We start from the raw sequence: 57671 nt of genomic DNA on the forward strand, positions 1-57671 counted from the left end.
AAGTATCAATCTAAAGAATGAAGCGATAAGGCTTCTAACCGCAAGGACTGCGGAGATAGCCTAATAAATTAGAGTTCAATAGAACTCTTTACTTAGGAATCCCCTACTTCTAAACGAAGTGAAAGTGGGGATAGTTCAAGAAAATAAGTTAAAACAAAAGAAGTTGCTATAAAAGTACACTCCTTACTTAAGTATATGGAGCAATTGTTCAATGAAATTTTTAAATAATCTAACAACTTCATCTTTATATTTTTAGGATAGTTAATTATCTTAAATTAAAAATTAAGCAAATCTATTTTTAACCCCGTTCTAAATTAGAACGGGGTATGCTTGTTTGAGCTTTTAAAATTTCCGTAGTCTTTTCACAATAAATTAGCTGAAAATATAAGACTACATACTATACGCGAAAGAGCATAAAACAATGGAATTATAATAAGGGATTAATTTCTTTTGGATGAGGACATAGCCTATAGCGGGAGGCGTACCCGCAGATGTAAAGCATCGAGGATCTTAAAAATAAGAATAATCAACTAAACAAAGGATTATAAATTGGGGTACCATCACATATCCATCAACTTAAGAAAACAAGTCACCCCAAAAACGATAAATAAGCTTCTTCATTACAAGAATGCCTAAAAATTTCGTTCTAGGGGTGCAATAAAACTTTAGCTTGATGGCTATGTGTCTCTAGCCCAAATTGTTCAATGTAATTAATACAAATTTTTCTCTTATCACAATTATTGAATTCAAGGAGAGTGAATGCAGATGCATGCTGAAATTAAATTCATTCATCACGTCGGCCATGTAGTCTCCGATATGGAAGCTACACTCGAGCTGTACAGAAAACTGGGATTTGTCTGTTCACCGCCGTCCTATCCGGCGTTGGCTGAAAATGAAGGAGAACATCCGAAGCCATTCGGAGCAGCCAATTCGCATGTCGAATTTTTAAGCAGCTTCATCGAAATCGTAACGGTTGCCGAGAAAGGCGCGAGGATTCCGCTCAATGCAAAACTCGTTCCGTTGCAGGCATCGCCGGATGTGCTCCAAGCAATAATTGGAAAAATCAAACGCACTGTCGATACTGTCTCCAGATGTCTATCCCGTTATGAAGGAGCGCATATTCTTTGTTTCGGTACAGAGGATGCCGACCAGACAGCGGACCGTTTCCAACGGAGTGGAATCAGTCATAGCGGCGTTAACACCGTGCAGCGACCTCTTGAGATGCACGGAGGAATTCAACTTATTCCTGTGCGCTATTTGGAAATTGACGGGGACAACGTGCACGAAGGTCGTTTGGCTGCAGCGGAAAGCCCACCCTCAGTCATAATGGAGGAGCAAATGCCTCCGAACCATCCGAATGGGGCGACGGATCTAGTCGAATCAATCTTATGCGTAGACGATTCCGAGCTGGACGAATTCACTAGGCGATACGGCCGATACTTGGATTGTGAGGTCCGAACGAATGGAGTGACACACATCTTCAATTTGGAAGGGGCTCGCATCACAATCGTTCCCAGATCGCGGTTGTCAGAGTTGCTACCAGGAGAGATGGCACCCCCGGTGCCGGGATTCGCCGGGTACGCGGTAGCAGTGAGCGATATCTCCCACACCCGAAGTTATCTCGAAGAGAACGGTTTACCGATAGCGGAGACGAACTCGGGCGACATCTTCGTACCGGCGGCCTCGGCGCTTGGTGCTGCTATCGTGTTCAGGAAAGCGTATCCGCGAAAAGCAAACAATCTGCTTTAAATTGAAACAGGGGTAGATTAAGAATTTAAAAAATACCAATTTTATGTAAGTGTCTTAAAAGGTACAAAACAACTGTTTACGGTATAAAAATAGTGCTATTACCAAGAGGGATTTTTTACTTCTCCTTAGGATAGCACTACATTAAATAACTTTATTTTCATTTCACATTATGTACCTAAAGCACACATTACTTTAGGTACATTTATTCACAATTCTCTTCTTTTAAACAAATTTCGATGAATGCAAAAATATTCTTTGCCTCAATAGCACGCCTTCCCCAGTCATGGTAATAGTATAAAACCTGTCCTGAAAACCCAACTTCAGATGGATCTGTATCAATACAAAGGTAATCTCCGCCACCATTTTCTGCAATTGGAATCCACTTAGAATTCCAAAGAGCTGGTTTAAGCTCTTTTTCAATATCTGGCTCTAAATCATCATCAGGATCGAATTCTTCCTGTAAAAATTTCCAATTATCCATAATTTCAGAAATAGGAGACAGAGTCAAATTTCTTACAAATGGATTCACCCCGGGTTCCCAAATTTGTCCGTTATACACTCTGTAAAAGCTCTTCATTTCTTCAGGGAGTGTAAGCCCCAGTGTATCCTCAATAAGTTGAAAATCTTCATCACTTGCACCTGGCTGAAGATTTAACGATTCTTTAAAGTTACCTTCAGAATTTGATCCTCTTTCGATAATACGTTGCCACAACCATTCAGCTTGATTTATCATGCTATTTATCCACCTCTTACGTCTCAAATATAATATCTTTACTACAGGATTTGGAGACTATGAATAGCTCTATTTTACAGCCTTTTTAAATTTACGACCAAAAGTAATTAACATACCTGCAAGAATTGCTAATATACCTACAGCGGTACCATTATTTGAACTTGCACCTGTTTTTGGAAGCTCTTTAATGGTAGGTTTTTTATTATCCAAAGTACTATTAGTGTTGTTATTGTCAGAGACGTTTCCGGTAGTATTATTATTACTATTGTCAGGACCTTCTCCAGAATTAGTATTGTTATTACTATTATCAGAACCGTTTTCAGTGTCTGTATCCTTTACAGTTACTTTTTGTGTGGCCGTTACTTCATTTCCACTTGCATCACGAACTAGAAACTTCACTTCGAAATTACCTGCTTTAGATGTATCAACTTCGCCCATATGAATTACTTTGTCAGTAATATCGCCATCTTCTTTATCGATAGCTTTAACGCCAGAAAGTGGGCTGTATTTATCGCCGACATGAAGGGTTACTTCAGTAGGTACAGTTAAAACTGGATCTTCATCTTTTGATTCTACTTTTTGTTTCACTGTGACAGTTTGCTTAGCGGTAACAGTATGCCCTTTAGAGTCTGAAACTGTATAAGTTAACTCATAAGTACCAGGTTTAGAAGCATCAACGCTGCCATCAACTGTTACTTTATCAGTAATATCGCCGTCTTCATTATCAATAGCTTTAACGCCAGAAAGTGGATTGAATTTATCCCCTACATTAATCGTTGTTCTAGTAGGTACAGTTAATTTCGGTTCCGTATCGGGAGTTTCTTCATTTTCTTTTACAATTACAGATTGTGTAGCTGTCGCATTAACTCCTTTAGAATCAACAACCCAATATTCTACAATGTATTTACCGGGTTTGGAAGTATCTACATTACCTTTATATTTAATTTTATTAGTTAAATTACCATCTTCCTTATCAGATGCAGTTACACCAGCCATTGGATCAAATGCTTCACCGACACGAAGTGTAGTAGTAAATGGCACAGTTAATACAGGTGCTTCATTTGTTGTTTCTACTTTCTGTTTCACAGTTACAGTTTGTTTAGCGATAACAGTATGCCCTTTAGAGTCTAAAACAGTATAAGTTAACTCGTAAGTACCAGGTTTAGAAGCATTTACGCTGCCATCGACTGTTACTTTAGAAGTAATATCACCGTCTTCTTTATCAGTAGCAGATACACCAGCCATTGGATCAAATTTATCTTCTATATTGATAGTAGCTTCAGCAGGTACCGTTAAAACTGGGACTTCATCTTTAGGCTCTACTTTCTGTTTCACAGTTACAGTTTGTTTAGCAGTAACAGTATGTCCATTGGAGTCTGAAACAGTATAAGTTAACTGGTAAGTACCAGGTTTAGAGGCATCTACGCTACCATCAACAGTTACTTTAGAAGTAATGTCGCCATCTTCTTTATCAGTAGCAGATACACCAGACATTGGATCAAATTTATCTCCTATATTGATAGTAGCTTCAGCAGGTACCGTTAAAACAGGCGCTTCATTTTTTGTTTCTACTGTTTGTTTCACAGTTACAGTTTGTTTAGTGGTAACTTTATGCCCTTTAGAGTCTAAAACAGTATAAGTTAACTCGTAAGCACCTGGTTTAGAAGTATCTACGTTACCATCAATAGTTACTTTAGAAGTAATGTCACCATCTTCATTATCAATAGCTTTAACTCTTGCCATTGGATCAAATTTATCTCCTACATTAATCGTTGTTTTAGTAGGTGCAGTTAATTTTGGTTCCATATCGGGAGTTTCTTCATTTTCTTTCACAATTACAGATCGTGTAGCTGTCGCATTAACTCCTTTAGAATCAACAACCCAATATTCTACAATGTATTTACCAGGTTTAGAAGTATCTACATTACCTTTATATTTAACTTTATTAGTTAAATTGCCATCTTCTTTATCAGTAGCAGACACACCAGCCATTGGATCAAACTCTTCACCAACATGAAGTGTAGTACTAAATGGTACAGTTAATACAGGAGCTTCATTTTTTGTTCCTTCCGTTTCTTTAACCTTAACTGGTTGTTTCCTAACTATTGTAAGACCCTTAGAATTAGTAACCGAGTAAGTTACCTCATAAGTACCAGGTTTAGAAGTATCTACATTACCCTCAACTTTTATTTTAGAAGTAATGTCACCGTCTTTTTCATCAATAGCCGATACTCCTGCCATTGGGTCAAATTTATCTCCTACATTAATCGATACTCTATAAGGCAATCTTAATGTAGGTTTCTCCCCCCTCTTAACCCATACATGTACCTGTTTAATTACTGAAAAACCTCTAGAATTAGTAACCGTATAATCTAAATTATACCCGCCTGGCTCAAAAGGATCTACTTCACCAACTATGTTTATTTTATCAGTAATATCTCCATCTTTTGAATCATAAGCTGACACTTCCGACATTGGATCAAATGGATCTCCTACATATATTGTAGTTTCATAGTTTACATCTAAGTATGGAAATAAGCTTTCTGGACGTTCTTCTTTCTTGTCTTTTGCTTTTTCCTGTACTGGCTCAGCCGTTTTTAATGTATCTGTCGTTTGCGCACTTGCATTACCTACCCCTGTAATCATTGATGTAGCTAATGTTGCTGTTGCTACAAACCCTACTAGTTTTTTTGATTTGGTTGTTGAATTCCCCATTTATATGCCCCTTTTCACTGTTTGAATAATTAGTATTTTTATAATATTCAATGGTATTTTAACATAAGTTATCCATTATATGTATAATTTGATTGAGTTATATCTAAATATTAATATTTTTTAGCTTTAGAGTGTCTCTCTAAGTCCTTATAAATTGAAGGTTAGATTAGAAAGTGTAAAAGGGATATTAGGATTGTTTCTTATTACTGAATAAATGCTTTTTTGAAATGGGGAGATTATACTACATATAAAAAAACACGAAAGGGGACTAGAATTTGCAAACATATATATGGAATCTTGGTGATGCGTCACTTACATTTCACAACGGTACTATGGTTCCATTTCAAAAGGGGGAGCTTGCTACTACGACTCGTGACATGATGTATTTTTATTACGATGTTCTTTTACAAGTGCGTCAGGAAACACGTCGTATCTTGGTTCGTAATCATCCAACAGCACATTATATTGCGGACGCGATTCATGCAATGATCCATCCCCCCACAAAGGCAGAGGGGTACTTGTTAGAAAACACAAGAAGTATTCCAGATTATATTCGTAAAGTCTGGTATCATCAAATGGAAATTGCTGATTTATTCTGGCGAGATATGTTTATTCGTCTTGAAAAGTATCAGTATGAGGTAAAGAAATCATATGAAGAAACGGTAACAGAAACTACAGAATATAAAATAACCATTGGTTCCATATCAACTGATTCAGAATCCAATAGTAATTTTGTTTGGTATATTAATGGGGTAACGCAGGAGAAATTACAAGAACTTGCAACAGTCGTTCAGGATTTTACTGAGGATACCATCCAGCTATACAATCATGGTGTAGAAACAGAAATAAGATAACATAAGAATAGAGAACAAGTTTCGATTGTGCCTTTTAAAACTTGTTTCCTATTCTTGATTTAGTGTGAAGGTTATTTGTAATAATTCCATCAAACTTTAGTTTATACCTACATGAGAGTATGTTCATTATAGGACTGTTTACGTCTAAAATAGCGTTGTTTAATAAATGAAATTAATGACATTGAATTATATTTCTTTTCAATATGTGACAGGATACTTAGATAATTATCTATTTCATTGTTATAGCTTTCATTTTGTTTACTTAGAAATGTGAAACATAGCTCAGATATTTTACTTTCAGTATTTATACAGAACTTTTGAAAATCATTTTGCTCTATTTTTAGATTAAAGAAACCATTTTTTACGTTAAATCCAACTTTTGTATAAAAACCTATTAAATATTCTTCATCGAAGGCCATGCTAATCATTCCATTGAAGAGGAGTCCATAACCAGGATAGCTAAAATATGCCCATCTGTATATGGAATATACCATAGCAGTTCCAACCCCATTTCCAATATGATTTGCATCTAAACTTGTAATAGTAATTTCAATTTTTTTTTCAGAATGCTCTTTATGAATACGACATGAAGCAATTCCAACCCTGGAATTATTCACAAGGTCGTGAAATTCCATGTCGAAGGAGATATGGTCAAAATCACATCGTTCTGTAATACTAGTAAATGAACATTTTAATTTCTGGCCATTGGTAGTCATAATGATCGGAAGTGTAGTTAACATAGAATAAATTACACCCTTTCTAAATATTAGTTAATCCCGCGATTTGTGATTAGTGAAACTCCTAGCATAAAATTGGGCGAAGTAAAGAAGTTAGGCGGGGGATTAGCTGCTAGTAAAAGTTTAATGGATTCAGTTGAATATATGATCTTAAAAGGCATATAAATCAAATTTAATATAATAAAAAAAGAGCCATGTATGAGGTATGGCCCTTTATAAGTATTAAAATGTTTCTCCGTGTTCTCTCATTACGTAATGGATAGAGCTATCCTGTACTTTGGGTGCAAATGTTTCTCCGTGTTCAGCATTTTGTATTGTGTTGTTTGAAGTAAAACCAAAAACGGCTACTAATCCTAGAGTGATACCTAAAACTTGAATTACTTTCTTCATTATTTTAGTGCCTCCTTTTTACGTAGTTTTTCTTCGGCTTCGTGTGACTTAAAGAAATATTGGTTTGCTTTATCTTGCTGGTTAGATGAGTAGAATTTTAAAGCCAATTGTTTCGAATAGTCATGAACGAACCCTAATAAACCTTCTTGTTCAAAGTACTCAATTCCTTCTGAGATTATATTTTCGGACTTTTCTGTAGATTCTTTCGAGTTTAGTGCGCTTAATATTGAGAAGTGGTGTTTATATTCCGTGTTATTGATGCGATTGCATGCTTCTAACCCAGTTTCAATAAATTTTAATGACTCTTCTGTATTTCCAAGTTTGTAATTTTCTCTTGCAATAAGGAAAATAGCTTTATAACTTTTTTCTGGAGTATCAATAGCTGTTGTTAGGTTTCGTATAGCTGCTTCTGAAAGATCCTGTTCAGCATATAGAAAACCTAAATTATGTCTAATTTTAAGGCCTAACATGGTGTTGTGTTTTTTTGTAACGATATCTAAAGCCTTAATAAAATATTCTTCCGCATATTCATATTGTTTAAGTGATGTACATGTTAATCCAAGGATATTATTACAAGCTGCTATATTAAGTTCATATCCTGTTTCAGGTTCGTAGAATTTTAAAGCGCGGTTTGCATATTTAACTGCTTCTAAAGGGTGCCTTACCTGATAGTAAAATGCTGCTGCTTTATAATAGAATTCAGCTTTCTCAATCTCATCAGGGATATTTGCGATTAACTGTTTGGCTTTATCGAAATATTCACCAGCCTTTTTATATTCTCCAATTTCTGTGTTATGAATTGCTTTAAAGAAGTTATAGTAGTAATTCAAAAGTTCTTCACTTGGTTTATTAAAATCTTCAATTTTTTCAAGCGATTTTTTAGAGCCTTCATAATCCTTGTTAAGCATATTATGTCTAAACTCTAATAAAGAGTAGTATAAAAGCACGTTTTGGTTTTCTTCAATTTTATCAATCTTATTTTTTATTTCTCCAAATAAATTAGTTGATTGTTCATGATCAAGTTCGCGAATAGAGTCATGCCAGTTATTTAAAAGCTCTGTAATTTCACTTAATGTTACTGTTGCTGCTCCCATATAAAACCCTCCTATTATATATTGTGCGATTTCTCATTATTGTATCAAAATTGTTAATATTTAGGTATCCAGAAAAATATTTCTCAACAATTTTCTATTGACTTCTCCGGAAAAAAGTATTGTTTTCGAGTTTTCCAGACTGTAACATCTATGAATAAAATCAGAAAATTTTCTTGTGAAGATAATTGACCTTAGCAGAATGGAGAGCAGGTTAATTAAATATGACCTAGTTTTGAATACGCCTGGTTCTTTTTAAGAATAGGTTGATATTATTTTACTGTCGCTTAGTTTCGTAGAATTATTTGTATATATTTAAAGTGAAGGACAAGTTACCGATAGTAACCTGTTAGATAAAGAGTTATTTTTATATTTATAATTAAAGGGGGGATCTGTAGAAAAGTGAATCTAGTTTTGTATGTGATTCTCATGATAGTTATAGCAATAATTTTTAATCTAGGAATTCTGTTTTGGGGAAGTGTAAGGAGAAATTACAAAAAGCAACATTTGCATAATACTAATCTTAAGAAAAGGGAGAAATGACATTTGTCTATTTTTGATAGATTATTATTTTTTATGTTTTAAGTATGGTTGCTTTATTATTCTGTGATGTTTTGGGAATTAAAGTGTTTTTTAGTTTTTCTACGATGATAATAAATATGGTCTGTTCATGCTATCTATATATTCATTATGTGAAAAGAAGGAATAGAGAAGTCCATTATGTTGTTTAAAGGGAACTGGTAGAAATTTGTGAACATACTTAGTAGTCAATTATGAGAATAATAATTGTGGGGGAAAAAGATGAAATGGGGAATAGAAGCAATAAAAAGTTATGAATTAAATTGTAATGGTTTAGATCGTTTTACTTTTTTAGGGGAAGAATACCAGAGTACCAATTGGAGTTACTTATCCCTCTCTCATCTTCAAAATTTCCTGGAAACATCAGGTTTGGATAGAGATATGATTTTAGAACTGCTGCCAATTAATTTTAAAGGCATTGTATGGAATTCTCTCGAAAGCGAAGACCTGGAATTTCTAAATACTTTAACTAACCCTAATAGATGTTTGGAAATTTTAGATAGATATAACTTATTGGATTCTGCAGCAGCTTATACACCAAGCATGGAATATAAACTGAGATGGTTAAAAGAGCGCTGGGTGAAAGGATATTATATATTCGCCAACTGTTAAGATAAGACTTGAATAATAGAAAGGAGGATGCAATTGAGAGGACCAACCCATGTAGCTGCAGGAGCAGCATTGGCTTTAATTGCACATAATTATGCGGGAATAGGTGATGATCCATATTTATTAACGGCCACATCAATAATTGGGGCATTAATACCAGATATTTGTCATCAAGGATCTACTTTAGGAAGAAAAATACCTTTATTATCTTGGGGTATCAATAAAACTTTTGGTCACCGAACAATAACACATAGTCTAATCTTTTTGTTTGGTATAACGGCACTTCTTAAGTACCTAGTTCCCCAGTACCCCATAATATATATAGGAATGTTTATTGGAGTATTAAGTCATCTAGTGTTAGATGCCCTTACACCAAGTGGGATTCAATTGCTTTATCCTTTGAAAATGAAAATAAGATTTCCGATATATACAAGAACAGGAAGTATGATTGAATATATATTTTTCTTTTCACTTATTGTAATTGACATGACTTTAATTGGAGGCTCTTTTTAAAATTACATGAAAAATAGGGAAGAAATAAGGCACTAGAACAGTTATTTAATGTTCAAGTGCTTTTTTTATGTAGAGTATACATTTTAATTAATGATGGGTAAACTTTCTATCTTATTTATACAAATTATGTTATGGTACAATATGTTAATTAAATACAATTTTTTCTAAGGGGATGGGGCATAGTGAAAGCAAAGAAACTAGTAACGTTTGCGATACCGTTCATGCTATTGGCAGGTTGTGGTACCGATAAAACAGACGCAAAGCCAAAAGAAAAAGTAGAATCTAAATCAGAAACGAAAGAAAAGCTGTCAAAAGAGAAGTATCCAACTCGAATGACTGGTTTATCTTCTGAGTTAGTGCAGAAAATTACAGTAATAACTGAGATAGCTATGGATAAAACTAAAAAGGAAACTGACTTAAAGAAAGAAATTCTAAAAGAAGAGTCTGAGTTGCAAAAGATTATCGCTAAGTTTAAGAAGATAGACCCACCAAAAGAGTTTGAAGACGCTCATAAAGAGATTTTAAAAGCAGTAGACTGTTATAGTGAAGCCTATGCACTTCAAGTAGAAATTATGAAGGGGAAAGGAAAAGTAACAGACGAAGATAGAGAAAAGTCTAAAAAGTCAATGGACTTGATTAATGAGGGTAACAAGTACTGGCATAAAGGATTCGACCCTATTGAATCCCATAATGAGAAGGAAGCAAAAGCCTTAGGTTTCGATGTAGATACGAAGACCGACTCTAAGTCGTCAACTACTTCTGATAATGGTAACGTACAAATATCCGCAGACGGTAACGAGTTAATCGGTTCTTGGGGTAGTTACAAAGGTTCTGAGTTTCGTAAGGGTTTAGACTTTAGACAAGATAAGTCATTCACGGCTTATGATGACACTGGTAACTCTTCTTATGAAGACAACCATATGACAGGAACATGGTTATACAATAAAGACAGTAATAAAGTAACTTTGATTCCTACTGAGTTTGTTAAAGACGGTAAGAAGATAGATGCTAGACAAATGAATGCGGTGGTAGATTATACTGTTGAGTTTTTTAGAGCAGGTTCTTTAAGAATGGTAGATAGTAAAGGTAACAAAATAGAAGCAGAAAGACAGAAGTAAAATTGAAATAAAGTCGAACTGTTTATAAAAAAGCTGAACCACTAGATTCCTTTGTATAAAAGGAATCTTTTTTGTGCTTATTTTTAATTTCGATATTCTTATAAGGTAATACTTTTGCTACAAGTAATGAGGCAAAAGACGAAAGAGGTGTGGATTTGAAATAAAGTTTAATCGTTTTGAAAATTTATTTCAAATCCACAATATTACTAATATGTATCAACGTAAAAATTACTTAAATAATTACTTATATAGGTCCAAACAAAAAACTCTGTAAAATTATTACAGAGTTTTATCTCGACTTTTTATTTATTATTTACTTGGTGATAACGTCAAATCTCCAAATTTCTTTTTAATAGCTGAAGTCGTTGCCTTAAATTTATATTCATCACCATCTTTTTCTACTTCAAATACAATTGGATCTTTCCCATCTTCTTCTAAACTAATTTCATCTTTGTTAATTTTATATGTAAAACCTCTTGTAAAAGCCCCTATCTTGAAAGAAACTGTATTTTTAGCGAATTCTGCTGTATATGATTCGCCATTGGTAGCAACGACATTCCACTTTTTAGATTGCAAATCATCTGATGGATCTTTACCACAAGCACTTAACCCCATAATTGCTATAACTATTAATAAAACATAAATACTTTTTCTTTTTAAATCCTTCATACTCTTTTCTTTATCCCCCTTTAAATAACAAAAGGATATGCTTTAGCCTTTTAAAAGCTGAAAGTCATACTCTTTCTATATTTCCCCTAAAATACTTTTATATGTATATCATTTTACAATAAATTACAATTGTAGTCAAAAATATTCATATATTGTTGTAGTAAGTTTTACAAAAAAATGGTCAAACTTTTTTATAAAATTTGTACACAAATTCAAAACAATGAATCTATTTTTGACCAATCTTTTTTTCAAAATATGAAGAGTTCTTCTTTAATAAGGGATTTTCTTCTTTTAATATAAATTTTTCTCAATTAATGGTATATCTGTATTACGGGGACCTTTTCGGTTGACTAGGGAGAAAGATTATAAAAGTGATATGGGAGGAACAAAAAATGTTATTGGAAAAAAATTGGGGTTTGGAGTGGTTTCAGCCGCTCTTCGTTTATCTTTAATTGGTGGGGGAACATATGCATATTTTAGCGATCAAGTGGTGACAAATAATTCATTCGTTGCAGGTACATTGGATCTAGCTATGCAACCAACTACTTCACTTAACTTAGAAAATTTAAAACCTGGGGACAAAATATTAAAGAAATTCAATTTAAAAAATAGTGGTACATTAGATATTAAAGATATCATGATGAAAATAGACTATACTGTAAACGATTTAAAACAAAATAACACTACAGAAGATTTCGGTAAACATATTAAAGTACAATTTCTTTGGGATTGGGATCCTGCAAAAAGTCCTGTATACGAGACAACTCTTGCAGAACTAAAATCACAAAGCCCAGAGATTGCCTCCAAAAAAATATTTCATTCTAAGTGGACTGAAACAGGGGGATTAAAACCTGGGAAAATGGATTGGTTTTGGATAAAGTTTATATTTGAAGACAACGGCACAGATCAAAACGTGTTCCAAGGGGATAGTATTGCATTAAAAATGGAGTTCCAAGCCAATCAAACAGATGGACAAGAAAGATAAATTTAAGAACAGATTACTTGAAAAAAGTAAAACTGAGTTTATGCCTTTTAATAATTCAAAAGAATGATTACTACATATCTATACCAAAAGCCATTGATATCAGCATTTACGCATGATACCAATGGCTTTTGTAAGTTTAACATTTTGTATGTTTTGTAAAACTAACATTTAATTTATAAATAGTAAACATGTTTAAGAAAAAAGGGGAAAATAAAAGTACCCCCTGACTTTTCTATAAATGAGATGGCAGCGAGCTATAAAAACTTATGCTTAACTTCCTTTTGAATTATTAAAATACCCTTTTAACATGCTTTTTGAGAAACGATTTGGGTACAAAGCAACAAGCATTTCATAAGGGCTTCCTTTCCAATAGCGTTTTAAGGGTGTCCATAATTTTTGTTTTATCAGCCATCTTTGATTAAATACTTTTAATAGCTGTTTCTCGTTTAGTTTTTCTTTCTCTTCAATGGTCCACCTTAATGCTTCTAATGCTTTACTTCTAGACCAAAAGCCAACAGGCGTAACTTTAAATTCCCATTCTTTAAAACGTCCTTGATATAAGTCGTTAATCATTTTAAATGGACTATTCCCCCACATTAATTGACATGTAGACGCTAATCTGTGAGTCTTTAGCCACTTTATATTGTATACAATCAGTAATTGTTCGGGAGTCAATTTTTCTTTTTCTTCAATAGTCCATTTCAATGCTTCTAATGCTTTTTCTTTCGTCCAGAAGTTATTGGGCGTCATAAGAAATTCCCATTCTTTAAAACGACTGGGGTACAGATCGTTAATTATTGCAAAAGGACTGCTATTCCAATACATCGCCAGAGGAGCACCGAGTTTCTTTCGTTCTAACCATCTTTTACCGTATACCCGTAAGAGCTTTTCTTTTGATAACTTTTCTTTTTCTTCAATCAGCCATTTCAAAATGGTTAATGCCTTTTCTTTCGTCCAAAAATTTAAAGGAGTCATACCAAACTCCCATTCTTTAAACTCACTTGGATATAAATCATTTATCGCTTTAAAAGGACTACTTTCGTATCTATGTTTGAGTAATCCTCGTAGTTTATATTTTACAAGCAATTGAGTGTTCCACTTTTTTCTGATGTCTTCCTTATTCCATTTTAAAATACTGTGTAATAAATATGTGATTACTCTGCGGGCCTGTTTATTATCCATATCTTCTTTCCAAGTATTCGGAGGGAAACGTTTCCTTTTTCCATCCAATATTTCTTGATAAATTTCTTCTATCGCAACGGCTTTCATTGACAATATATAGATCCTCCTACATTTGTATTTATATTTATACAGTATTAGTGTTTTAATTAATATATCTATATTAATTAATTTACATGGAATTATCATTAAAAACAATACATAATTTGTTTTTTCTTAAAAATCTAATTATTAAACAAATGTATATTTGTTTAAATTTTCTAATTTTTGGTATATACTTAATTACAATCACTATATCTGTATATTATGAGTGTATTTGTATGGAGAAGCTTAACAAAAGCGGTATCATTCGCACCGTTCCGCAAAATGGTTTCTTTGGACATCCCAAAGGACTATTTACTTTATTCTTTACAGAATTTTGGGAGCGATTTTCTTACTATGGAATAAGAGCAATATTACTTTACTATATGTATTATTCCATTTCAAAAGGTGGCCTAGGGATGGATCATGCTACAGCTGCATCCATTATGGCTATCTATGGTTTGTTAGTTTATATGTCTGGAATTATTGGTGGGTGGATTGCAGATCGCCTATTGGGTTCAAGTAGAACAATATTTTGGGGTGGCGTTTTAAGTATGATCGGTCATCTCATATTAGCTCTACCAGGAACGATTAGTACGTTACTTATCTCAATGGTATTTTTAGTACTTAGAACAGGGTTATTAAAACCGAATGTATCTAGTATTGTTGGTGATTTATATAGTGAATCAGATCCTCGTCGTGATTCAGGTTTCAGTATTTTCTATATGGGTATTAATTTAGGGGCACTATTATCTCCGTTTGTGATAGGAACACTTGGTCAAAAGTATAACTTTCACCTTGAGAACGGTCATAAGGCTCAAAGAACTGAGAGTTTTAGATATCAGGTACAAAATTATGATTTAAATACGTTACAACTTTATAGTGCAGATGAAGATTTCCGTATGAGATTGATTAAACATGGATAAATATATTAGTAGGGTTAGGTGAAAAAGCCTAGCGCTTATTTTAGGAGGATATTGCATAAATGGAGCGGGTTATACAAGAGTTTTTTTCTCCAAGTAAAAACTATAAGGTTCAAATCATTAAAAGAAAGGATGGTCTATATACAACAGAAGCTTATAGGTGGATGGAGGATTGTGGATATGAATTTTGGAGTTATATATCACAAGGATTGACTTTGATAGATAGTGAGGAACATGCGCAAAAGATTGCTATGGAACAACTAATAGAATGTTCAAGAGAGAGGTATAAAAATACTTAATTATATTTGTAAAATTATAAAGGAGTATGATGTTTTATTATTAGTGAAAGAACACAAATCTTTTGTAAGTGAACCTAGTAGTATTAATTTCTAGATTCATATACTTTCATGAAAATACATGCAGTAAATTTCGTTTAATCTTATTTATTTTATAGGAATTATGAGGTATACTAAACGTAGGTGCAAAATGTACCATTTGAAAAAGAGTGCATTGCCAAAAAAGGAATCCGTCAAGGATTCCTTTTTTGTTTTTTTTAAATGAAGCAACGTTCTAATTGTCTCTTTCTTTTTTATGAATGAACTACCACCTTATAAATTCAAAATTTTTTTTGGGAAATTGCCATATTTCTGTAACAAAACAAAGGTATGTTATGTGTGAAAAATATAAAGAGAAAGAAGGAAAAGTTGTGAAAAAATTTTTGCCAATTGTTGCGTTATTAGGCATGATGAGTTTTGGAGTACAGGAAATGAATGTAAGAGCTGATACTTATCACATGAGCGATTCAAAAATTAGTTATTGGGATTCAAAAAGGAAGGGTACTAATTTCATGAATAGTACGTCATTACCTGAAAACTATAAAAGTGCAAGAGAAGCAAATATTGAATATGTTCGTTTAGCACCTGATAAATGGGCAAAAGATAAAGATTTTCTATTTGAGGATAAACCAGATACTTCCGGAAAGGATTTTCTGATAGGTAATGCAGATAACTATCAGGGAATAGTAAAGGAGGATCTAGAAAAATTAAAAGCTGATTTAGATGCTGCCCAATCGCAAGGAATGAAAGTTGTCCTTACAATGTTATCTTTACCTGGTGATCGATGGCGTCAATTTAATAATAACAAGAATGACGACAGAATATGGGAAGAAGAGAAGTATCAAGAACAAGCAAGTCAATTTTGGAAGGACCTTGCTCTGGAACTAAAAGATCACCCCGCGGTGGTTGGTTATAATATCATAAATGAACCACATCCAGAAACAGCTAAAAATAATAGATATAATGATTTTTGGACGGAAGATTACGAGAAATGGTATGCAAAAGTGAAGGGAACGACAGCGGATTTAAACAGATTTTATCAAAAGGTGATTAATTCCATACGTGAAGTAGACCAAGAAACACCGGTTATTTTAGATTCGGGTTTATATGCTACTCCATGGGCCTTTAAATATTTAAAACCAGTAAATGATAAAAAAACACTATACGCATTTCATATGTATGAACCTTATGAATTAACGAGCCAAGGTGAAAAACAAAACAAGGAATATCAATATCCAGGATTAGTAAAAGTAGGAGATTTAGAGAAACCTGTAATGTGGAATAAACAGGGATTAGAGAAATTTTTGAAGCCAATCCAACAATGGTCTAAGAAAAATCATGTACCATCTAATCGGATTATTGCAGAGGAGTTTGGAATTAACCGTACTGTTCCAGGAGCTACCCAATACATGCAAGATGTTATTTCTATCTTCAACCAAAAAGGTTGGCATAAATCATTCTATGCATTCCGTGAAGACACATGGACGGGAATGAATTATGAATTGGGAACAGGAAAAATAAAATGGGACGAAGAGGGTAAACCGATACGTCAAGATAATTCACTCTGGGATGTAATTAAAAAAGATTTACAGGGACATAAATAGTTTAGAATGTTTGGCTTAAGAACTAAATGTAAGCATCTAATTCAAATAGAATTAGATGCTTTTTATATCAAAAAAGGCGGAGTTGTTTAGTCCTAACACAATAAAGTGTTAAGTACTTAATACAGGTGTATATTAATGTGCAAAAAGAGCTGCAAGTAATTGGCAGTTCTTTTTTATATGTTAAATAAGACTTGCTGAGGATGTTATGAGAAGAAAAAGAACCCTATAGGGTTCTTTTTCAAGGCATATTAACAGTAAGGAGAATCATGAAATGCTACTTCAAATCTTTATTAGGGGAAAGATTTTGAAAAAGCTTAACATACATCTATTTTTACATAAATGTAATATATAGTAAATTGATAATATTTATACTTATTATTGCTAATATTCAATTAAAGTTATTAACACTGTATGTATAGTGTTAATAATCGTGTAGCATAGTATACATTTAGAAATCTAATAATAGTCACAATTGGTTATATATATATAATTTTAGATTTTATGTATTAAAAAAGCTAATAGATATATCATTTCAAAACCTATCTAATATCTAAACGATGTTAATTGAAAATGGGTGTGTATCAACTCTAATAATTCAAATAAAATTAAATAAATTAAACAAAGACCCTGTAAAAATACAGAGCCGGATACAGGGTTAAGGGAACGTATAGTTTCTTAAAATCATAATAGCATTTATTTTTTGTATAGCCATATGAGGATTTTGACAAAATTAAGAACAATACAGAAAATCTTTAAGAAAGCAAATATAGTGCTGGAAATTCGGTTTGGAATTAAACTATTAGCATGTTGATATAGATGACAACTCTTGAGTACCGTGATCAAATTGCCTTTATATACGTGGTTTAGATTAGGGGGATAATTGAATCCTTACTGAAAAGGAAAAATGTTTTTTAGATTAAAAGAAGAAAAGACACCTTTTGGGTGTCTTTTCTGTAGGTATACAGTTCACATATTGCTGAATTAGATACGAAACCATAATTCGACTAAGAAATAAATCTTAACATAATCTTGACTGAAAAGAATATGTAATATGACATTTTTAGTTTTCATTTACATTATTGAATATAGAACAGCCATGTAAATAAAAAGGGCGTGCAGTCGTATCTGCCGCCCTTTTTAGGAGGAATTCAAGACACCAGACAGGTATTGGAAAACAGGTTCAAAAATAGTATATGTGAAAAGAAAAAGTCCTATACAAAAAGTAGACAGGGCCTTATCTTTTTACTTTTTCAAAAATGAAATTCTGTACTTTTTAAAATCATTACAACGCACACTTGGTTTGTAATGAAATGAAAAAATTATACATGAAAATGGCAGACAACTATTTTGTTGCCTGCCGGTGCCAGTGAATTGAATGAGTTAGTCAATTACAAAAAATTGCTATCCCATTACCAGAAGAGTGAAGCCGCTAGTTCAAACGGCTTAGACATAGTTTGCCTAATAAAGAAAAAATTATAAGTAAAGGTTTTGTTTGCTCTATATGAAAAGATAAATAGATATTCATCAGACAAGGGTAATGTAGCATACCTTGAATAGGGTGTAGGAATGAATTAGGGAAAGGAAGGGACTGACTCAGGATTGGGACTTTCAGACAGGATTTGGGGAGCGGTGGTTGCCTTTGGCATTGCAACTAATATCGCTGCTTGTATAATGGCAGTATACATTCAAAAATATGATCTAATGATAAATGGTCTTACAAATATTTTATTTTTAATAATTATATCTATAACGTTTCTCAAGATGAAAATTAACAAATGGGTGGCTTTAGGGTTTACGTTGGTTGTAATAGAAAAAGGTATTAAGGCAGGATATGACTTCTACACACATGATTACTATAGTGTCAGTTGGAGTTTAGCTATCATTGTCTATTGTATATACGAGATGAAAAATTATTATATTGAAACAAATAAATAGCCGCAAAAATAAGGTGCTAGTAGGTGGAATTCTTATTAAAATATACAATATGGAAGGACGTTATATAATAATTAAACTTTAAAAAGTAAGATAGGTGTAAATCAAGATACTAAAAAAGACACTACAAGAGTGCCTTTTTTTTGAAAATACTCTATAATTAACTTTGGGGAAGGTAATGTTAGAGTATTCGTTTAGCACTATCTTTATATTTGATAAACCATGAAATCGAGAGATTTTGTGGTTTATTTTTTTGAACTATAGATTTTACAGTATTGCCGGTGCGCTATTGATCATTAAAAGCATTTGGAGAGGTAGTATTAAAAGTCTAACATCGAATAACGGTTCCGGAATATAGCGTTATGAAATGATCTCCCATATCCCAAACGGTACTTGTCTGTATATAGCCCTTAAAGCCTTCTGAGGAATAATAAATTTCTTTTGGTATACTTTCTTTAGATTGGAAATGTGCTTTAGAGTACTTTACATAATGGTTTTTAATAACTTTTGATTCAGGAACAATAGTGTTTTTTTGTTCCAAAACTTGCCTAGCACTAGAAGGTGGTATGAATTTGACCGTGTCTTGGTAATTATGATCTAAGGTGTCAGCTTGTACAACGTGTGACGAAACAAAGACGCTTAAACTACTTCCCGCAATTAATGTTGCAAATGCTAGCTTTGAGAATTTTGTTAATCTACTCATTCTTTAATCTCCTTTTCATTATTTTGTAAGGTATCTCCTTACACCTCACAGTCTATATCCACTACAAATAGGTGTACATACATATTGATAGACAAATTTCTACAAAATATCTCATGTTTTGGCGTTTGTGTATAATAATCCAATGTTTAATGATTTATCAGAAGTAATAAGGTTGGTCTTATATAAGAAAAATGAATAATTTATGCAGAGCTTGTATATAAAATTATTGTTTAAATATTCTAAAATGAGTTGATAAAGATGTTGGGAGTTTTTTTTAGAAAACAAATAATTCCATAGGTGAAACTTGGAAGAAAGATTCTCTTTTTGAGTTTTTATAATGTAAAATAACTAAAGAATTAAGTACAAGCACACATTTTAAATAAAAGCTCTGTTAAAGGTAAATGTTGATACTTGAAACCAATCCGAAATCTTAGTTTTATTGTATAAGAACAAATATTCGGGGTGTTAAGGTTGAGCAATGCGTTCAGTAATTTATTGAAACATATTCGTGATTTGTCACACAGAGAGAGCAAGTGTTTCAATGGGTAAAACGCTATGTTGAGCCTTTTTTCTCTGTCGGTGGTCGTCTGATTAATGAAATGACTGATGCTTATAATAGTTTACGTCTAGCAGCATTCAGTGTATAAACGAATGAATTAAGAAAAGGGTGAAATATTGGATAACTCGAAATGGATGCCTTTAAGTAATGTTGATGATGAGGAGGAAATTTGGGCAGGAGCAAGAGTTAGGTTGTACAATGTTGGTATGAATAGAGAAGACAAAGAAAATGATTTCTATGAATATATTATTTCTTATATCTACGACAACAATAACTACTTACAACTAACTAATTTAACAACAGGAAAAGCAGGTTATATTATTTGTGTCATTGAAAAAGAATTACCAAATAATTATGCTTTGGGCAAAACGTTAAAGCAAGGAATAGGCTTAGAAAATACCTATATTAGATTTGAATGTGAATAATCAACAACTAAGGGAAGCACCAACTCTAAGGTGTCTCCCCATATTTAATACTTTTTATCAATAATCAATATTAACAGAGCCTAATTGCTGAAAGTGAGAAGAATGAATAACATTTTTCTCACTTTCAGCAATTAGGGTGGCATATATATATATAATTTACACTAAATTAATTATTTATTTATTATAAAAAAGCAATATATTATTGGATTTTATATCTATAACTTATGTATACGTGTTACAATGAAGTTCTCCAATTTATTTTATTCTTCTATATAGAATTTATGGTTTATTTATCCCTTACAACAAAATCGGCCGTAGTAAATGATTCATGAATAGAGTGATGCATTTAGAATGGTACAAAGGCTGTTAAACATAATCATGCAAAGAATAAATTTACGTAGTTACGTTTTAGAGAATTTATTATGGTGAAAATTTCATCCGATTTGAATAGCGCTAAATTAAACTTTTTATCCAATCAAGTTCAAATAATATCTGTTAAATGAAGGTTATGTTTCATCCATTTTATTGGGAACAATTCGTAGTTTTAGAATTGCTGAATATGGAAAGATAACATATTCGAAAGGAGGATAGGTAAAACGCTGCCTGTGAAATTTAAATCGTAAAATAAGAAAGTGCAGATAATAGTATTTAATAGAGATTTTATTTCGAATGGTACCGTAAATATATGTAGAAAAAATAAAGGGAAAAAATTTAAAGAAACTATATCAGTAGTGAAAGTGAAAAGGAGAAGTATCTAGTGTTAAATATAAAAGAAAGAATTGGACAAATAAAGCTTAAAACGAAGTTATCTATGGCATTTATCGCCATATTAATTATACCTAGTTTTATCGTAGGAGTATCATCTTATAATAAGGCAAAAACAGATCTTAATGAAACAATCCTACAATCAGCAAAAGATAACGTAAGTATTTTAGATAAGATTGTAGATGATGAATTAGAAAATAAGCATACAGATGTAACCCATTTTGCAAAGATACTCACACAAGGTGATTATAATCCTGATCAATTGGAAAATGTACAGAGTAAATTTGATCAATATATACAGTTACATCCAGAGATAGAAACAATTTATACGGCATCCAGTAACAATCAATTTATACATGCACCGGTTGGCAAAATACCAGAGGGGTTTAATCCATTAGAAAGCAGTTGGTATAAGGATGCAGTAAAGGCAAATGGTGAGATTATTGTTTCATCACCATATAAATCAAAGGCTACAGGAAATATGGTAATCGCAATTGCAAAGCAAAATGCTGATAAAAGTGGTGTCATTGGTGTGGACTTAAATATTGATGATATCGTAAAAACTTCTAAAATGATTAAAATAGGAAAACAAGGTTTTGTATCTATAGTCAGTCAAGATAAAACTATAGTTGTACATCCATCACTAAAACCTGGTGAAAAATTAGAGAAAACTTTAGCGGATGAACTGTACAAGAAAGAAGATGACGTAATTACGTATAGCCTTAACGGGGAAGATCGAAACATAAGCTTTAAGACAAACAAAAAAACAGGTTGGAAAATAGCTGGCGTAATGCCTACGAAAGAAATTGAAGAAGCTACCAATCCTATTTTTTATAAAACGCTCACTATAATAGGGGCTTCATTATTATTAGGTGGAATTGTAATTTTCTTCATAATTAGATCTATTATTACTCCACTAAGACAATTAGTTATTTCAGCTCAAAGGATTAGTCAGGGAGATTTAACTGAGAAAATAGATATTCGTTCGAAGGATGAACTTGGTCAATTAGGTGGTAGTTTTAATACAATGGCAGAGTCGTTACGTAATATAATTTCTCAAATTAACACATCTGCAGGACATGTGGCTGCTTCGTCTGAGGAACTAACTGCAAGCGTAGAGCAAGCAAGTGTTGCGACAGAACAAATTACAAAAGAAATGGAAGAAATATCGAATAGTGCAGAGGTTCAAAATAATGAAGTTGAGTCTGGAGCTGAATTAATTGGTGAGGTAACACGAAATATTCAATACGTAGCTGAGAATGCTTCTGAAGTATCGGCTTCATCTATATACACAAAACAAAAAGCCAATGAAGGTGAACAATTAGTAGAACAAACTGTAACACAAATGCAGTCTATACATCACTCGGTTTCTCAATCTGATAATGTAATAAAATTATTAGATAAGAAATCTCAACAAATTGGAAGTATATTAGAAGCGATTCAAAATATTGCGGAACAAACAAATTTATTAGCATTGAATGCAGCAATTGAAGCAGCTAGAGCAGGTGAACAGGGGCGAGGATTTGCAATTGTCGCCGATGAAGTTAGGAAGTTGGCGGAGCAATCATCCGAGTCTTCAATGGAAATTGGAAGTTTAATCAATGAAATACAAGCAGACGTACATGAGACTGTACAAGCAATGAATGAAGTAGGAGTAGAAGTACAGTCGGGAATTCAGATTGCGAATGACACAAAACAAAGTTTTTATGAGATTTCAAAATCTGCAAATGATATTGTATCAAAAGTGCATGGTATGGTGGAACTATCAAATAAAATGACAACTGATGCAATGAAAGTCGATACATCAATTGATCAAATAGCTATGGCTGTAAAAGAGAATTCTTCAAGCATGCAAACGATAGCTGGCTCATCTGAGGAACAACATGCTTCTATGGAAGAAATAAATTCTTCAGCAATACAATTAGCACAGATGGCGGAAGAACTACAAGAACTAATCGGTGGGTTTAAGATATAAGTTCAGATTCTAGGATAGAATACTAGAAAGCGTGTTAAAGAACGGGAATTAGAAATCTTATATCATAGTAAAAATTATAGTATGTATTTTCTATATTTGTTTTATAAAAAGATTAACTACTTTAGATGGTAGTTAATCTTTTGTAATGCATGGCAAATTTTGAAGTATAAAACTTATGTTAAAAAAAGAAAGCTGCAGAAAAAGCGCAGTTCATATTTTACATGCACTTACATTAAATTTGTTGTGGTGCACCACCATAATCGCCAACACTATATGAAGGAGTAGGGTAATGTCCATGAGTAGCAAGCTGATCTGTTTTAGAATACTGAGAAACTCCTACCGTTAAAGCTCCAATCAAAGCAATACCTGATAATACTAAGCTAAATTTTTTCATTATTTTAATACTCCTTTTTCGATTGATTTTCGTCTTGCTTGATAACAAATTTGGAAATAGTCACTTACCTTTTTGTGATTCTCTAATTGTCTACATTTTGTAGCAAATAATTCAGCGTATTCGACAACATATTCCCATAACTCTTCTTTCTCAAAGTATAAGATTCCTTCTTGAATGATTTTTTCTAATTCTTCCAATGGAATGTTTTCGTTTAATCTTTTTAAAATAAAGAAGTGATGTATATATTCCTCGTTATGAATTTCTCTGCAAATCTTTAATCCCTTATCAATGAGTGTGCTAGCTATCGATTGTTCCCCTAATTTATAATGTTCCTTAGCTTGTAAAAAGATAGCCTTAAAGTGTGTAGGGATTTTATCTGTTACTTCTGAAAGATGACGAATAGCTAAAGTAGACATGCTTTGATCAGAATAGAGCCACCCTATGGTACTTTTTACATATAACAAGGAATCTACTTCCTTATTATTTTTGAGTAAATCAATTGCAGAATATAGATATTCTTCGGCTTGTTCGTACTGCTTTAAATAGATACAGCAGCCACCTAGTAAGCTATTACAAAAAGCTGTTTTTACTTTATAACCTTCATACTTCGAAAAGATTGCTCTTGATTTATTTGCGTATTCAATAGAAGCAACCATTTTATAGGTATGATGATAAAAAGTGGCAATTCTATAGTAGAATTCAGCATGTTCAATTTCATCTGGTATATCTACTAATAATTTTTCTGCCAGTTTATAATGTTCTTCTGCCTCAGTATAATTTGATATAAAAGTGGAATGAATGGATTTAAAAAAGTGATAATAGAAGCGTAGAAAACGGTCTGAAGGCATATCATAATCGTTAATAGCATCAAAACTATTTTGTTGAATACCAAGACTATCTGTTAAGACCGTATAGCGAAATTCAAGTAGTGAGTAATACAGTAACAAATTTTGATCCTGACGTTCTTGATTTGGTTCAATGCTTAACTTACTAATCTTTTCATCAATTTTCTTTTTTAGATTAGTAGCTTTTATAACTTGTTGGGATAGCATAGATCGATACCAGTCGTTCAATAGAGAGGTTAATTGCTCATTTTCCTTTACTGAAACACTCATTATATACTCCTCCATCCTATAGAAATATCCAAATCAAATTTAATTGTAACTATCATAGCAAAATAGGAGTAAAAAAGGAGTGATTTTACAACTTTTTCAAGAAGATTCAGAAAATATTCGATTGTTGTCGAATGTACTAATAATTTAAGTTATCTGTACGGTATATGTCATCAATCTAATTTCAATGGGATTCTTGCTACCAAAGGCGAAGTCTATTTCTAGTATCGCTCACGTGTAAGATTGCGGTGTGCCATCACCACTCCGTATCCAGTGCATATAGCAGACACGGCACTCGTTCTATTACCAAACAAGTCAGATAGTGCGTTCTCAATTGTGTTTTAGCATCTTGTGCTTGACGATTCAATACATATTACGGAGTATAAGAATTTGTTACTCCAACCTCATATGTATTCTGTTTTCAGAGAACAAGATTGTTTTAGAGACTTTCACTTGTCTATTATGAAAATTATACCATTTCAAATTCTTGATATACAGAACATACCTTCGGTGTTTTATTTGTACATCGCATTTGACCTCACTCTCATCCCACCCCTAAAGTGGGTGCTATCGCACCGTAGTGGGCGTTCCCGTTCGGAAAATCTGTAATTTGAAATTGACATCAGTCTAAGTTGTAACTATAATAGTTACAGTTTGTGTCGTGAACTAATTCGAACTTCTTTGTTAATGATAGTATCTTTTCATTCCTTTTTAAGTGTGACAGTTAGAAACTAACTATAATTCAATAGAGGATGAGATTCTATCTCATATTTAAAGAGTAGATAAGTTGTGCCATCCAAATTTACGATGCGAAAATGCTTAAAAAAATTACATTTTTCAACGTATCCTATTTTGAATTCTCAGTATTGAAAATTGTAAACATCTACAAAAAGTTAATAAGACTGTTGTATGTAGAAAGAAATCTTTTAAAAAGGTCATAATATGGATAATAGGTAGCACACATTTTAATTAGTAGGAGTTGTGCCACTATCAAGACATTTCTTAATAAAAGTATAGAAAAATTTCAAGAAGGTGGAGTCCATTGCGTAAACATGCATATGTGCAATTTTATGTATTGCTATTGGCTTTAATAGCTTATATAAGTTTTTGCTTTATATTTTTATTTATTTTTCCGAGTCTTTATTTCGTATCAGATTTTAATATCCGACTATCATCTTTAGTTGTTGAAACTACTGTATTTATCTCATTACTGTATTCTATATTATCCAGAAAAATTAAGTTAGGAGTATTTTGGGTTTGCATTATTATTGCGATAGGGTGTTTCTTGATAGGGAATTTCATATCTGCTTTTCAAGTACTTAATGTAGAATTACCAATACAAAATTTTAATATCTCTGATGTATTTTTGTTGTTTTTCTTATTCTTCTTTCTCTTTGCGTTCTTTTATAAAATTATGATGGAATGTAACAAGTGGGAGAAAGCGTATTTACTTTGTGATTTATGCATTGTTGTTACTGCTATTTTTACATTAGAGTGGTACCTATTTAATAAACCATCTGCAAATATCTTATTCTTATCAATTGGAGATGTTTTTCTCTCATTTATTTTTCCGATTATAGATTTATTGCTTCTATTACTTGGAGTTACACTAATCTTTCGACCTGCTATTTTCAATGCAAAAAGTAAATTGTTTATTTTTATCCTAGTATTAACTGGATTGGCTATTACGGACTACTTGTATTTCTACTTACAGGATGATTTGTCAGAGCGTACAGTTATATTTTTAAGGTGTTTGTATAGAGTTTTCCTATTATTTATCGCTATTGCTGCTACAATCCCAAAGAATACTTCTTCTAAAAGAAATTATTTTATTATTAATCCGACATTTGGAGAAAAACTTCTTGGTATATTCCCTTATCTTGCAGTTGCAGTCTTAATTGGCTTTACTTTGAAAGAGCAAACTTCTTCAGCTACATTGATTACAGGCAATTGTATTGCTTTTGTATTTGTACTGATTCGTCATACAATCGTACGGATGCAAAACAAAGAGTTAACTAAAACATTAAAAGTGTTTAATAATCAATTAGAACAAACAGTATCTCAAAGAACAAGGGATTTAATAAATAAATCTAATGATTTGGTAAAAAATCAAGAGAGATTTAAGTCATTATATGAGTATCATCCGGATCCTATTTTAACGATTGATTCAACTGGTACCGTATTAAATATAAACCAGGCTGGAAGTATGTTATTAGGAAAAGACAGTGCTGCATTAATAGGGAAAGAGTGCTTCTCTATTTTTTTAGATGAAGATAAATCTGAATTGGAAGCAGCTATAAAGAAAGGAAGAAGATGTAGTTCATCTTCGTTACAGTTACGTGTGAAAAATAACAATGAGAAGGACATGCTCTTTTGGTATGTCACTATAGTTCCTATTATGATAGAAGGACAAATCTTTGGGAGCTATGTAATGGTAAAAGACATAACGAGGATGAAACAACAACAGGATGAGATAAATTATCTTGCATTCCATGATACGGTGACGGAGATTGGAAATCGTATATTCTTCCAACAAGAATTAGATAGATCCATTAAGCGTGCACAAAAAACACAGGATAAGTTTGGGCTCCTGTATATTGATTTAAATCGCTTTAAGACTATTAATGATACATTGGGTCATTCGATTGGTGACAAGGTTTTAAAAGAAGTTGCCAAACGTTTTAGGACATGTCTGTCACCGACTATTCCTCTAGCAAGAATAGGTGGTGATGAGTTTGCGATCATTGTCCATAACCAAACAGAGCAACAGCTATTGGATTTGTGTAAAACTCTATTTCGCATAACTGAAGAACCATTTATTGTAAATCAGCATAGTTTTTACTTATCTCTTAGTATAGGAATAGCAGTGTATCCATTTGGAGGAATAAATATTACTACACTTTTACAACATGCTGATATCGCCATGTATAGCGCAAAGGAAAAAGGTAACAATGCTGTTTGTATGTATGACGAGACATTATCTCAAAAAGTAACCCGTCGATTACGATTAGAACAGGATTTACCAAATGCAATTGAAAATAATGAGTTGTTTTTATTGTATCAACCACAAATTGATAGTAAGGCAGGTAAGGTTATTGGTGCAGAGGCTTTAATACGTTGGCAACATCCAGAGCTTGGGCTGATTTCTCCTTTTGAGTTTATACCTATCGCAGAAGAAACGGCGCAGATTATTTCAATTGGGAAGTGGACGTTACAGAAAGCGTGTCGACAACTGAAAGAATGGCATTCTACGGGTTTTTCAAATCTAAAGATGGGGATAAATTTATCAGCTATAGAGTTTGAACAGAAAGATTTTGTTCAAACAATGATATCTACTATAGAAGAGATAGGAGTACCTGCTAATTCGATTGATTTAGAATTAACAGAGCGAATAGCAATGATAGATGAAAAAGAAACCTTATCGAAGTTAAAAGCATTAAAATCATATGGTGTACATTTATCAATTGACGATTTTGGTACAGGTTATTCTTCACTAGCGTATCTGCCTCTTTATCCAATTGATACTTTAAAAATTCCAAGAGAATTTGTTAATAGGATCGGAACTTCTACTGATGGAGATGAAATTATACAAACCATTATTTCACTTGCTCATACTTTAAACATGAAAGTGATAGCAGAAGGGGTAGAAACGAAGGAACAATTAACAGTGTTACAACGTAATGCATGTTATCTAATTCAGGGCTATTACTACAGTAAACCTGTAAATGAAGATGAATTTATCGATTTTTTAATTGTAATGCAAAATGAATAAGTGAAAAATTGATATATGTATAAGTGAAAAGACGTTCTATCCATTTGGTTAAATAGACTAAACTAGGAAGAGGATATTATGTTCAATATATGAGCATATATCCTCTTTTCTTATACATATTAGATAAGTTATACAGATATTAAAAATACAGTTCAATATGTATATAATATTTAGAAAAATATGTATACTTAAGGTGGAGAACGTATCCCACTATGGGATACGTTCTGAGGTCTTTAGACCGAACGTTAATATCTTTTAGGGGTGAAGTACTATGAGGGTGCAAGAGGTTGTCTTAGAGAATAACAGCAAAAGATACATATTACTGGATCAAGAAGGATTCCCCGTAATGCCAGTTATGAAATATATAAAGTATTTAGATAAGACAGGGAAAAGACCTAATACTCAAAAAGCATATTGTTATTCCTTAAAACATTTTTATACCTACTTAGAAGAAACAAACAAAGATTACAAGTTTATTAGATTAGAAGATTTAGTTGACTTTGTAGGGTGGTTAAGAAGCCCCTATCAGAGTTCAAATGTTACTCCTCTCCAACAAAAGAAAGCAAAGCGAACGGAAAAAACAATTAACCATACAATTACCGTTATAGCAAACTTCTATGAATACCTCTATCGAAATGAAGAAGTACAAAATGACATGATGGAAAAGTTAATGAAGCAAGTATTTACAGGAGGATACTCACGTTACAAAAGTTTTTTACACCATGTTAATAGGGACAAGCCATCAAACAGAAACATATTGAAGTTAAAAGAACCACGCAAAAAAGTAGAAACCCTCACAAAAGAACAAGTACAACAAGTATTACAAGCAACTACTAATATACGAGATAAATTCTTAATTCAGCTGTTATTTGAAACGGGATTGCGTATTGGAGAAGCTCTCTCTCTTTTCATGGAGGATTTTGTTTATGACCATAAAAAAGGGCATCGGATTCGTTTGGTGGAACGAGGGGAATTAGAAAACGGTGCGATGTTAAAAACAGGAGAACGTGAAATTTATGTATCACCATCCTTAATGGATTTATATGATGATTACTTGTATGAAGTGCTTGATGAATTAGAATTGGATTCAAACTTTGTTTTTGTAAAACTGAGAGGAAAAGATGTGGGAAAACCAATGGAATATTGGAACGTTGAGTCTCTATTTAAGCGTTTAAAAAAGAAAACAGAGATAAGCCTACATCCTCACCTATTTCGTCATACACACGCTACAATTTTCTACCAGAAAACAAAGGATATTAAGCAAGTACAAGAACGATTAGGACATTCTCAAGTTCAAACAACGATGAACCTATACCTACATCCTTCGGATGAAGATATTAGAGAAGATTGGAATAAAGCACAGTCCGAATTTAACATAAATAAAAATAATTGAGAGGAATTATTGCATGAAACAAATCAAAAATGTTCAGGTAGAAAACATGGACTTTCACGAAGGTTTACAACGAGAACTTTCAGCTTATAACGAAAAAATAATACATGTAGATGGTTCTGTTTCCATTGAACAAGTAAATAATCCTTACTTCTTAGTTAATGACGAATGGAATATTAACTTTATCGGTGGAATCAAGCAATTCGAAGAATTGATAACAAACCATAACTTTCCAGCCAAAAATGTTCGTTTTCGATTTTGCAATCCTTCAATCAATTTAGAAGTGAAATATGTCTATTATCAGCAATTGTTTAACGATTTATGGACAATTAAGACTATATTTAATGGTAATAATGCACCGTTAAAACGAATGTCGGAGTTCTTAAACGAGAAATATGCCAAACAATCATCCCTATTGGAGTTGGATATCGATAAAACTGAAAAAGAGTATTTGTTTTGGTTGCATAATAAAGGAATTAAAACTCATTATAATCGAAAAAAATTCAATTATGATAGTTATATTAAAACCCCAGTAGCCGCTTTTCTAAGAACTATTTATACTACACTCTCCCAATACACTGATAAACAAGATGAATGGGAAAAAGATAGATGGGACGTTCGTATTTTACATGAGAAATACGATATTAATTATAACAAAAGCAGGCCCAACTATTACCTCGATTTCTCAAAGATTGACAGAAAGGTTCAAGAACAAGTAAAAAAGTATGTTAAACAGCGATTGCTTAGCAAAAATAATTTTTCATTCGGTAGAGCAACGATTTATCAGAATTACTTACCAAAGTTTTTTACTTTTATATTTTCATTAGAACCAGCATGGAAGAATTTAAAGCCTTTAAAAAGAACACATATTGAAAAGTATATTAAACACTTACATGAATACGCTAAAAATAATTTAAAACAACGGAACTCGCATCCTGAGCTATATATAAATACAGCATTGTCAATCTTACAAAAGTTTCTTGAAGATATTCAGCGATATGAATACGACATTGCGCCTGAAACGCCTGTACGATTATTGATTTTTCCAGAAGATAAACCGAAGTTAAGAAAAAAATCAATTGATCAAATTGACTATATACCTGACTATGTATTAGAGCAACTCTTTACTCACCTCAATGATCTACATAGTGATGTTATACCGGTGATATGGATTGCTTTTAAAACAGGACTTAGAATTTCTGATGTATTAGGTTTAACTTCTGATTGCTTAGTAAAACTCAATGGAAAATATTCTATTGAAACGGATATTGAAAAAACATATGTAAAAGGGCATAGAATTCCAATTGATGATGAATTAGCAAATATTCTAGCGGTCCTTATCGAGAAATCCAAAAAACTTAGCAATCAAGACAACAATCCCGAAGGGTATGTTTTTGTTCGTTATCGTGGTACACGAAAAGGTAAACCATTTACTCAAGGTTTTATTAGAGATTATTTAAATCAATTAGCACATCAAAAAAACATTAAGGATGAAAATGGCGACTTATTTCACTTCAAAACTCACCAGTTCCGACATACTTATGGAGTAAAAATGTTGAATGGTGGTGCGGATATTCTAACAGTACAAGAGTTATTGGCTCACTCATCACCTGAAATGACCCTACGGTATGCAAAGCTATTAGATGATACAAAAAGAAAAGCGTTTGAGTCAGTCATAAAACAAGGTGTTTTTAGTTTTGACTTAAATGGTGAAGTACAAGAAATTAAAGCAGGAGAAGATATTCCAACAGATATATTGGATGCCTTATGGCAGGATCATAAGTTAAATGCGATGGACAACCCTTATGGAACATGTCACGCTCGATTAAATGGAAGTTGCCCTCATATGGAAGCACCACCTTGTCTTACTTGTGGTGTTAACCAAACACCATGTAAGGATTTAGCTGTTGGCTTTTCAGAATTAGATAAACAAAAGTATGAACTTCACATTAAAACAACCAGGAAGGCAATTGAAATAGCAAAACAACGAGGTCGAGAAGATATTGCGGAGAAGAACGAAAATAATTTACTACGTTATCAAAACATTTTAAATACCCTCCAAGAAGGAAATGTTATCTTTGGTAGACAAGACCGCATGAAACGAAAGTTAGGTGTTAAAAATGGCCGGATATGACCGTTCTGAACATTTGAAAGCGATTCATGCCAAACGAAAAGCAAATACCTATCAGAGAGTAGATGAAGCAATAAAAAGGCTCATAAAAGCCAATGAGACTATAAACTTCAATAGTGTTTCTAAAGAAGCTGGTGTATCGAAGGCAACACTCTACAATAACAAGGATTTCCGTTCAAGAATTGAAACTCTAAGAAACCAACAATCACAAGTACCTACCCCGAAACAAGTAAAGCGAGAAATGAATGAAAGTAACAAGGATGCCCTGATTGCTTCCCTAAAAAGGAAAAATAAAAAATTAGAAGATGAAAACAAGAAATTAAGAGAACAACTGAAAGTAGCTTACGCAGATGTATATAAGAAGTTATAGTCAATAGGAGCACGTTGTTCTCCTTCTTCAACAATCGGGCCAGATTGTGAAGCAATACCCACTTGAGTAACTTAATTCAAATGGGTTCTTTTTATTCTATAATTAATTAAACAAATTATGAAAATTATTTTTAATAAAGTTTAATATTTTATTAATATTATTCAAAAATATGTTAAACTAATATTAATAAAAGTAAATGGAGGGCAAAGCTGTGGATATTAATAATATTCCAAACTGGATTTTAGCCTTGGAAAATGAGGATTTAGAGTTTGTTAAAAACTTAGTACTTCATTCGGGTTCTTTAAAAGAGATTGCAAAAGTTTATGAGGTATCATACCCAACAGTAAGACTTAAACTTGATCGATTAATCAATAAAATAAAAATGAATGATGCCGTAGAAAACGAGGAATTTATTAAATTTATCAAGAGCCTGTCGATTGATGATCGGATAAGTGTAGAAGATGCAAAATTGATTATTGAAAAATATAAACAAGAAAGAGATGGGGAATAATGGTTCTTATTTATGCTTGTATTTTAGCTGTTCAATTTTTCTTATCAAGTAGAAACAATATCTATTGGGGGGCAATTTTACCAGTAGCACATATTGTATTTCTGACATGGTTGTTTATAACGAATCGTATTGAAAGTACTATTGGTTTTATCCTTTATCTATTATTAGGGATGTTTTTCTTATGTATAGAATGGAATCTAGGTAGAAAGTATTTTCATAAGAAGATACAAAAAGAATTGGATAAAATGAAAACCCACGACATGAAATAGAGAAAATAGTTGTTAAATATGCGCATATTTAACAACTATTTTCTCTATTCCACAATCGGGCGCGATTGTGGAATAAGAAAGGAGATTACATATTAGTCATATGAAATATGTAATCTCCTTTAATTTATTTATCTTTTTTTAATTTAGGTCTTGATAAGGTTATGAGTAGAACGTCTTTCTTATGTTTATTTTCAAAAGGTATGCAGTTAGGTTTCGACTTTTGAGAGTAAATTTAGTATCCATATTCCCAGTATTAGATTTGATTTAAATTTAGAAAATATCTTGATTCGTTTATCTAAATTGTGTAATTATCTCAGGTGATTTCTTATTAACGTTAACAGCAAGATTTTTTATTCCTTTTTTTCTTCTTGATACCTTTTATATAACGAGAGTGAAGAGAATTTCATTTTTGAAAAATAATTATAAAAAAACAAGGAGCTTATGACAATCATAACTTACGAGAGAATCCGTTTTTCCCCTTGGATTTCTTGAATTGGATTGATATTTTGTGTGAATTCAAGGGTACCCAAGTATTCTCCATCTTCACTTCGTATAGCGAAATAGCGAATGTAAACATATTTATCTTTGAACTTAATCCAGAAATCTTCACAATCTTTGTTTCCAGATTTAAAGTCTTCCAAGAGCTTTTCAACGACATGAACGCTTTTTGGAGGATGGCAGTTTTGAACTGTTCTACCAATTACCGCTTTTGTGCGAGCAAAGATTCGTTCTTTTCCATGAGAGAAGTAGCGTACAACATCATCCTGATCAATGTACGTAATATCCACAGGCAAGTGGTTCAACATCAGCTCTAGTTGTTTTAAAGATAGTATGCCAGTTTCTAGACGAATGAATCCTTCAGATATAGCCTGCTCTTGTATAGTCTTTCTTTGAGGTTTCCATACACCCGCAGGATCTGATAAGCAATAGCCAATTCCATCACTTTCATGAGCGATTTTAATCCATTCATCTTCCGTAAGAGTTTGAAGTGCCATCGGAAACAAAATATTTTCCTCTTTAAAAATCATTTCAGTTATCTCACGGATGACAAAGTATATGCCGTCTAAAACCGTCTTCTTATCTCCATTATAGTTAGTTAATGCTTGTTTCACATCTTTGATCGCGTTACGAATGACATCATCGATGCCCCACATTACTTGTGTCGGGCCGTAAATCCCGTATTTCTCTAAATAGGGAAACAGCAAATTTTCTTTACGGCTGTAGTGTTTATCCACATCCAACAACAGATTTAAATCTTCGATGAGTTTATAAATGTTTTCTTTACTATCTTTTTTCTCGAAACGTTCATAGTGAAGTTGAAGTTTGAAGTTAACAAGTTTATCAATTTCTTTATTTTCAAGATTAAATGTATGAACTGGATGTCCAGCTTGATCTTCAGGTTTATCGGATCGATGGATTTCTTCAATTGCCCCCTTAAAAATAGCTGTATGCACTGAGCATAAACGTTGTACTTCTTCCACAGGAATTCCTTCTTCTTCCATAAGTGCCTGTTCAAGCTTTGAAATTTCCGCTACGGTAATATTCCCGACTGCTTTTTCAAATTGGGCCTTTACTTCTTCCACACTTTTTCCGTTATGAAGATTTTTAATAATTTTCTTTAAGATAGCTTGTCTTTCGAATTTATTTATACTTTCTTGTTCACGATTGTTAATGATTTCGCTCATAAAAATTCTCCTCTATTCTTTAATGTTAAATCCATTATTTATAAAAGTCTTTTTTACTACATCGAAAGAAATTCCCCTCATCCGGCATCCATTGGGAATAGTCATTAAACGTCCGGCCGTGTGCAGCATGCCAGGTTTCGCTATTTGTTCAAAGCCTAATTCTTTTAAGATAGGGATGATTTCAGGATGCTTGTTAGCTAAATCAAAAACGGTTTGACTAAAATCAATCATTTTTGTCATCACGTTCACCTCGGAAATAAGTGATATTAATTCTCAATAACAATGTAACATAGAGATAATAAATAAGGAGTGAGGTAAATCACACATGTGATTTTTGAAAATTTGAAGAGAAAAAATAGGAAGTATTAGTGAAGGACGCTGTACAAAAAGAAGAATTAAGATATAGAGCTTAAAAGAGAGAATTGAATGATACGATCTGTGAAAAAGAAAAATTTTTATCCCACTATTTCAGGGTGATTAAGATTCCCACCTCAAGATTTTAAGGAAGCCAAAGAAGAGAGGTGGGGGTATATCAATAAATCATGAGATAATTTGCGTTCAATTAAGTGATTTCTTCTTCCAATTTATCTGAAATAATAATGAAACAGCCGTTTTCATCAATATCTATTATTTTTTTTCTTTTTAATTGAGTAATTGTACGACTAACCGTTTCCCTCGATGTTCCAATCATATTGGCTAGTTCTCGATTTGTAAATTGAATCGTTAGTTTATATTTCTCATTTACCTGTATACCATTGGATTTACATAAGCGAAGTAATAACTTAATAATTTTTTCATACGTATTATGAAGAATTTGCTCTTCTAATCTATCCTGAAGATCTACGATTTTTTCTCCAAGAACCTTAAATAATTTTATACATAATTCAGGATAATGAATCAAAATTTTTTCAAATTCAGCGATTGGAGTAACAATTAATTGTGCAGATTCAAGTGTTTCGGCATGTGCTGGGAATGTACCTTTTCGAAAGAAACCCGCATGGGGGAACATTTCTCCAGCTTGAAGCACAGAAACAATTTGTTCTTTACCGGTTACATCCGTTTTTTGAATTTTTATCTTGCCTGAGTGGATAAAAAACACACGATCAAGTATGTCACCCTGCATAAATACAAATGACTTTGCTTTATAAATTCGTATATGTGAAATATCGACAATAGGCTGAAGCTCTTCTTCTGAAAGTTCTTTAAAGAGGGAGACTTCCCGTAAATGCTGTTTGATCATGTCTTCTTTCATATGTACAACTCCTTAATAATTTCAGGCATATTCCTATTATAAAAAATTATATCAAGTCGCTCAATTAAGCTGTGAAAGAAGTCACATTTGTGACAGAAAATGTGAATGTTTTTTACATAACGAAAAAATGTGGTAAATATCATAAGCTAGTATAGCGTTAATTTGCCCTGTTATTCATGCGTGATGTATCTCACTGCAGGAATGCCTATATAACTTTACAATGGGGATATAAATTGATAGGAGGGTTTAATTTTGATTAATCGTAATTTTAACGAAAATCCGTTTATTGTGATATGGGAGTTAACAAGAGCATGCCAATTAAAATGTCTTCATTGTCGTGCGGAAGCTCAATATCATCGTCATCCTCTTGAACTAACATTTGAAGAAGGTAAAAAACTAATTGATAATATATATGAAATGAATAATCCGATGCTTGTTTTTACCGGCGGTGATCCGTTAATGCGTCCGGATATATATGATATTGCGGATTATGCGATAAAAAAGGGTGTTCGATTATCTATGACACCAAGTGCTACTCCAAACGTTACGAAAGAAACCATTCAAAAAGCAAAAGAAGTAGGGATTGCTAGATGGGCATTTAGTTTAGATGGGCCAACAGCTGAAATACATGATCATTTTAGGGGCGTAGAGGGATCATTTGAATTAACAATAAATGCGATTCGTTATTTACATGAATTGGAGATTCCTGTTCAAATTAATACTGTTATTTCTAATTATAATGTGAATGTACTTGAAGACATGGCAAAATTAGTAGAGGAATTAGAATGTGTGCTTTGGAGTGTATTTTTCTTAGTTCCAACGGGACGTGGAAAGGAAACGGATATGATTTCACCAGTTCAACATGAAAGAGTATTCCAATGGCTATATCAATTAAGTAAAAAAGTTTCTTTTGATATTAAAACAACGGCTGCTCAGCACTACAGACGTGTTGTGATTCAACAAAAAATACGAGAGAATAAAAAGACAAATCAGGATATTCAATATCAGGATGTATTGATGAACGGAATGACGGGGCAGATTGATGGACTTGGCCGTGCTCCAAAAGGGGTGAATGATGGAAATGGTTTTGTATTTATCTCTCATATTGGGGATGTGTATCCAAGTGGGCTATTACCTATCAAAGCCGGGAATGTTCGAACAACACCGCTAGCTGATATGTATCGAAACGCCCCTATTTTCCAAGATTTGCGTAATCCGGACAAGTATAAAGGGAAGTGTGGGGTTTGTGAGTTCCGATATGTTTGCGGAGGATCTCGATCTAGAGCTTTTGCCATGACGGGTGATTACATGGAAAGTGAACCATACTGTGTATACATTCCAAAAGTATTACGAAAACAGAAAAATAACGTATAAAAAATGGGACATGAGCACTTTTGACTTATGTCCCATTTTTTTTGCTTTAGTTCCTTACAACTACCAAGTTAAGGATTCACTTTTTTTGTTATTTAAGCTTGTGCAATTGCACGTGAAAATAGAATATTATTTTCTAAATGAATATGCTGCTCTAAATATAGACATAGAAAATGAATGGTATGAAATCATAATGCAGTGATTTCACTCACAGTATTTTTTTCCAATATAGTTTATTTTTAATAAAAAGCTTACTCCTAGTAATACCTCCGCCTCAAAAAACAGCGAAAGCAAAGAATTTAGATGGGGGAAGAAGAAAATAATGACTGATAAAAGTGTCACTTTATCCTATATAGATATTGTTCTAAAGCTCATTGTTTGATTCAGTAGCATAGAATGTTAAAAAACTATTGGAATATCGCTTTTATAGGGTTTATGACATGAATTCTTGTGTGAATATCAGTTTATGACATTGTTGATAAAAAACTTTTGGGAAAGGTGTTGGAAGAATGAAGTTAATTATTCCAAAGCAGCATGGAGCATGGGGAATGTTGCTTATTCCATTTATTTTGGGAATTTTAATTGGTAAAGGGACCTGGTATCATATACCGCTCTTTTTAGCATGGTTGTTTGTGTATTTAGCCACATATCCTTTATTAATGTACGTAAAACAACCAAGAAAACAGCATTATTTACATTCTTTCTTTATTTATTTTAGTGTGGCTTGTGTCTGTGCGATTATCGCTCTTATATATGAATGGCGTATTATGTTTTTTTCCATTATTATGCTCCCGTGTTTTTTTGTAAATATTTACTTTTCTCGCAAAAAAAACGAACGAGCTTTACTAAATGACATGTGCGCTATTATTTTGTTTTGTATAGGGGGAATCATTAGTTATTATTTCACAATGAAAACAGTTGATGAGAAGATATGGGTTGTTGCAACTGTATCATTTTTATATTTTATGGGAAGTACATTTTTTGTGAAGACGATGATTCGTGAGAAAAAGAATCCAACGTATCGCTTTGTTTCATGGGGATATCATTCTTTCCTTGTGATCGCGACTTTACTTGTATCACCGTGGTTTACCATTGCCTTTATACCAAGTTTGATACGATCTATATTACTTTATGGTAGAAATATTTCTATTCTAAAAGTGGGGATTTTAGAGAGTATAAATTCTATTTATTTTTTTGTTTCAGTAATAATGTTAGCTAGAGCATTACTGTGATAATTATTATAGTAAATTTGTGAGTGTTTAGTAATATTTTGATAAGGAAACTGACTCTAATAGTTTCTTTCAATTTCATATATATATTATCCTGCTATGTGCGGGTAGTAATTGATTATGATTTGAATCCTATCCCCTGAAAGGACTGTATAAATAATGACTTTTTATCAAATGTTAACGCCATATTATGATGGAATTTTTCCTGCAAATGAGAAACAAATAAATTTTATAGTCTCTAATTTAAAAAAAGGTAGCTCTATACTGGATGTGGGCGCAGGAACAGGGAATGTAGCCCAAGCACTAGTTGAAAAGGGTTTTGTTGTTACTGCAATGGAACCAGAGGAGAGCCTGGCTGCAAAAATTCGGAAGAAAGCAGCAGTTTATGAAGGGATATTTAGTGTAAATACATTTGGCATGCAAGAAATTAAAAACGTTCCTGAAGTATTTGATTGTATTTATTGTATTGGAAATACACTTGCCCATTTGGATAATAAGAAAGAAATCTTTAATTTTATCTGTGGGTCTTATGAAAAATTAAAAGCAGACGGAAAACTAATTATTCAAATTGTAAATTATGAAAAAGTGCTAACCGGAAATGATTTTAAATTTCCAGTAATAGAAAAGAAACATTTTTCGTTTAAGCGTAATTATACGCTTGAAGGAGAGAAAGTATTATTTACTGCAACTTTGAATGTGGATAATAAAGAACTAGCAAACAGTATTCTGTTATATCCTATTACAAAAAAACAACTACTGTCCATGCTAAAAGAATGTGGTTTTCGTACTGTAGAAACTTTCGGTAATTTTAAAAAGGAAGCGTATTTACCCACTGGACAGGCCTTAGTTCTTGTAGCTACAAAATAAACGTTTGATAAAAAATACTTTAGTAAATTTTTATTTGCTAAAGTATTTTTTTATTTGTTACTACAAAATGTGATTCAAGTCCTCTTTTTATCTTAGGAAAATTTTTATAATACATTTGTTGTTAAGAGATAAAAATGAGGAGGAATTAAAAAACATGAATAGAGAAATTAAGCTAGCTGAAGATATATATTGGGTAGGGAAAATTGATAATAGGGAAGTACCGTTTCATCGTTTAATCTTAGCAAAAGGAACAACTTATAATGCGTATCTTATAAAAACTGAAAAACCAACAGTGATTGATACAGTTGATATAGAGTTTGGAAGGGAATTTGTAGAATATTTAAGTGAATTAATTGATCCACAAGAAATTCAATATATTGTAGTAAACCATACAGAACCTGATCATTCAGGTGGATTGGCGGCATTAGCATCAAGAGCTACAAATGCTACAATCGTATGCACAGAAATTGCAGTACCTGAGTTGCAGGAAATGTATAAATTACATCATAGAAACTTTTTAGTTGTAAAAGATGGAGATACATTAGATATCGGTGGGAAAACATTGAAATTTAAAGAAACTCCATATCTTCATACAGAAGAAACAATGATTACGTATTGCATAGAGGATAAAATTTTATTCCCATGTGATATCTTTAGTACGCACGTAGCGAATAATGAAATTTTTAGCGATGAAGCGAATGTAGATATTACAGAAGATTTTATTGGCTACTATAATGCAATTATTCATCCGCATAGAAGATACGTTAGGACGTTAATAAAGGCATTAGGAGATTTAGATGTAAAAATGATTGCTCCATCTCATGGGTACATTTTACGCCAAGATGTCCAAAAATATATCGATTTATATGCAGAGATGAGTAAAGATACAACACAAGGAAAAAAAGTAACCATTGTATATACAACCATTAAAAATAACACGAAAAAAATCGCGAATATCATTAAAGAAACATTCGAAGCAGATAATATTAAAGTAGCAGTATTTAATGCTGATAAATCGGATAAAGCTAAGATTCTAGAGAGTATTCAAGGAGCAGATGCAGTTTTCATCGGATCGTCAACTAAATACGCAGATATGATTGGAAATTTAGAAGAAATTTTAATAGAAATGAAGGGAATGAACTTGGAAGGGAAAATCGCAGCAGCATTCGGGTCATACGGTTGGAGTGGTGAAGCAATTGAGGTAGTACAAGATTACCTAAATGAAACAAATATGAATGTACAAAGTACATCAAATGTTATTAAGTCTACAGGTATGACTCATGTTGAATTTCCTATTCGTATAAGGTTCTCTCCAAAGAATGAAGAAAAAACACAACAAATCAAACATGCAACAACGTTTGTTACGGATTTATTACTAAGCTCTATTTAATAGAGGAACGTAGGTGAAAATATGGGAAAGAATTTTGTAATTATAGGAAGTGGAGTAGCCGCTGTAAATGCTGCAAAGACAATTAGGGATCAGGACAAGGATTCAAATATATTCATTTTTGGTGAAGAATCATCCTTACCCTATAACAGAATTAAACTATCAAAAGAGCTATATTCGGATTTACACAGCGAAAAAGTTTTAATTAAAAAAGAAAAATGGTACCAAAATAATAATATATCGGTTTTCACAAATACAAAGGTAGTAAAAATTGATACAAAGCAGCAATATATTGTTACATCAAATAAAAAGAAAGTTTCTTATTATAAACTATTAATTTGCACAGGTGCAAATAATAGAAGGCTACCAGTAGATGGAATAAATAAAAAAAATGTCTTTACTATTAGAGACATGCAGGAAGCAGATAACTTTAAATCATGTTTAGAAGATAAAAAGCATGTTGTAAACATTGGTGGAGGCGTACAGGGATTAGAAACAGCTTGGTCTATGATGAAAGCTGGTAAACAAGTAACCATTGTAGAAGTTGCCGCTACATTAATGGGAAGACAATTAGATGAAAAAGTTTCTCTTCTATTAAAACAAAACATTGAAAATGCTGGAGTAAAAGTATATTTAAATACGACTATTGATTCCATTCTTGGAGAAGAAGTAGTAACTGGAATGAAAGTGAATGGTGAACAACTAATAGATTGTGATAGTGTTGTTTATTCAATTGGGGTTACTCCTAACATTTCTTTAGTAAACAATACTCCTATTCATGTAAATAGAGGTATTGTTGTCAATGAGAAGATGGAAACGAATGTGGGATCTGTATATGCTGCTGGAGATGTAGCAGAAGTAAACGGTGAAGTTGGTGGATTATGGGGACGGGCAATGGATCAAGGGAAAATTGCAGGAAGTAATATGGTTTCTAATCCCGCAATTTATAAGGAAGCAATTCCAACTACTATCTTTAATGCGTTCGATGTATCTTTATTCTCAATTGGATTCGTTGATGAAAAACAATGTGATACAACTATCGTTGAAGAAGATGGTAAAGAGAAATATACAAGATTATTTATCAAAAATAATAAAATAATAGGTGTCATCTCATTAGAAGGAGTTGCTGCATCTATCCCTTATAAGTCTGCCATTGAAAAGCAAGTAGTATTAGAAGAGAGTGATATAAAAAATACGAATATAAGTGAAATAATGAGCAAGGTAAAAGAGAAATTAAAATCTTAATATGATAATAGAAAGAGGGCATTATAATGAAAAAATATATTTGTTTACCATGCGGCTATATTTATGATCCAGAAATTGGAGATCTGGATGAGGATATAGAACCGGGAACAAGTTTTGAAGATTTACCGGAAGACTGGGTGTGTCCAGTATGTGGAGAAGATACTGAGCAATTTGCACCAGTAGAGGAATAGCAAAAGAAAAAGTAACGAGAAGCTTATATAATTTCTCGTTACTTTTTATATGAAAAGAATTTTTTGATGTGATTTGGCTCACTAGTGCGGCCCTTAGGAAGAGATATAATAATTTAAATACTATTGTTCAAAATTTAGCGAAAAAAGAAAGGGGAGGTGAGGAAATATGCAAAAGAGTGTGGTACTACCTTGTCCGAGAAAGGTACTAATCTTTAATTCCTTATCTGATGAAGAAATTTCTAAAGTAGCCACAATGACAAGACATAAAAGGTTTATAAAAGGTCAATTATTAATTCAAGAGGGAGAAAGATCTGACACTTTATTTATTATTAATCAGGGACGAGTAAAATTATCTAAATTAAATTTACAAGGAAAAGAACAAATTACTGCTCTAGTGAAAACTATGGCAGATGGAAACACTGGAGGTTAATCTCTATAATAAAAAACTAACAGGAGCAGGGAGGAATTCTTGCTCTATTTTTGGTTCTGGTATAAAGATAAAATATAGCACATGTATTACTAGTGGGATTCTATTTATACTATAAATACAAAAAAATGATGAAGTAGAAGCTATGCATATGATTAGAAAAGGACACACTTACATTCAATGTTCCAGTGAAAAAATTCAAGCCATACTTTTCGATTAAAATAGAGGGATTCTAAAAGTCGGAATATAAAAATACCTTAAACGGCACTGAACCCAAAATCTGAGGAATAAATCCCCCTCTTTTTAGGCTACAAGTTTTCTATACCCAACAAGAGATTTGTATCCCAGTTTTTGTTGAATGCGAGTCTTATTGTATCTTTTAATATGTTTTCCAACTATATCAATTACAATGTTTGTGGAGTTGTGATACTCCTTAGCGGAGAATACTTCACATTTTAGCAAGGAATGAAAGTATTCTATTGGAGCGTCATCTGCAGGTGTTCCTTTACGGGACATACTTCGGATAATACTTTTTGTCGCATTCTTTGTAATGGTCATACAAGGTGTAAACTGAACCTTGGTTGCTTTGTAGAAGGGCCCATTTAGGTAAATTCAATCGATTCAATGTGTCAATTAAGAGCGAGGTATTTTGAGTACCACTGGTTGAGAAAGCAACGATTCACCGTTAAATAAATCCATGATTGAGGACAAATACAATCTCTTTTCACCAAACGTTAGATAGGTAATATCCGTTGTTAATTTAGTTAGCGGGAAGGCTGACTAAAAGCTTCCATCTAGGACATTTCATGTCTTGAAGAATACATTTCCTGAACGATTCTCTTTTGTAATCTTGATATGGCAGTTTCAGTTTCTCCGCTGCATCATCCTTTGAACCTTTTTATGGTTAATTACCAGTTATTTTCCCAATAAAGCAATAATTTTTTGCCAATAATAAATTTCTCCAGTAACTAGTTGAACTTTACATAGATGCGAGAAAGAATAGATTGATTCAATCAAGTGTAAACTCGTTTTACTTTTCTTTGGTTCATTGGATTAATCAATAAAATTCCCATTTGATTTGAAAGAATAGAATTAAATTTTGCTTCCATACCCGAATTAATAGGATTAAGTATTACGTGTTCTTCATTTTTTTGAAGATTTTTATCATAGAAAAATAGTGTTTTCATTCGAACTCCTTTCTTAATTTTAAAATATCAATGTAGTAAGGGATATACACCTAAAATTTGTTTTGATGCAAAGTATTTTATTTTGTTGTGATTTGAAGAATATTTCTAGTGTCGCTTTTAAATAAAGTCATGGTGTTTATAATGTAAAGTGACAAAAAAGTTATTTGATTTACAATAAAGTCGTTTCAAAAAATGTGAGTCATTCTGTTCAATAATCGGGCCATTTAATGGAATTAAGGAGGAGATTATTCAAAGAGAAATCGAAGTTAATTTAGAGTTATGATATTTTTCTCGATAATCTAGAGTAACTATGTTATGTAAGGAAGGCACTAATATAAGTCTTGGAAATATAAAAAATTGAAAGTTGTACAAGAAAGGTTTAAAAGCGTTCAAGGCATTAGGATAGTTGTGAATAAATAATTATGAAACAAAGTAAGTTAGAGCTTGTAAAGGAGCTGAGAAGATGACAATTAGTGCAGAGAGGAAGTATTCCAGATTGATGAGGTTGCGTAGAATCTGCGGTTATGGTGCCGCAATATCAGTAGCACCTTACCTGCTGATCAAAATTATATGGACTTTTGGTCTCTTCCTTCCAACCGAGCAAATGGGTGACGCTAGTTGGCGCATTATAAACGCAGTAACCGCCGTTCTCGCTGCAATTGGTATCTTTCTTGCAATGGCGTTTTGCAGGCCGTGGGGGGAGCGGTTACCTGCGTGGTTGGTTGCTCTACCCATTTGGGTTGGTACTGGTTTACTCGTTCCCATGCTGTTGATTGCACCGTTTCTGGGCCCTGCAGCTATGATACGGGATCAAGAAGCAGGTGCCGCCGACTTCTGGGTATACGAGCAGATTTTCGTCATGATCTCACTTTTCGGGGTCGGCATCTTCCTGCCGCTTGCATTGGCGGGGTATGCAATGGCACGTTGGCCAGAGGCGCTGAGTGGTACAACTGACTACAAGGAGTTGCCGGGGAATACTTTACAACTGCAGATCATCTTGGCTAGGATCGTCGCGGCCGGCTGTATTCTGCTCGGTGTCATCAAGGTGTTTTGGGCGGTAGGCGGCTCTTTCGGCATTGATCCAGCAACCATGGGGGAACGCGATGTATGGTGGCACTTGCTGTCATTGAGCACAGGCGTGTGGTCCTTTGCTGGTGCGTGGGGCATACTGGTGGTAGTATCCAGAAGCAGTAGGTCAAGGTGGTTTCTACCCCCTATGGCAGCGGCATGGATTTCATCGGGAGCGTTGTTTTCCAACAACCTCTATTCCGCCTTATCTTCAGTTCGACTCGATGCGCCACCTTCCCCAGAGTACCCATTGGCATGGTTGTTAACCACACAGACCGGCATCGTCTTAGGTGTAATAATGGGGATGATTATCCTGCTGGTGTTGCACGACCGCCGTCGATCTCTTCGAGATGAGTCCAACTGCAGTTGATTACATAGAACCGCGGACTATTGTTGTGCAAGGGCGCATTTCGCGTGATGAAAAGGTAGTGTACTTTACAATCGAAGATTTTCGAGAGTCAAAATAATTAGTGGTTTATTCGATTAAAGGGTGCGATTTTTTGAGAAAACATGGGTAGAAAAATGATTAAACTTTTTTATAAAAAATTATTTATTAGCAACAAATACTCCAAGCATTTTAATCAAACTTTATTACAAACCAACAGCATTCACGGCAAACTTATGGGTTAATAATTAATCCAAGGCAAAGATACGCTTCTTTTAGCGGCAACTTTATGGGGAGAGTCACATTTGTTACATTATTTGATAGAAGCATCTTAACTACATAAAAATAATATGACAAAAATTAACCTTTTCCATGGTATAACGAAAATCCTATCACTCTTGTTATTCTAGTGATAGGATTTTTATTTGTTTCTCACTTTATAGGGTAACTTCCAACAGGTAAGATGTTTTGTACCTCTGAATTTGTACCAACTAGGAATTACAAATATCGCCTTAACCAGTTAGCTGAGGTGAAATGGATTAAATACGAAGTAATTAAGTAAGGGGAAACTCAACAAAATCTTTATTATATATCAAAACTCCCGGTTTCCCGGGAGTCGTGGTATAACAGCTCAATATTTTTTGAGTGCAAGATAATTATAGGATATTAAGGTATTCAAAACAAGCGAAACGCCTTGTAGTGATTAGAAACGAAACAGAATCGTTATTTAGTCATAAAAAAGAACACTGTTTAACAGTGTTCAATATGTAACACGAATCTTATGAGGGTGAATAGAATCGGTGGATTCAGTTCTTAGTACAGTATATATAATTCTTTCGAAAAAAATGCTTATTAATGAAAAAAGAGCACATATATAACGTGCTCTTGGACAAGAAAGGTAGATTCCTATGAGTGGAGGGTTTCTCCATACACTAACATATGCTTGTCCAGTTAAAAGGTGAAAAGTTTTTAATAAAAATGCTATTTGAAACGATGTGGAAGATACCATATATACCCCAGAATAGCTAAGAAAATAATTCCAAGTGTAATTAATAAATATTTAAGAATCATGAGTATTATGTTCATCGACTATAATCTAGGTGCAAGCTTCCGAAAATGTCCATAAAAATTATCTAGTAGATCTAAATAGTCAAATTATGTTGGTCTGGCTAGTTCTTCAGCCTGTTCCACTGATTGTATAAATTGTGCCCATGAAATGATAGATTGTAAAGGTTCAAATGGGTCTTGTTCTGACTCTTTTGCTTCAATTAAGATCTTTCCAACTTTTACGTATAAACGAATTTTTTCATTAATCGCTTTTCCATCCCTTTGAAAATGATCCTTATGTTTCTTTTCTCTACGATTCAACATTCTCCCTATTAGCTTCTCAAGCAGCTCTATTCCTTAATCCGTTAAAAAAGCATATATATGAATGAGAAAAGCCATAAAGATGGCGTGTCGTTTACGTTCGTGAAACCTATATAAATGTTGGTTAGAATAACGTGATCCTTCACGTGCCATCTGTAGCAATTTATCAATTTAGCCAAGAAGACTCTTTCCTCAAGGAGCGTGAAGAACGTAGTCCAGCGAGTAGGTGGGAGATGAATTGGCTTCGAACAAGAGATGACAGGAAGTCATCTTAATTGTTCGAAATATGTAAAGTGTTACCGGACAATTTGTCATAATCACTTCACTATCAAACGAATGTATGTTTGGTGTATAATAGACATATATCGAAATGGAGGTGAAACGAAGGATGATCAATAAAGCGTATAAATTTCGTATCTATCCAAATAAAGCACAAGCGATCCTGATCAATAAAACGATTGGTTGTTCTCGTTTTGTATTCAATCACTTCCTATCTCTATGGGATAATACATACAAAGAAACAGGAAAAGGTTTGACATATGGTACATGCTCTGCCAAACTACCTGCCATGAAGAAAGAGTTTGTTTGGCTAAAAGAAGTGGATAGTATTGCGATTCAGTCGTCTGTTCGCAACCTTGCGGATGCCTATACACGCTTTTTCAAAAAACAAAACAGCGCCCCGCGCTTTAAATCTAAGAAAAACAACGTACAATCTTATACCACAAAACAAACGAATGAAAACATTGCTGTTATAGAAAACAAAATTAAATTGCCAAAACTAGGGCTTGTTCGATTTGCCAAAAGTCGTGAAGTAAAGGGACGTATTGTAAATGCTACAGTTAGACGGAACCCTTCTGGCAGATACTTTGTGTCATTGTTAGTTGAAACAGAAGTGCAAGAACTTCCGAAAACAAATTCTTACATTGGAATGGATGTGGGACTAAAAGATTTCGCCATTTTGTCAGATGGAACAACCTATAAAAATCCGAAGTTTTTTCGATCATTAGAAGAGAAGTTGGCAAAAGCACAGCGTGTTCTTTCTAGAAGAATGAAAGGATCTTCTCGCTGGAATAAACAACGAGTAAAAGTAGCTAGAATTCATGAATACATGACGAATGCTAGAAAAGATTACTTAAACAAAGTCTCAACTGAAATCATCAAAAACCACGATGTTATTGGTATAGAGGATTTGCAAGTATCGAATATGTTAAAGAATCATAAGTTAGCAAAAGCAATTAGTGAGGTATCATGGTCACAGTTTCGAACTATGTTGGAATATAAGGCAAAATGGTACGGCAAACAAGTCATTGTCGTATCGAAAACATTTGCTTCAAGCCAATTATGTTCTTGTTGTGGGTATCAAAATAAAGACGTTAAGAATCTAAATCTTCGTGAATGGGATTGTCCTGAGTGCAATAGTCATCACGACAGAGATATTAACGCAAGTATCAATCTTAAAAATGAAGCTTTAAGGCTTCTAACTGCAGGAACTACGGGGATAGCCTAATGAATTAGAAGCCACTAGGCTTCTGTACTTAGGAATCTCCCACTTCAAACAGTCCGTAAGGACGTTAAGTGGTGAGTAGTTCAATCTGAGGCACTTCTCTACCGTTATCTAAGGGTAAATTAAATTTTATTCGATCCATAATCTTGTGAAAATTTTAAACAGAAACAACACCTGAAGGTTGTCGAAGCCATGATAAATATGAAAACTTGTATCCTTTTCCTACACTTAATAATTTGTTTAGTTGTTTATATTGAGAAGAAGTAAGGTTTTTTGTTAATTGTTTGAAAATCTTTCTATGTGCTCGTTCATGTACAGCCCATACTACATGTCCAACTGCGTATATGGCTGGTAGAATGATGTTTCTGTTCCTCATTTTTGAAAAATAAGAGACTCTACTAAAAGGTGCCCTTGATCTGTTTTTATTGCCATCGAGAGAAGCCAACGTGCTAACTCTCGATATTCTTTTAAAGTAAATGTCCGAAATCCTAATGTACTTCTGATTTTCCTCAAATATTCTCGACGAGTTGTATCACGTCCACGTGCATAGTTTTCTATAGATGAAAGTAAAATCCTTAATTGTTTAGCAATCGTATGTACAATAAAACCTGGAATTTTTTCGTTTGCAGCTAGCGCCCTCTCAGGAAAACATAAGTAAGCAATTTGTATGGCAAAACCTAATCGATTTGCTGTACCACGTTGTTTATTTGTAATTTGCAATTCTTCATCAGATATTGTACAATAATGCGAAATTTTTCTCGTCCTTATGCTCAGGAACTCCGTAAAAATATTCCCTTTGTTCTGTGGTGAGAAACTCTCTCGTTTTCAACTTCCCATTTCCCTTCGTATAAGTGTAGTATTTAATATAGGAATGATTTAATATTTTGGGAACTAAATATGATAAAATGTAATTAGTTAACTGTTACATATGCAACTATCGTCTTATGCTGAAGGGATTTCCGTTAGATTTTTTAATTTCATTCCCCTAAACATTTGTTGAGGGAAATAAAATTATGTGCAAACAAAAAGAAAAGTGAGAGCTCCTGTATCTCACTTTTCTTTTACACAAGGGATTTAATGACAGATTATATATATATTATACAATAAATATATATATAATCTGTCATTCTACTATTTTCTCAATACCGGTTTTAATACTGGTACATTATATTTATTGTCATATATTTACTATATACTTTATGGACTTTAAATCATACATACTGATGTTTTGGGTTGTAATTAGACTAAGTGGTTTTGAAGGGGGTGTTGATAGAATGGTATTTACAGATTTAGAATGCTCTTCACAACAGGGGGTTCTCACTGATCTTCGAGGGATCGTTCGGATGCGTTTGTTGAGCAAGTAATTGTCTATCTAGAAAAAAGCGTTTTTTTCAGAAGTGGATCTTTCTACTGTTGAGCTAGCAGAGCTATTGCAAAAGATAGAGCACTCTATGCAGAGAAGAAAATCTACCTTAAGACAGCGGAACTATTTTAACGGTTTACTAGATGATTTACGCTTGCTAGAGGATATTCCAAGGGGATTATTTATGTATGAAAAAGAGATTGTTGTAATCGGAGCATCTGAAGAAACAGCAAAAAGAGGAAAAACTTTAAACTCCGGTCTCTACGCAGCAGATTAAAGTATTAAAAATTGCTTGGAGGAAAATATTTGGACGGGAATTAGAAGTACCAGAAAATATAAAACAGAAAGAACTAAATGAGTTATTTAGTAAAATACATCTGAAGCAATGTAAGATACAAAGGGGACATAGGGAGCTTCTTTGGGAATAATATAGTTATAAAAATATAAGCATTTGAAGGGGCCCTTGTGTATCTAAGACATTGGCGGAACAAATAGATGATGTTAGGATGAAGAAAATGCTCACCAAAAAAGGAGAAGTGAATATGCCAAAAGCTTTTTATATGAATATTAATGATTACGAGAGACCTGCAGATATATTGCGGATGCTTGGACATCCTATGCGTTTGATGATAGTTCGAGAATTAATTTCGAAAGGTCCATTAAATGTATCTGATTTACAGAAGTTACTACGTGTTCCACAATCTACAATGTCACAGCAGTTAATAAAGTTAAAACAGTTTAAGATGGTTTCCTATGAGCGAAAAGGAAATGAGGTTTATTATATAGTGAGTGACGAAAAAGTGATTGAGAGTATGAAGGAAATAGAATGTTTGCAACAGTGGACGTAAGAAGTTATAGAAACCCTCTCAATTTGTAGAAATAACAAGTGTCCAATTTATGGAGTTACTTGGGCTGAAGAAAAATACTTTCTACAAAATACTAAAAGAATACGAAAAACACTTATAAATAATAGAATTCGAATTTTAGGAGTTTATATTTTATTGAAAATATAGCGTTATCTCAAATATTATTTTTAGGAGAGATAAAAATAAAGAAAAGATGCTTTAAAGCGTCTTTTCTTTAGGTACATAAGAAGTTTATTGTTAATCTTATCATGAGTTAACAATAAATCCTAATGCAATAATACATATTGTTGAGTTCAATATGTATTAAACTAACATCCAATGTAGCATATAAATGTATCAAAAAAGTGAACAAAATCGTTACTTGAATAGAGTGAGCCCTTTTACCTCAAGTAAGGGGATCGGATAGAGTATAAAATGTCGTATTTTAAGTCATAAACCTATAGGAGTTTCTATGTTAGTTCAACACTTAATCCGATAGTAGAAAACTGAATAAAAACTCCATTTGAATAGAGCAACTGTCCTTGCGGGTAAACAAGGGCAGTTTAAAAGGAACAAATGGTTATCTTTGGTGTAATCCGATAGGAGTACTATAACAGAATAACACATCTGTATATAAAACTAAACAAAAATGCTATTAGTAATCAGCAAAGGAAGTTCAATATGATGTACAGGGACGAATGAAGTACCATCCTAATTACAAGAAGCCGTACACAATGAGGAATTTACCCTACATATGTAAGTATTATGAATTCAGAAAGATGAAGAGGATTGCCTTATCTTTAGGAAAAATGGAAAGTTAGGCATTTAATGGATACTCTTCGGAAGCATGGAATATTTGAAAAATATAAAGAAATGAAGAGATGAATGATGATTGTAGAAGCGAAGGTGAAATTTGAATTAGAAAATGAACAAAAATTACAATTTTAAAATGTAAAAAAACAAGGAGAACAAGAAGCGTGTTACATTTTAGAAGAATGGGTAATGAAAAAAAATAATTTATCTGAATTTACGGAGGTAGATTACAAGGATAAAGAATTACATTTCATTTAATACGAAGGAGTTGTTAAGTGGGTGGATCAGTTATCTATGTTTGATATGAATGAAACGAAAATTAAGCTGTTTGAGATCTTGGAAGCTAATGGCTACCATCATGAGAATAAGAGTTATTACTTACACAATGATTACATCGATGGGGCTAAGTACTTTCACATTAGAACAACTGACGACACAATTATCAATATGTGTTTAAGTTAGTTTATTGAAATGTTTGTAGTGTACGATGGATTCAGAAGATATAGCAAAGATTACTTTAAATGATTGTGGGCATACAGCCCACATATAGTAGTGACTAAATATTTATTTTAAATCCAACTTATTTAAAGTAAACATCCCAATAGATAAAATGGTTGCGCCTAATGCAAAACCTAGCCAATCTCTTCATTCTAATGTATTTAAAGGTGTATCTGTTAGATCCATAAGTAAGAAGATAGTAAATATTAATAACCGGAATGCTAAGCACTCCAAAAATGTTTGTAAAGATTTAATCAATTTCTTTCTGAATTTGTTCATATAGCTAATTTATCAAAAGTTTTTGGGTAAGCCAAATCGAAATTTATCTCCCACCTACTGCTGGGTTAGCGCTCTTCACGCAATTGAGGAAGGAGAATTCTTTCGGTATATTCGTTAAAAGAAAATATTCTACTAGCATATAGAAATATAAAGCATAATACTAGCTCTAGAACTGAAGGAATAGATGGTATCACAATTGACCATTACAAAATGGAATGATTCAATTTAATCAGTATCATAAGAGTATAGCAAATAACATTGAAGCAACAAATGAGAATATGGTCAAAAAAACGTGAATTTTTAAGGGTTTAATGGATATCCTCACCATGCAGAGTGGATGGTGAGGATACTCGCTATGCACGTTTTTCATATTGAACAATGAGGTAGTAAAATTTCACGTACCCGATGTGAAGATAAAAACTGAAATTCAAAAATAGAGGAATTTCAGTTGAAGCAATTAGCATTATTTCTGGAAATCAGTAGAGAGGAATACAAACGTATTCAAAAGGAAGTCGCAAAGGTGTTATTTGGGTATAGGGATGGCACTATATCGCTATCAAGCTAAGTTCATACAACGTCACTTATAGCGGAAGGTATTTTTCTAGAGGATACATCTAGGGATTTTAAGGGTTTGCATACAAAATAAAACCTAACGGATTGCAGTTTTCTGAATTAAACTGCTTGATTCTCAGACATGTGACAATTGTAAACGACATCTAATATATCAAAGACTATTTTCTTCTCATATCGGTGAGATTTTCTCTCGTTTTGCTGTAGGCGGTTGAATAGGCAAATGAGATGCTTTGATTTTTCATAAGAAGTAATTGCCGCATTTGAAACATAGTAGAAGAACAGAGTAGAATGGTGATTAGTTATCCATACAAATGGCATTGTAATCTCTCTTGTTTTATCTTTTTACACTTGTGAATAGTATTTAAAAGAAATACAGGACTTTCATCAAGTCAATTCCGCGATTGCCAAATTGGAAATACTGTAAACCAAGAATTTGACTAAATTCACGTTCTTTAACAATAGATAGAATGAATTAACAAGATTGCTTTGTACTTTTCATATTTTTTGAAAATCCTTACATTAAGGGAGTGTTCAAAATACACCAAAAGAGACAATTATATAATTTGTGTAAGATTATTCTAGGGCCGTTCACTATTCTTGAATAAACTTTAGATTTTCAAACGACTTTATTGATATATTTTTGAGTACTGTGAAGTATCTTATATCAAAAATTAAGCAACTATATTTTAACCCTGTCCTAAATTTAGAACGGGGTTATGCTTTTTTTAGGTTTTAAAATTAACTAACTTTATTTTCTTTTTATAGGACTAGGTAAAGCTGCATATTATTTTCAAATGATTGAACGTAAAGAACGATTATTTATTTACAAAAATTGTGATGAGTACAAGGAACATCACAAAGAAATGGAAGTGGACGGATTTAAAATTAAGCGGAATATGAGGAAATCTACAAAAGCTACACGATTTATACGGTGACAGTGAAGTCCATGAAAGTGAGGACCTTTATGGAAGGAAAGGAATGTATTTTTATCGTGTCGGATATTACAGGAAGCGCTTAGTTAAAAAGAGTTGGGTATTATAAAATCCTTATTATATATCAAGATTCCTAGTTTCTGGGAGTCGCGGTATAGCAACTCAATATTTTTTTGAGTGCAACATGATTATAAGATATTAAATTATTCAAAATAAATGAAACGTCTTATAGTAATTAGATACTAAATAAAATCTTTATTTGAACGAAGGGAATAGGGGCTATTTTAAAAACTCCTTCCCAATATAAAAGGACAGGAGTTTAATGGAAATGGAGTTTAATTTATTTGCCGAGTGTATATATGTATTTATTCGACAAATATATAATAACACAATTTCTCATGAAAACGCTATATTGTATGTAAATGTAAGAGCACTTCTGTAATGACTATTCACTCTAAAAAGAAATGCAGCAATATATCATATGAAGTTATGTTGGTTTAGGTGTATTTGGTCTAAAAGCTGCATTTTGGACAACAAAGCAGCTAGCTGAAGTAGCTAACTGCTTGGCTCCTAATGTAAGATGCTACGCTTATCGAAAAGAAATGGATCCTAAGATGAAAATTGGTTTGGTATTAGAAGCTTATATCTAGTATTAGCGGGCTATTGAGTTTTATTCAGGGAGGGAGATGAAAGCAAGATATTTCGAATACAGGGTTTCTTATACTTTGGAAGTAGCAAAGGAAATGATAATGGGAGCCTTATTTTGAGATTTAACAGAAGAATAAATGGCTTGAAACAGTCGTACCAAAGCCAGAGGAACCGCAACCAGAAGAACCGTCAGAGTTAGAAAAACTTAAAAAGAAACTGGAACTAATGCAGCAAGCTATGGATGAAATGATTATAAATAATCCAGGACAAGAGGGGTTTGAAGTGTTAATTGAACAACAAACACTGATTCAAAAGGCTTCAGATGAATTAATCATTTCTAGTATTCATTAAAAAGGAGTGGATCCAAAATGGCAGAATACATGGCACAACGAGTAATCGATGAAGTTTTGATAAAAGAATAGTTTTATGAACAAAAAATATTATCTGATTCTATAGGTAGATAATTATATATTGATTTTCATATTTATAAATGTTAGTGTAAATATATACCGTTTCTTATTTTCATATTTATATTCAATGTCTGTAGAATAAGTGAAAAATCCCCTTGTGCACTCATATGCAGAAGGGGATTTTAATATTTATGAGATTTAAAATTTACTTTTAGATAATGCTTTAAGTACTGGATTTGCAATTAAGCCTATTAAACGAAAGTCTTGAACTACCCCCACTTTCACTTCGTTTAGAAGTGGGGGATTCCTAAGTAAAGAGTTCTATCGAACTCTAATTGATTAGGCTAACCCCGCAGTCCTTGCGGTTAGAAGTCTTACCGCTTCATTCTTTAGATTGATACTTGCGTTAATATCCCTATCATGGTGTGTACGACAAGAAGGACAGTCCCATTTACGTAGGTTTAGATTTTTAACGTCTTTATTTTGATACCCACAACAAGAACATAATTGGCTGGAAGCAAATGTTTTCGATACGATAATGACTTGTTTGCCATACCATTTTGCTTTATATTCCAACATGGTTCGTAATTGTGACCATGATACCTCACTAATCGCTTTTGCTAACTTATGATTCTTTAACATATTCGATACTTGCAAATCCTCTATCCCAATAACATCGTGGTTTTTGATGATTTCAGTTGAGATTTTGTCCAAGTAATCTTTTCTAGCATTTGCCATGTATTCATGAATTCTAGCTACTTTTACTCGTTGTTTATTCCAGCGAGAAGATCCTCTCGTTCTTCTAGAAAGAACACGCTGTGCTTTTGCCAACTTCTCTTCTAATGATTGAAAAAACTTCGGATTTTTATAGGTTGTTCCATTTGACAAAATGGCGAAATCTATTAGTCCCACATCCATTCCAATGTAAGAAGTTGTATTTACTGCAATCGAGCGAAAGATATTTTTCTGTTTATATGAAAATAGGGATAGAATTTTAACGAAAGAACATTTCTTTGATTATTTATGGCAACTTGAAGATAGAAATCAAAATATCGTGAATGTACACATAAAAAAGATAAGAACAAAAATCAATGATACATCGGGCGCATCTATTGAAAAGATATAAAAGGATCATACATATTAAGATGACTAATATGTATGATCCTTTATTTGTTATTCACGCAAAATAACACTTAAAATAAGCGCAAATTAACGCCTAAAGTGACAGTCTTTTTGAGATGTGCCCTTTTTAGAACCAAAAATGAACGTTTTTGGTTCTTGTTTAACATTTTAAAATTTGTATTGAAAATTCGAAGTCCTAGAAGTATCATATACATATTCAAACATTTGAAGATGTATATGATACTTCTTCAAATTAAGGATAGTAATGGAGGTATTCAAATGGGAAACGAAATGCAACAATTTAAAGCTGATTTCTTTAAAGCCTTAGCACATCCTTTGCGAATAGGTATTCTAGAATTATTGTCAGAGGGTGAAAAAAGTGTAAATGAAATTCAGAGCATTCTTAATAAGGAAGGTTCTGCTGTTTCTCAACAGTTAAGTGTATTACGTGCTAAAAATATTGTTGTTGGTACCAAAGATGGAAAAAGAGTCTTATATTCTCTTCGGGATCCTATGATTATGAATTTACTAGTAGTTGCACGGAAGATTTTTAACAACCATTTAATCGATACAATTTCAATGTTAGAAGAGCTGGATGAAACAGAAAGTGAAACCATGATTAAGGAGGGATAGGGTGAGCATTGAAGTTAAAAAAGAAGACATCATTCAACATGGGATTGAAGTATTTCGCTCAATAGGAGCTCATCATGTTTGTAATGTTTGTATTAAAAGTGGGCATTCTTGTTGTTTTTCATGCCAGCATCTACAGGATGGAGTTGGATGTCAAAAGAGAAATACAGCTTGCACAGCTTGGTTATGCGGGATTCAAAGTTTTTTATTTGATCAAATAGGGTTACTGGACGAATGGAATCATTTCTGGAGTGGAATTCCAGGACAAATGTTCCGTAGAGATCGTACTCCAGATAACGTAAAAATTAAATCTTTTATAGATATGAAAAATCTAGATAGTCGAGGTGGTTTACTTTTAGTAGAAAGGTTAAATTCCTATATGCAAGAAGGTGGAGATATAGGTAAATTAGAACGTCATTTAAGTAAAACATATAACCAATATTAGGATAATCCTCTCGTGTAAAGAGATAAAAAGCGTCTGTATAAGAGTATGAGAAATGCATTTGTAATTCGAATTTATCAAAAGAAAATATTCTTTCAGCATAAGTAAGACTTATTAAAAATAGAAAAGAAGGGTTTGTAATGAAAGGGTTATTTACGGGAAGGTTTGAAGGATATTCATTGGGACATTTTCAAAAGGATCTTCTTTCTGGAATGATTGTTGGAGTTGTCGCGATTCCACTTGCTATGTCCTTTGCTATAGCTTCTGGCGTTAAGCCGGAGTATGGGATTTATACAACATGTATTGCCGGGATACTCATTTCACTATTTGGTGGTTCGAAGTATCAAATTGGAGGGCCTACAGGTGCTTTTGTTCCAATTCTTTTAGGAATTGTCATTACTTATGGGTATGAAAATTTACTACTTGCTGGTTTATTAGCTGGAGTTATCTTATGCCTTATGGGAATCTTCAAACTTGGATCTTTAATTAAGTTTATTCCACGACCTGTAACAATTGGCTTTACGTCAGGTATTGCTGTTATTATATTCACTGGACAAATTGCTAGTTTTTTAGGTTTAACAGGTATTAAAAAACATGAGGACTTTATAGCAAACTTGAAGGAAATATTTACTCATATCGGTACCACTAATTTTTATAGTGTATTAACTGCTTTGATTTGCCTTTTTGTTATACTCATAACACCAAAGATTTTGCCAAAAGTACCAGGTTCATTAATGGGAGTTGTTATTTCAACTATAATTGCAACTGTATTTTTCTC

General features: G+C 32.9%; 45 protein-coding genes and 10 pseudogenes (1 of these 55 running past the window's edge). 36 read left to right on the forward strand and 19 right to left on the reverse strand.

What is annotated here, in order from left to right; all coding sequences use genetic code 11:
• Nucleotides 1-765: 765 nt before the first annotated feature.
• Nucleotides 766-1749: a VOC family protein gene (locus JDS95_RS24995; protein ID WP_085451019.1), complete on the forward strand. Its 984-nt coding sequence runs from the start codon at nucleotides 766-768 to the stop codon at nucleotides 1747-1749.
• Between the two features lie 202 nt (nucleotides 1750-1951).
• Here the strand turns inward: JDS95_RS24995 and JDS95_RS25000 are convergent, their stop codons facing one another.
• Nucleotides 1952-2482 carry an SMI1/KNR4 family protein gene (locus tag JDS95_RS25000; RefSeq protein WP_085451003.1) on the reverse strand — a complete coding sequence of 177 codons (531 nt, stop codon included), beginning with the start codon at nucleotides 2480-2482 and terminating at the stop codon, nucleotides 1952-1954.
• A gap of 69 nt (nucleotides 2483-2551) precedes the next feature.
• On the reverse strand, nucleotides 2552-5197 hold the full coding sequence (locus tag JDS95_RS25005; RefSeq protein WP_098016144.1) for an immunoglobulin-like domain-containing protein: 2646 nt from the start codon (nucleotides 5195-5197) through the stop codon (nucleotides 2552-2554).
• 275 nt (nucleotides 5198-5472) lie between these two features.
• Between JDS95_RS25005 and JDS95_RS25010 the strand changes: the two genes are divergently transcribed.
• A complete protein-coding gene (locus tag JDS95_RS25010) occupies nucleotides 5473-6051 on the forward strand; it encodes a hypothetical protein (RefSeq protein ID WP_242474188.1) in 579 nt (192 codons plus the stop codon).
• A 107-nt stretch (nucleotides 6052-6158) separates the two neighbouring features.
• Here JDS95_RS25010 and JDS95_RS25015 read toward each other — a convergent pair whose 3' ends face one another.
• The 3 genes from JDS95_RS25015 to JDS95_RS25025 all read right to left on the reverse strand — a co-directional run bounded on the left by JDS95_RS25015 (nucleotide 6159) and on the right by JDS95_RS25025 (nucleotide 8272).
• Nucleotides 6159-6791: a GNAT family protein gene (locus JDS95_RS25015; protein WP_052943692.1), complete on the reverse strand. Its 633-nt coding sequence runs from the start codon at nucleotides 6789-6791 to the stop codon at nucleotides 6159-6161.
• 219 nt (nucleotides 6792-7010) lie between these two features.
• A complete protein-coding gene (locus JDS95_RS25020; RefSeq protein ID WP_000755964.1) occupies nucleotides 7011-7178 on the reverse strand; it encodes a hypothetical protein in 168 nt (55 codons plus the stop codon).
• Nucleotides 7178-8272, reverse strand: coding sequence for a Rap family tetratricopeptide repeat protein (locus tag JDS95_RS25025; RefSeq protein WP_085451005.1), 1095 nt, complete (start codon nucleotides 8270-8272; stop codon nucleotides 7178-7180). The genes JDS95_RS25020 and JDS95_RS25025 overlap by 1 nt, the downstream gene beginning before the upstream one ends.
• A gap of 798 nt (nucleotides 8273-9070) precedes the next feature.
• Between JDS95_RS25025 and JDS95_RS25030 the strand changes: the two genes are divergently transcribed.
• The 3 genes from JDS95_RS25030 to JDS95_RS25040 all read left to right on the forward strand — a co-directional run bounded on the left by JDS95_RS25030 (nucleotide 9071) and on the right by JDS95_RS25040 (nucleotide 11088).
• Nucleotides 9071-9460, forward strand: coding sequence for a hypothetical protein (locus tag JDS95_RS25030; RefSeq protein WP_000870993.1), 390 nt, complete (start codon nucleotides 9071-9073; stop codon nucleotides 9458-9460).
• 27 nt (nucleotides 9461-9487) lie between these two features.
• The gene (locus JDS95_RS25035) at nucleotides 9488-9970 is read left to right on the forward strand and encodes a metal-dependent hydrolase (protein WP_242474189.1); all 483 of its coding nucleotides are present in this window, start codon (nucleotides 9488-9490) and stop codon (nucleotides 9968-9970) included.
• A 182-nt stretch (nucleotides 9971-10152) separates the two neighbouring features.
• Nucleotides 10153-11088: a DUF7018 domain-containing (lipo)protein gene (locus JDS95_RS25040; RefSeq protein WP_052943695.1), complete on the forward strand. Its 936-nt coding sequence runs from the start codon at nucleotides 10153-10155 to the stop codon at nucleotides 11086-11088.
• 309 nt (nucleotides 11089-11397) lie between these two features.
• Here the strand turns inward: JDS95_RS25040 and JDS95_RS25045 are convergent, their stop codons facing one another.
• Nucleotides 11398-11757: a hypothetical protein gene (locus JDS95_RS25045; RefSeq protein WP_000653922.1), complete on the reverse strand. Its 360-nt coding sequence runs from the start codon at nucleotides 11755-11757 to the stop codon at nucleotides 11398-11400.
• 376 nt (nucleotides 11758-12133) lie between these two features.
• Here JDS95_RS25045 and JDS95_RS25050 point away from each other — a divergent pair, with 376 nt between their 5' ends.
• Entirely contained in the window at nucleotides 12134-12742 is a 609-nt protein-coding gene (locus tag JDS95_RS25050; RefSeq protein ID WP_199690857.1) for a TasA family protein, read from the forward strand.
• Between the two features lie 270 nt (nucleotides 12743-13012).
• On the opposite strand, the gene JDS95_RS25055 is transcribed toward JDS95_RS25050, so the two are convergent.
• Nucleotides 13013-14017 (reverse strand): DUF4046 domain-containing protein, encoded by a 1005-nt coding sequence (locus JDS95_RS25055; RefSeq protein WP_085451007.1) that lies wholly within the window; start codon nucleotides 14015-14017, stop codon nucleotides 13013-13015.
• A 224-nt stretch (nucleotides 14018-14241) separates the two neighbouring features.
• Between JDS95_RS25055 and JDS95_RS25060 the strand changes: the two are divergent.
• From JDS95_RS25060 to JDS95_RS25075, 4 genes and pseudogenes are all read left to right on the forward strand, one after another.
• Nucleotides 14242-14811 (forward strand): annotated as a pseudogene (locus JDS95_RS25060) (peptide MFS transporter); the annotation flags it as partial.
• Between the two features lie 176 nt (nucleotides 14812-14987).
• Entirely contained in the window at nucleotides 14988-15224 is a 237-nt protein-coding gene (locus JDS95_RS25065) for a hypothetical protein (protein ID WP_085451008.1), read from the forward strand.
• 371 nt (nucleotides 15225-15595) lie between these two features.
• Nucleotides 15596-16864, forward strand: a complete 1269-nt coding sequence (locus tag JDS95_RS25070) for a glycoside hydrolase family 5 protein (protein WP_085451009.1) — start codon at nucleotides 15596-15598, stop codon at nucleotides 16862-16864.
• Between the two features lie 1599 nt (nucleotides 16865-18463).
• Nucleotides 18464-18799 (forward strand): hypothetical protein, encoded by a 336-nt coding sequence (locus JDS95_RS25075; RefSeq protein WP_085451010.1) that lies wholly within the window; start codon nucleotides 18464-18466, stop codon nucleotides 18797-18799.
• Between the two features lie 325 nt (nucleotides 18800-19124).
• Here JDS95_RS25075 and JDS95_RS25080 read toward each other — a convergent pair whose 3' ends face one another.
• Complete coding sequence (locus JDS95_RS25080; RefSeq protein WP_000088954.1) at nucleotides 19125-19499, reverse strand: hypothetical protein; 375 nt, start codon at nucleotides 19497-19499, stop codon at nucleotides 19125-19127.
• A 471-nt stretch (nucleotides 19500-19970) separates the two neighbouring features.
• Here JDS95_RS25080 and JDS95_RS25085 point away from each other — a divergent pair.
• The 3 genes and pseudogenes from JDS95_RS25085 to JDS95_RS25095 all read left to right on the forward strand — a co-directional run.
• Nucleotides 19971-20107, forward strand: a pseudogene (locus tag JDS95_RS25085) (IS1595 family transposase); the annotation flags it as partial.
• Nucleotides 20108-20192: 85 nt separating this feature from the next.
• Nucleotides 20193-20483 (forward strand): hypothetical protein, encoded by a 291-nt coding sequence (locus tag JDS95_RS25090; RefSeq protein ID WP_098016146.1) that lies wholly within the window; start codon nucleotides 20193-20195, stop codon nucleotides 20481-20483.
• Nucleotides 20484-21240: 757 nt separating this feature from the next.
• Complete coding sequence (locus JDS95_RS25095) at nucleotides 21241-23223, forward strand: methyl-accepting chemotaxis protein (RefSeq protein ID WP_141480120.1); 1983 nt, start codon at nucleotides 21241-21243, stop codon at nucleotides 23221-23223.
• Between the two features lie 232 nt (nucleotides 23224-23455).
• On the opposite strand, the gene JDS95_RS25100 is transcribed toward JDS95_RS25095, so the two are convergent.
• On the reverse strand, nucleotides 23456-23617 hold the full coding sequence (locus JDS95_RS25100; RefSeq protein WP_000714673.1) for a hypothetical protein: 162 nt from the start codon (nucleotides 23615-23617) through the stop codon (nucleotides 23456-23458).
• A complete protein-coding gene (locus JDS95_RS25105) occupies nucleotides 23617-24732 on the reverse strand; it encodes a response regulator aspartate phosphatase (protein WP_098016142.1) in 1116 nt (371 codons plus the stop codon). Before JDS95_RS25105 ends, JDS95_RS25100 begins: the two co-directional genes overlap by 1 nt.
• Before the next feature lie 1039 nt (nucleotides 24733-25771).
• On the opposite strand from JDS95_RS25105, the gene JDS95_RS25110 reads away from it, so the two are divergent.
• From JDS95_RS25110 to JDS95_RS31905, 6 genes are all read left to right on the forward strand, one after another.
• Entirely contained in the window at nucleotides 25772-28501 is a 2730-nt protein-coding gene (locus tag JDS95_RS25110; protein ID WP_139823554.1) for a sensor domain-containing protein, read from the forward strand.
• 271 nt (nucleotides 28502-28772) lie between these two features.
• On the forward strand, nucleotides 28773-29894 hold the full coding sequence (locus JDS95_RS25115; RefSeq protein ID WP_098016161.1) for a tyrosine-type recombinase/integrase: 1122 nt from the start codon (nucleotides 28773-28775) through the stop codon (nucleotides 29892-29894).
• 13 nt (nucleotides 29895-29907) lie between these two features.
• Complete coding sequence (locus tag JDS95_RS25120) at nucleotides 29908-32025, forward strand: tyrosine-type recombinase/integrase (protein WP_098016162.1); 2118 nt, start codon at nucleotides 29908-29910, stop codon at nucleotides 32023-32025.
• On the forward strand, nucleotides 32012-32392 hold the full coding sequence (locus tag JDS95_RS25125; RefSeq protein WP_098016163.1) for a DUF6262 family protein: 381 nt from the start codon (nucleotides 32012-32014) through the stop codon (nucleotides 32390-32392). The genes JDS95_RS25120 and JDS95_RS25125 overlap by 14 nt, the downstream gene beginning before the upstream one ends.
• Nucleotides 32393-32603: 211 nt before the next feature.
• The gene (locus JDS95_RS25130) at nucleotides 32604-32903 is read left to right on the forward strand and encodes a DUF2089 family protein (RefSeq protein ID WP_098016164.1); all 300 of its coding nucleotides are present in this window, start codon (nucleotides 32604-32606) and stop codon (nucleotides 32901-32903) included.
• Entirely contained in the window at nucleotides 32903-33172 is a 270-nt protein-coding gene (locus JDS95_RS31905; RefSeq protein ID WP_098016165.1) for a hypothetical protein, read from the forward strand. The genes JDS95_RS25130 and JDS95_RS31905 overlap by 1 nt, the downstream gene beginning before the upstream one ends.
• A gap of 455 nt (nucleotides 33173-33627) precedes the next feature.
• Here JDS95_RS31905 and JDS95_RS25135 read toward each other — a convergent pair whose 3' ends face one another.
• From JDS95_RS25135 to JDS95_RS25145, 3 genes are all read right to left on the reverse strand, one after another.
• Nucleotides 33628-34857 (reverse strand): DUF438 domain-containing protein, encoded by a 1230-nt coding sequence (locus JDS95_RS25135; protein WP_001289539.1) that lies wholly within the window; start codon nucleotides 34855-34857, stop codon nucleotides 33628-33630.
• A 12-nt stretch (nucleotides 34858-34869) separates the two neighbouring features.
• Nucleotides 34870-35097: a DUF1858 domain-containing protein gene (locus JDS95_RS25140; protein WP_000164366.1), complete on the reverse strand. Its 228-nt coding sequence runs from the start codon at nucleotides 35095-35097 to the stop codon at nucleotides 34870-34872.
• A 322-nt stretch (nucleotides 35098-35419) separates the two neighbouring features.
• Complete coding sequence (locus JDS95_RS25145) at nucleotides 35420-36109, reverse strand: Crp/Fnr family transcriptional regulator (RefSeq protein WP_000656754.1); 690 nt, start codon at nucleotides 36107-36109, stop codon at nucleotides 35420-35422.
• Between the two features lie 252 nt (nucleotides 36110-36361).
• Here JDS95_RS25145 and JDS95_RS25150 point away from each other — a divergent pair, with 252 nt between their 5' ends.
• The 7 genes from JDS95_RS25150 (at nucleotide 36362) to JDS95_RS25180 (ending at nucleotide 42829) form a co-directional block, all read left to right on the forward strand.
• Nucleotides 36362-37483 (forward strand): TIGR04053 family radical SAM/SPASM domain-containing protein, encoded by a 1122-nt coding sequence (locus JDS95_RS25150; RefSeq protein ID WP_000610523.1) that lies wholly within the window; start codon nucleotides 36362-36364, stop codon nucleotides 37481-37483.
• Nucleotides 37484-37989: 506 nt separating this feature from the next.
• A complete protein-coding gene (locus JDS95_RS25155) occupies nucleotides 37990-38712 on the forward strand; it encodes a YwiC-like family protein (RefSeq protein ID WP_000766859.1) in 723 nt (240 codons plus the stop codon).
• 156 nt (nucleotides 38713-38868) lie between these two features.
• Nucleotides 38869-39576 carry a class I SAM-dependent methyltransferase gene (locus JDS95_RS25160; protein WP_000145194.1) on the forward strand — a complete coding sequence of 236 codons (708 nt, stop codon included), beginning with the start codon at nucleotides 38869-38871 and terminating at the stop codon, nucleotides 39574-39576.
• Nucleotides 39577-39730: 154 nt separating this feature from the next.
• Nucleotides 39731-40966, forward strand: a complete 1236-nt coding sequence (locus tag JDS95_RS25165; protein ID WP_001078345.1) for an FprA family A-type flavoprotein — start codon at nucleotides 39731-39733, stop codon at nucleotides 40964-40966.
• Nucleotides 40967-40987: 21 nt separating this feature from the next.
• Nucleotides 40988-42208, forward strand: a complete 1221-nt coding sequence (locus JDS95_RS25170; protein ID WP_000517620.1) for an NAD(P)/FAD-dependent oxidoreductase — start codon at nucleotides 40988-40990, stop codon at nucleotides 42206-42208.
• A gap of 26 nt (nucleotides 42209-42234) precedes the next feature.
• Nucleotides 42235-42399, forward strand: coding sequence for a rubredoxin (gene rd / locus JDS95_RS25175; protein WP_000759861.1), 165 nt, complete (start codon nucleotides 42235-42237; stop codon nucleotides 42397-42399).
• Nucleotides 42400-42565: 166 nt separating this feature from the next.
• Complete coding sequence (locus JDS95_RS25180) at nucleotides 42566-42829, forward strand: cyclic nucleotide-binding domain-containing protein (protein ID WP_002046143.1); 264 nt, start codon at nucleotides 42566-42568, stop codon at nucleotides 42827-42829.
• A gap of 1010 nt (nucleotides 42830-43839) precedes the next feature.
• Here JDS95_RS25180 and JDS95_RS25185 read toward each other — a convergent pair.
• Nucleotides 43840-44013 (reverse strand): hypothetical protein, encoded by a 174-nt coding sequence (locus tag JDS95_RS25185; protein WP_002046142.1) that lies wholly within the window; start codon nucleotides 44011-44013, stop codon nucleotides 43840-43842.
• A gap of 463 nt (nucleotides 44014-44476) precedes the next feature.
• On the opposite strand from JDS95_RS25185, the gene JDS95_RS25190 reads away from it, so the two are divergent.
• A complete protein-coding gene (locus JDS95_RS25190; protein ID WP_000155612.1) occupies nucleotides 44477-45451 on the forward strand; it encodes a DUF1700 domain-containing protein in 975 nt (324 codons plus the stop codon).
• A gap of 1107 nt (nucleotides 45452-46558) precedes the next feature.
• Here the strand turns inward: JDS95_RS25190 and JDS95_RS25195 are convergent.
• Nucleotides 46559-47002, reverse strand: a pseudogene (locus JDS95_RS25195) (Tn3 family transposase); the annotation flags it as partial.
• Between the two features lie 220 nt (nucleotides 47003-47222).
• Between JDS95_RS25195 and tnpB the strand changes: the two are divergent.
• Nucleotides 47223-48341 carry an IS200/IS605 family element RNA-guided endonuclease TnpB gene (gene tnpB / locus JDS95_RS25200; protein ID WP_199690856.1) on the forward strand — a complete coding sequence of 373 codons (1119 nt, stop codon included), beginning with the start codon at nucleotides 47223-47225 and terminating at the stop codon, nucleotides 48339-48341.
• Between the two features lie 73 nt (nucleotides 48342-48414).
• On the opposite strand, the pseudogene JDS95_RS31910 reads toward tnpB, so the two are convergent.
• A pseudogene (locus JDS95_RS31910) lies at nucleotides 48415-49167 on the reverse strand (DUF4158 domain-containing protein); the annotation flags it as partial.
• Nucleotides 49168-49612: 445 nt separating this feature from the next.
• Here JDS95_RS31910 and JDS95_RS31915 point away from each other — a divergent pair.
• The 3 genes and pseudogenes from JDS95_RS31915 to JDS95_RS31280 form a co-directional block, all read left to right on the forward strand.
• A pseudogene (locus tag JDS95_RS31915) lies at nucleotides 49613-50129 on the forward strand (hypothetical protein).
• A gap of 114 nt (nucleotides 50130-50243) precedes the next feature.
• Complete coding sequence (locus tag JDS95_RS25215; protein ID WP_033661399.1) at nucleotides 50244-50549, forward strand: ArsR/SmtB family transcription factor; 306 nt, start codon at nucleotides 50244-50246, stop codon at nucleotides 50547-50549.
• 28 nt (nucleotides 50550-50577) lie between these two features.
• Nucleotides 50578-50667 (forward strand): annotated as a pseudogene (locus JDS95_RS31280) (recombinase family protein); the annotation flags it as partial.
• Nucleotides 50668-51923: 1256 nt separating this feature from the next.
• Here JDS95_RS31280 and JDS95_RS31285 read toward each other — a convergent pair.
• Both JDS95_RS31285 and JDS95_RS25220 read right to left on the reverse strand, forming a co-directional pair.
• A pseudogene (locus JDS95_RS31285) lies at nucleotides 51924-52136 on the reverse strand (hypothetical protein).
• Between the two features lie 672 nt (nucleotides 52137-52808).
• Nucleotides 52809-53065: pseudogene (locus JDS95_RS25220) on the reverse strand (IS4 family transposase); the annotation flags it as partial.
• Between the two features lie 1449 nt (nucleotides 53066-54514).
• Between JDS95_RS25220 and JDS95_RS31610 the strand changes: the two are divergent.
• Entirely contained in the window at nucleotides 54515-54640 is a 126-nt protein-coding gene (locus JDS95_RS31610) for a hypothetical protein (protein ID WP_002046237.1), read from the forward strand.
• 398 nt (nucleotides 54641-55038) lie between these two features.
• Here JDS95_RS31610 and JDS95_RS25225 read toward each other — a convergent pair.
• Nucleotides 55039-55635: pseudogene (locus JDS95_RS25225) on the reverse strand (RNA-guided endonuclease TnpB family protein); the annotation flags it as partial.
• Here JDS95_RS25225 and ybdJ point away from each other — a divergent pair.
• The 4 genes and pseudogenes from ybdJ to JDS95_RS25245 form a co-directional block, all read left to right on the forward strand.
• Nucleotides 55628-55825, forward strand: a pseudogene (ybdJ, locus tag JDS95_RS25230) (two-component system response regulator YbdJ); the annotation flags it as partial. The pseudogenes JDS95_RS25225 and ybdJ sit on opposite strands and share 8 nt — an antisense overlap.
• A gap of 275 nt (nucleotides 55826-56100) precedes the next feature.
• Nucleotides 56101-56454, forward strand: coding sequence for an ArsR/SmtB family transcription factor (locus JDS95_RS25235; RefSeq protein WP_000526190.1), 354 nt, complete (start codon nucleotides 56101-56103; stop codon nucleotides 56452-56454).
• Between the two features lies 1 nt (nucleotide 56455).
• Nucleotides 56456-56896 carry a hypothetical protein gene (locus tag JDS95_RS25240; RefSeq protein ID WP_000021464.1) on the forward strand — a complete coding sequence of 147 codons (441 nt, stop codon included), beginning with the start codon at nucleotides 56456-56458 and terminating at the stop codon, nucleotides 56894-56896.
• A gap of 137 nt (nucleotides 56897-57033) precedes the next feature.
• Nucleotides 57034-57671, forward strand: the beginning of a protein-coding gene (locus tag JDS95_RS25245) for a SulP family inorganic anion transporter (RefSeq protein WP_000677205.1). 1126 nt of this gene lie beyond the right edge of the window; 638 of the gene's 1764 nt are visible here — the first part of the coding sequence; its start codon is at nucleotides 57034-57036; its stop codon lies off the right edge, out of view.

It is taken from the genome of Bacillus cereus group sp. N24 (assembly GCF_016483345.1).
Lineage (GTDB): Bacteria > Bacillota > Bacilli > Bacillales > Bacillaceae_G > Bacillus_A > Bacillus_A toyonensis.

Coding starts and splice junctions, on each gene's coding strand:
- JDS95_RS25025 (WP_085451005.1), bottom strand. CDS start 8,272: ATGGGAGCAGCAACAGTAACATTAAGTGAAATTACAGAGCTTTTAAAT.
- JDS95_RS25090 (WP_098016146.1), top strand. CDS start 20,193: ATGCCTTTAAGTAATGTTGATGATGAGGAGGAAATTTGGGCAGGAGCA.
- JDS95_RS25100 (WP_000714673.1), bottom strand. CDS start 23,617: ATGAAAAAATTTAGCTTAGTATTATCAGGTATTGCTTTGATTGGAGCT.
- rd (WP_000759861.1), top strand. CDS start 42,235: ATGAAAAAATATATTTGTTTACCATGCGGCTATATTTATGATCCAGAA.
- JDS95_RS25145 (WP_000656754.1), bottom strand. CDS start 36,109: ATGAAAGAAGACATGATCAAACAGCATTTACGGGAAGTCTCCCTCTTT.
- JDS95_RS25050 (WP_199690857.1), top strand. CDS start 12,134: ATGGGAGGAACAAAAAATGTTATTGGAAAAAAATTGGGGTTTGGAGTG.
- JDS95_RS25155 (WP_000766859.1), top strand. CDS start 37,990: ATGAAGTTAATTATTCCAAAGCAGCATGGAGCATGGGGAATGTTGCTT.
- JDS95_RS25030 (WP_000870993.1), top strand. CDS start 9,071: ATGAAATGGGGAATAGAAGCAATAAAAAGTTATGAATTAAATTGTAAT.
- JDS95_RS31905 (WP_098016165.1), top strand. CDS start 32,903: ATGGTTCTTATTTATGCTTGTATTTTAGCTGTTCAATTTTTCTTATCA.
- JDS95_RS25005 (WP_098016144.1), bottom strand. CDS start 5,197: ATGGGGAATTCAACAACCAAATCAAAAAAACTAGTAGGGTTTGTAGCA.
- JDS95_RS25185 (WP_002046142.1), bottom strand. CDS start 44,013: ATGAAAACACTATTTTTCTATGATAAAAATCTTCAAAAAAATGAAGAA.
- tnpB (WP_199690856.1), top strand. CDS start 47,223: ATGATCAATAAAGCGTATAAATTTCGTATCTATCCAAATAAAGCACAA.
- JDS95_RS25215 (WP_033661399.1), top strand. CDS start 50,244: ATGCCAAAAGCTTTTTATATGAATATTAATGATTACGAGAGACCTGCA.
- JDS95_RS25160 (WP_000145194.1), top strand. CDS start 38,869: ATGACTTTTTATCAAATGTTAACGCCATATTATGATGGAATTTTTCCT.
- JDS95_RS25070 (WP_085451009.1), top strand. CDS start 15,596: ATGTGTGAAAAATATAAAGAGAAAGAAGGAAAAGTTGTGAAAAAATTT.
- JDS95_RS25020 (WP_000755964.1), bottom strand. CDS start 7,178: ATGAAGAAAGTAATTCAAGTTTTAGGTATCACTCTAGGATTAGTAGCC.
- JDS95_RS25105 (WP_098016142.1), bottom strand. CDS start 24,732: ATGAGTGTTTCAGTAAAGGAAAATGAGCAATTAACCTCTCTATTGAAC.
- JDS95_RS25180 (WP_002046143.1), top strand. CDS start 42,566: ATGCAAAAGAGTGTGGTACTACCTTGTCCGAGAAAGGTACTAATCTTT.
- JDS95_RS24995 (WP_085451019.1), top strand. CDS start 766: ATGCATGCTGAAATTAAATTCATTCATCACGTCGGCCATGTAGTCTCC.
- JDS95_RS25045 (WP_000653922.1), bottom strand. CDS start 11,757: ATGAAGGATTTAAAAAGAAAAAGTATTTATGTTTTATTAATAGTTATA.
- JDS95_RS25235 (WP_000526190.1), top strand. CDS start 56,101: ATGGGAAACGAAATGCAACAATTTAAAGCTGATTTCTTTAAAGCCTTA.
- JDS95_RS25190 (WP_000155612.1), top strand. CDS start 44,477: ATGACAATTAGTGCAGAGAGGAAGTATTCCAGATTGATGAGGTTGCGT.
- JDS95_RS31610 (WP_002046237.1), top strand. CDS start 54,515: ATGCAGCAAGCTATGGATGAAATGATTATAAATAATCCAGGACAAGAG.
- JDS95_RS25065 (WP_085451008.1), top strand. CDS start 14,988: ATGGAGCGGGTTATACAAGAGTTTTTTTCTCCAAGTAAAAACTATAAG.
- JDS95_RS25165 (WP_001078345.1), top strand. CDS start 39,731: ATGAATAGAGAAATTAAGCTAGCTGAAGATATATATTGGGTAGGGAAA.
- JDS95_RS25135 (WP_001289539.1), bottom strand. CDS start 34,857: ATGAGCGAAATCATTAACAATCGTGAACAAGAAAGTATAAATAAATTC.
- JDS95_RS25115 (WP_098016161.1), top strand. CDS start 28,773: ATGAGGGTGCAAGAGGTTGTCTTAGAGAATAACAGCAAAAGATACATA.
- JDS95_RS25000 (WP_085451003.1), bottom strand. CDS start 2,482: ATGATAAATCAAGCTGAATGGTTGTGGCAACGTATTATCGAAAGAGGA.
- JDS95_RS25015 (WP_052943692.1), bottom strand. CDS start 6,791: ATGTTAACTACACTTCCGATCATTATGACTACCAATGGCCAGAAATTA.
- JDS95_RS25035 (WP_242474189.1), top strand. CDS start 9,488: ATGCAATTGAGAGGACCAACCCATGTAGCTGCAGGAGCAGCATTGGCT.
- JDS95_RS25125 (WP_098016163.1), top strand. CDS start 32,012: ATGGCCGGATATGACCGTTCTGAACATTTGAAAGCGATTCATGCCAAA.
- JDS95_RS25170 (WP_000517620.1), top strand. CDS start 40,988: ATGGGAAAGAATTTTGTAATTATAGGAAGTGGAGTAGCCGCTGTAAAT.
- JDS95_RS25120 (WP_098016162.1), top strand. CDS start 29,908: ATGAAACAAATCAAAAATGTTCAGGTAGAAAACATGGACTTTCACGAA.
- JDS95_RS25080 (WP_000088954.1), bottom strand. CDS start 19,499: ATGAGTAGATTAACAAAATTCTCAAAGCTAGCATTTGCAACATTAATT.
- JDS95_RS25140 (WP_000164366.1), bottom strand. CDS start 35,097: ATGACAAAAATGATTGATTTTAGTCAAACCGTTTTTGATTTAGCTAAC.